This is a genomic window from Marinomonas sp. S3726 (genome assembly GCF_000967665.1).
GTDB lineage: Bacteria > Pseudomonadota > Gammaproteobacteria > Pseudomonadales > Marinomonadaceae > Marinomonas.
Genome location: NZ_JXYC01000015.1, coordinates 1 through 57,671 on the forward strand (window position 1 = coordinate 1; position 57,671 = coordinate 57,671).

General features: G+C 39.9%; 48 protein-coding genes (1 of these 48 running past the window's edge). 28 read left to right on the forward strand and 20 right to left on the reverse strand.

Annotated features, from left to right (window positions below):
- Positions 1-131: 131 nt before the first annotated feature.
- Positions 132-1,961, reverse strand: a complete 1,830-nt coding sequence (locus tag TW85_RS13955) for an ATP-dependent helicase (protein ID WP_046017756.1) — start codon at positions 1,959-1,961, stop codon at positions 132-134.
- Positions 1,951-3,708, reverse strand: coding sequence for an AAA family ATPase (locus TW85_RS13960; RefSeq protein ID WP_202904864.1), 1,758 nt, complete (start codon positions 3,706-3,708; stop codon positions 1,951-1,953). Before TW85_RS13960 ends, TW85_RS13955 begins: the two co-directional genes overlap by 11 nt.
- A gap of 889 nt (positions 3,709-4,597) precedes the next feature.
- On the opposite strand from TW85_RS13960, the gene codB reads away from it, so the two are divergent.
- Positions 4,598-5,848, forward strand: a complete 1,251-nt coding sequence (gene codB / locus TW85_RS13965; protein WP_238326218.1) for a cytosine permease — start codon at positions 4,598-4,600, stop codon at positions 5,846-5,848.
- Positions 5,849-5,864: 16 nt separating this feature from the next.
- On the opposite strand, the gene rarD is transcribed toward codB, so the two are convergent.
- From rarD to TW85_RS13985, 4 genes are all read right to left on the reverse strand, one after another.
- Positions 5,865-6,761 (reverse strand): EamA family transporter RarD, encoded by an 897-nt coding sequence (gene rarD, locus TW85_RS13970; RefSeq protein WP_046017758.1) that lies wholly within the window; start codon positions 6,759-6,761, stop codon positions 5,865-5,867.
- Between the two features lie 235 nt (positions 6,762-6,996).
- On the reverse strand, positions 6,997-7,725 hold the full coding sequence (locus TW85_RS13975; RefSeq protein WP_046017759.1) for a 3'-5' exonuclease: 729 nt from the start codon (positions 7,723-7,725) through the stop codon (positions 6,997-6,999).
- Positions 7,725-9,596, reverse strand: a complete 1,872-nt coding sequence (locus TW85_RS13980) for a putative nucleotidyltransferase substrate binding domain-containing protein (protein ID WP_052702210.1) — start codon at positions 9,594-9,596, stop codon at positions 7,725-7,727. The genes TW85_RS13975 and TW85_RS13980 overlap by 1 nt, the downstream gene beginning before the upstream one ends.
- A 112-nt stretch (positions 9,597-9,708) precedes the next feature.
- Complete coding sequence (locus tag TW85_RS13985) at positions 9,709-11,292, reverse strand: BCCT family transporter (protein WP_046017760.1); 1,584 nt, start codon at positions 11,290-11,292, stop codon at positions 9,709-9,711.
- 733 nt (positions 11,293-12,025) lie between these two features.
- On the opposite strand from TW85_RS13985, the gene TW85_RS13990 reads away from it, so the two are divergent.
- On the forward strand, positions 12,026-12,865 hold the full coding sequence (locus TW85_RS13990) for a MoxR family ATPase (protein ID WP_046017761.1): 840 nt from the start codon (positions 12,026-12,028) through the stop codon (positions 12,863-12,865).
- Between the two features lie 29 nt (positions 12,866-12,894).
- Positions 12,895-14,079: a VWA domain-containing protein gene (locus TW85_RS13995; RefSeq protein ID WP_046017762.1), complete on the forward strand. Its 1,185-nt coding sequence runs from the start codon at positions 12,895-12,897 to the stop codon at positions 14,077-14,079.
- 97 nt (positions 14,080-14,176) lie between these two features.
- Here the strand turns inward: TW85_RS13995 and TW85_RS14000 are convergent, their stop codons facing one another.
- From TW85_RS14000 to TW85_RS14015, 4 genes are all read right to left on the reverse strand, one after another.
- A complete protein-coding gene (locus tag TW85_RS14000; RefSeq protein WP_052702211.1) occupies positions 14,177-15,163 on the reverse strand; it encodes a GGDEF domain-containing protein in 987 nt (328 codons plus the stop codon).
- A 193-nt stretch (positions 15,164-15,356) separates the two neighbouring features.
- Positions 15,357-17,069 (reverse strand): sulfate permease, encoded by a 1,713-nt coding sequence (gene sulP, locus TW85_RS14005; protein ID WP_046017763.1) that lies wholly within the window; start codon positions 17,067-17,069, stop codon positions 15,357-15,359.
- Between the two features lie 536 nt (positions 17,070-17,605).
- Positions 17,606-18,103, reverse strand: a complete 498-nt coding sequence (locus TW85_RS14010; RefSeq protein WP_052702213.1) for a GNAT family N-acetyltransferase — start codon at positions 18,101-18,103, stop codon at positions 17,606-17,608.
- A 454-nt stretch (positions 18,104-18,557) separates the two neighbouring features.
- Entirely contained in the window at positions 18,558-18,932 is a 375-nt protein-coding gene (locus TW85_RS14015) for a nuclear transport factor 2 family protein (RefSeq protein ID WP_046017764.1), read from the reverse strand.
- Positions 18,933-19,055: 123 nt separating this feature from the next.
- On the opposite strand from TW85_RS14015, the gene TW85_RS14020 reads away from it, so the two are divergent.
- Positions 19,056-19,970 (forward strand): LysR family transcriptional regulator, encoded by a 915-nt coding sequence (locus tag TW85_RS14020; RefSeq protein ID WP_238326219.1) that lies wholly within the window; start codon positions 19,056-19,058, stop codon positions 19,968-19,970.
- 8 nt (positions 19,971-19,978) lie between these two features.
- Here the strand turns inward: TW85_RS14020 and TW85_RS14025 are convergent, their stop codons facing one another.
- Complete coding sequence (locus TW85_RS14025) at positions 19,979-21,235, reverse strand: DEAD/DEAH box helicase (protein ID WP_046017766.1); 1,257 nt, start codon at positions 21,233-21,235, stop codon at positions 19,979-19,981.
- A gap of 293 nt (positions 21,236-21,528) precedes the next feature.
- Between TW85_RS14025 and TW85_RS14030 the strand changes: the two genes are divergently transcribed.
- Positions 21,529-22,614: a poly(3-hydroxybutyrate) depolymerase gene (locus tag TW85_RS14030; RefSeq protein ID WP_202904865.1), complete on the forward strand. Its 1,086-nt coding sequence runs from the start codon at positions 21,529-21,531 to the stop codon at positions 22,612-22,614.
- Between the two features lie 107 nt (positions 22,615-22,721).
- Here the strand turns inward: TW85_RS14030 and TW85_RS14035 are convergent, their stop codons facing one another.
- The gene (locus TW85_RS14035; RefSeq protein ID WP_046017767.1) at positions 22,722-23,609 is read right to left on the reverse strand and encodes a LysR family transcriptional regulator; all 888 of its coding nucleotides are present in this window, start codon (positions 23,607-23,609) and stop codon (positions 22,722-22,724) included.
- A 182-nt stretch (positions 23,610-23,791) separates the two neighbouring features.
- On the opposite strand from TW85_RS14035, the gene TW85_RS14040 reads away from it, so the two are divergent.
- The 7 genes from TW85_RS14040 (at position 23,792) to TW85_RS14070 (ending at position 30,538) form a co-directional block, all read left to right on the forward strand.
- Positions 23,792-24,490 (forward strand): histidine phosphatase family protein, encoded by a 699-nt coding sequence (locus TW85_RS14040; RefSeq protein ID WP_046017768.1) that lies wholly within the window; start codon positions 23,792-23,794, stop codon positions 24,488-24,490.
- A gap of 29 nt (positions 24,491-24,519) precedes the next feature.
- Entirely contained in the window at positions 24,520-25,740 is a 1,221-nt protein-coding gene (locus TW85_RS14045; RefSeq protein WP_046017769.1) for an acyl-CoA dehydrogenase family protein, read from the forward strand.
- A gap of 2 nt (positions 25,741-25,742) precedes the next feature.
- Entirely contained in the window at positions 25,743-26,840 is a 1,098-nt protein-coding gene (locus TW85_RS14050; protein ID WP_046017770.1) for a phosphotransferase, read from the forward strand.
- On the forward strand, positions 26,837-27,811 hold the full coding sequence (locus TW85_RS14055; protein ID WP_046017771.1) for an NADPH:quinone oxidoreductase family protein: 975 nt from the start codon (positions 26,837-26,839) through the stop codon (positions 27,809-27,811). Before TW85_RS14050 ends, TW85_RS14055 begins: the two co-directional genes overlap by 4 nt.
- Before the next feature lie 58 nt (positions 27,812-27,869).
- Entirely contained in the window at positions 27,870-28,634 is a 765-nt protein-coding gene (locus TW85_RS14060; RefSeq protein ID WP_046017772.1) for an SDR family oxidoreductase, read from the forward strand.
- Positions 28,635-28,720: 86 nt separating this feature from the next.
- On the forward strand, positions 28,721-29,488 hold the full coding sequence (locus TW85_RS14065; protein WP_046017773.1) for a glucose 1-dehydrogenase: 768 nt from the start codon (positions 28,721-28,723) through the stop codon (positions 29,486-29,488).
- Positions 29,489-29,518: 30 nt separating this feature from the next.
- On the forward strand, positions 29,519-30,538 hold the full coding sequence (locus TW85_RS14070) for an NADP-dependent oxidoreductase (protein WP_046017774.1): 1,020 nt from the start codon (positions 29,519-29,521) through the stop codon (positions 30,536-30,538).
- 114 nt (positions 30,539-30,652) lie between these two features.
- Here TW85_RS14070 and aceF read toward each other — a convergent pair whose 3' ends face one another.
- From aceF to TW85_RS14085, 3 genes are all read right to left on the reverse strand, one after another.
- Entirely contained in the window at positions 30,653-32,608 is a 1,956-nt protein-coding gene (aceF, locus tag TW85_RS14075) for a pyruvate dehydrogenase complex dihydrolipoyllysine-residue acetyltransferase (protein WP_046017775.1), read from the reverse strand.
- Between the two features lie 88 nt (positions 32,609-32,696).
- Positions 32,697-35,363, reverse strand: a complete 2,667-nt coding sequence (aceE, locus tag TW85_RS14080; protein ID WP_046017776.1) for a pyruvate dehydrogenase (acetyl-transferring), homodimeric type — start codon at positions 35,361-35,363, stop codon at positions 32,697-32,699.
- 193 nt (positions 35,364-35,556) lie between these two features.
- Positions 35,557-36,657: a Glu/Leu/Phe/Val dehydrogenase dimerization domain-containing protein gene (locus tag TW85_RS14085; RefSeq protein WP_082828077.1), complete on the reverse strand. Its 1,101-nt coding sequence runs from the start codon at positions 36,655-36,657 to the stop codon at positions 35,557-35,559.
- 444 nt (positions 36,658-37,101) lie between these two features.
- On the opposite strand from TW85_RS14085, the gene nadC reads away from it, so the two are divergent.
- The 12 genes from nadC (at position 37,102) to TW85_RS14145 (ending at position 48,292) form a co-directional block, all read left to right on the forward strand.
- Entirely contained in the window at positions 37,102-37,950 is an 849-nt protein-coding gene (nadC, locus tag TW85_RS14090) for a carboxylating nicotinate-nucleotide diphosphorylase (RefSeq protein ID WP_046017777.1), read from the forward strand.
- A 2-nt stretch (positions 37,951-37,952) separates the two neighbouring features.
- Positions 37,953-39,143 (forward strand): acetate kinase, encoded by a 1,191-nt coding sequence (locus TW85_RS14095; RefSeq protein ID WP_046017778.1) that lies wholly within the window; start codon positions 37,953-37,955, stop codon positions 39,141-39,143.
- Positions 39,144-39,193: 50 nt separating this feature from the next.
- Entirely contained in the window at positions 39,194-41,284 is a 2,091-nt protein-coding gene (pta, locus tag TW85_RS14100) for a phosphate acetyltransferase (RefSeq protein WP_046017779.1), read from the forward strand.
- A 117-nt stretch (positions 41,285-41,401) separates the two neighbouring features.
- A complete protein-coding gene (locus TW85_RS25530; protein WP_052702215.1) occupies positions 41,402-42,196 on the forward strand; it encodes a putative metalloprotease CJM1_0395 family protein in 795 nt (264 codons plus the stop codon).
- 74 nt (positions 42,197-42,270) lie between these two features.
- Positions 42,271-42,750, forward strand: coding sequence for a pilin (locus tag TW85_RS14110; protein WP_162197501.1), 480 nt, complete (start codon positions 42,271-42,273; stop codon positions 42,748-42,750).
- Positions 42,747-43,679: an ATPase, T2SS/T4P/T4SS family gene (locus tag TW85_RS14115; RefSeq protein ID WP_238326220.1), complete on the forward strand. Its 933-nt coding sequence runs from the start codon at positions 42,747-42,749 to the stop codon at positions 43,677-43,679. The genes TW85_RS14110 and TW85_RS14115 overlap by 4 nt, the downstream gene beginning before the upstream one ends.
- A gap of 4 nt (positions 43,680-43,683) precedes the next feature.
- Complete coding sequence (locus tag TW85_RS14120; protein ID WP_046017781.1) at positions 43,684-44,733, forward strand: type II secretion system F family protein; 1,050 nt, start codon at positions 43,684-43,686, stop codon at positions 44,731-44,733.
- 87 nt (positions 44,734-44,820) lie between these two features.
- On the forward strand, positions 44,821-45,561 hold the full coding sequence (locus tag TW85_RS25980) for an A24 family peptidase (protein WP_084616326.1): 741 nt from the start codon (positions 44,821-44,823) through the stop codon (positions 45,559-45,561).
- A gap of 6 nt (positions 45,562-45,567) precedes the next feature.
- The gene (coaE, locus tag TW85_RS14130; RefSeq protein WP_046017782.1) at positions 45,568-46,185 is read left to right on the forward strand and encodes a dephospho-CoA kinase; all 618 of its coding nucleotides are present in this window, start codon (positions 45,568-45,570) and stop codon (positions 46,183-46,185) included.
- The gene (locus tag TW85_RS14135; RefSeq protein WP_046017783.1) at positions 46,175-46,396 is read left to right on the forward strand and encodes a DNA gyrase inhibitor YacG; all 222 of its coding nucleotides are present in this window, start codon (positions 46,175-46,177) and stop codon (positions 46,394-46,396) included. The genes coaE and TW85_RS14135 overlap by 11 nt, the downstream gene beginning before the upstream one ends.
- A gap of 23 nt (positions 46,397-46,419) precedes the next feature.
- Positions 46,420-47,646, forward strand: a complete 1,227-nt coding sequence (locus tag TW85_RS14140) for a response regulator (protein WP_046017784.1) — start codon at positions 46,420-46,422, stop codon at positions 47,644-47,646.
- Positions 47,633-48,292, forward strand: a complete 660-nt coding sequence (locus tag TW85_RS14145; protein ID WP_046017785.1) for a HAMP domain-containing sensor histidine kinase — start codon at positions 47,633-47,635, stop codon at positions 48,290-48,292. Before TW85_RS14140 ends, TW85_RS14145 begins: the two co-directional genes overlap by 14 nt.
- 17 nt (positions 48,293-48,309) lie before the next feature.
- Here TW85_RS14145 and TW85_RS14150 read toward each other — a convergent pair whose 3' ends face one another.
- The 4 genes from TW85_RS14150 to TW85_RS14165 all read right to left on the reverse strand — a co-directional run bounded on the left by TW85_RS14150 (position 48,310) and on the right by TW85_RS14165 (position 52,648).
- On the reverse strand, positions 48,310-48,996 hold the full coding sequence (locus tag TW85_RS14150; protein ID WP_046017786.1) for a HAMP domain-containing sensor histidine kinase: 687 nt from the start codon (positions 48,994-48,996) through the stop codon (positions 48,310-48,312).
- Between the two features lie 15 nt (positions 48,997-49,011).
- Complete coding sequence (locus TW85_RS14155; protein ID WP_046017787.1) at positions 49,012-50,625, reverse strand: tetratricopeptide repeat-containing response regulator; 1,614 nt, start codon at positions 50,623-50,625, stop codon at positions 49,012-49,014.
- Positions 50,626-50,735: 110 nt separating this feature from the next.
- Positions 50,736-51,356, reverse strand: coding sequence for a GntR family transcriptional regulator (locus tag TW85_RS14160; RefSeq protein WP_052702223.1), 621 nt, complete (start codon positions 51,354-51,356; stop codon positions 50,736-50,738).
- 119 nt (positions 51,357-51,475) lie between these two features.
- Positions 51,476-52,648, reverse strand: a complete 1,173-nt coding sequence (locus TW85_RS14165; protein WP_046017789.1) for a benzoate/H(+) symporter BenE family transporter — start codon at positions 52,646-52,648, stop codon at positions 51,476-51,478.
- Positions 52,649-52,914: 266 nt separating this feature from the next.
- Between TW85_RS14165 and TW85_RS14170 the strand changes: the two genes are divergently transcribed.
- From TW85_RS14170 to TW85_RS14185, 4 genes are all read left to right on the forward strand, one after another.
- Entirely contained in the window at positions 52,915-53,730 is an 816-nt protein-coding gene (locus TW85_RS14170) for an HDOD domain-containing protein (protein WP_046017790.1), read from the forward strand.
- A 98-nt stretch (positions 53,731-53,828) separates the two neighbouring features.
- Positions 53,829-54,722, forward strand: coding sequence for a DMT family transporter (locus tag TW85_RS14175; RefSeq protein ID WP_084616328.1), 894 nt, complete (start codon positions 53,829-53,831; stop codon positions 54,720-54,722).
- 143 nt (positions 54,723-54,865) lie between these two features.
- Positions 54,866-55,588 carry a response regulator gene (locus TW85_RS14180; RefSeq protein ID WP_046017792.1) on the forward strand — a complete coding sequence of 241 codons (723 nt, stop codon included), beginning with the start codon at positions 54,866-54,868 and terminating at the stop codon, positions 55,586-55,588.
- The gene (locus tag TW85_RS14185) at positions 55,585-56,997 is read left to right on the forward strand and encodes an ATP-binding protein (protein ID WP_046017793.1); all 1,413 of its coding nucleotides are present in this window, start codon (positions 55,585-55,587) and stop codon (positions 56,995-56,997) included. Before TW85_RS14180 ends, TW85_RS14185 begins: the two co-directional genes overlap by 4 nt.
- 226 nt (positions 56,998-57,223) lie before the next feature.
- On the opposite strand, the gene TW85_RS14195 is transcribed toward TW85_RS14185, so the two are convergent.
- Positions 57,224-57,671, reverse strand: partial view of a hypothetical protein gene (locus TW85_RS14195; protein ID WP_046017795.1) — the 3' portion only. 122 nt of this gene lie beyond the right edge of the window; the window shows 448 of its 570 coding nt (coding positions 123-570); its start codon lies off the right edge, out of view — the gene reads right to left on this strand; it ends in the stop codon at positions 57,224-57,226.

The window sequence follows — 57,671 nt, forward strand, 5'->3', positions numbered from 1 at the left end:
GGGAGCGTCCATATATGTCCTGATAAAATTCGCCACACAGAAAAGTACGCGCCTTTTAATAGAAATAAGGTCAAATTGGCGTGCCTGTTCCGATAAAACTTGATCTCAATAAAGCCACGATTAGAGCCCTCTTAAGAGTTTAGTTTTTTATCTAATTCATCTAAAAAAATACTTTGCCCGTAATTCATTTTATACCTACTTCTGGTATAAAAATGTTCCGACTTGAAAAAGTGAACATCATATTTAGCTCTTGTTAGAGCTACAAAGAAAAGCCGTCTCTTCTCTTGAAGTTCTTTATCTTCAGGATAGTACCAAGCTTTTTCTCTAGGGTTATAAACCAACCTTGGAAAAACTCCATTATCTAATCCTATAGCGATAACAACGTCATATTCACAACCTTTGCTAGAGTGATATGTTATAAGGTTGAGCTTGTCTGATTGATTCCTATTATCTCCAAGCATCTGTAGGTTTATGTTGTGAAGAGCTCCATTGTCTTTCAATGAACTTTGCATTTTCAAAACTTCATTGAAATCATCCTTTGTTCTAGGCTCACCAATAAATACTGAAAAGTGATCACTAATCATCTTGCACACAAAAGCGCCTGGGGTAATCAAATGAGATATGTTTTTGGAACTCCATAAAAACTTGACGAAATTAAGGGTAGCTGAATCTATATCATCAATAAAGTTACGAGTAAGCAAAGTATAGGACTTTATTAGATCATTTAAACAAATACTCTTACCTTGTTCCTTCCAGTCAAATGTAATCCAAGACGCGCAGTCTTCAATGAAATTTGTCATTGGATTTTTTCTGTATGGAGCGTTATTATCTACTCGGTTGTAAAACAAACCTTTTTCTGATGCTTTTTGTGCAACTATATCGCCTATTTTTGCGTCTGGGTATAATATTGCGACGTCACTAAGTGTTCTCTCCTCCAACACATCTACGCAATCTAGTGCCTTTTCTAGTGCCTGCTCAACTTGCTCTTCTAGCCCATTAGGGCATAAATGGTAATCAATAGTTGCAACTCTATTCTGGTTATGTGCAACAACTCCTTTATTAGTACCCACGAAACCATCCGAAAGATTAACTATATTTTGAGCTGAACGATAGTTAAGTTTCATTTCTACTTTATCAAAATCACTACGTTCACTTAGGCTTAAAAGTAATTCTGGATGGGCCCCTGTAAATCCATAAATAGATTGATCAACATCGCCTACAGCTATTACTTTTACGCCATGATCAACTAGTAATAATACTATTTCATGTAATGGTTTTCCTAAATCCTGATACTCGTCTATGACAATAATTGGAAACTTTGCTTTCAGAATATCCCTTATCCACGCATAATCTTTTATCATCTTTCGAGAGATTAAAATTAGATCATCAAAGTCTACTAAGCCAGCACTTCGTAAAAACTGCTCATAGTTTGTGACTAAATTAGCATACAGAATATCATTACTATCAAAAGATTCGTCACGTTCAAGATAGGACATTCTATAGTTTGTCATAGTTGCGAAGCTGCAATATTTTGCTGCATCACCTATATAAGCTTTAGCAGATTCAAAACTATCGTTTCGTTGTTTTTCATTGGCAATTGAATATGAAACGGGTAATTCCGACTCAATCAGGTGTGCTAATGGGGACACTATTTGACTTAAACAAAAGCTGTGTACCGTCCCGACATATAAATTTTCATTTGAAGATATACCAATTTTTTTAAACCTCTGTTGTAATTCCCTACAACATTGACGACTATATGTTATACATGCAACCTTCTGATAGTCATTGATTTCTTCATCAAGAATTTTCGCGACCTTTAATACTAAAGTTTTTGTTTTACCACTTCCTGGTCCAGCAATAACAGCACAATTAGTATTAGAGTCATAGGCAGCCTTTTGACCCAACTCATTTAATTGAAGAGCTTCGGTTTTATATAAACTAGCTACATTACGTTGCATTAGTAATATACTCAAAAGACGAAATAATATATTGAGGACACTGCCCATCAGGTAGTCTGTGACTCAGCCTCTTAGCAAAGCGACCTTTACCAATTTCTTGTATGTACCTTAGTAATGCTGGCATATCTACAGTCGTTTGATTATTTTTCCAACTTTCAATAATTGGTCCAACACGTTGCCTCTCCCCATGCTCTTCTAACAAAATATCGCATATGATAGTTTTTAAGACTGGCGAGCTGATTAATTCAGTTTCAAGAGTCTGAATGTTCGTGAAAATACCTTGAGCCTGACCTATTGAGATGATCGTAGCTTCAGGGTTTACGCCTTCTCGATAAGTAGGAAGAATCAATTCTAATAGCTTATCAATTCTTGTTATTCCCAAAGGAACAGGTAGGTTTAAAGGGTCTCGATCTGTAATAATCGTAAATGGTGTTCCAATGCTATTTAAAAACTTTACATACGGTGCAAAGTTTGTACCTGCAACTGAACATATTGAAATGCCCTTTTTATCTAGTTCATAACCTAGCTTATTTGCTAACTCTGGTATTAAAAACTCCTCAGCATCTCCTTCGACTAAAATAACTCCTCGAGCGAAAAGCATCTCTCCTTTTGTTACAGTCAAATATCTGCTCATATCTTCAATATCATTTGGACTTAAAGTTGAGTTTGCTAAAGAATAGCCCGCAGTTGAGCGTTGAGCACCAGTCGTGTGTTCTTTAAACACAATTAATGATTGTAATGGTGCGGAACTAGCTATATGTGGGGAGTGTGTTGTTAATATAGTATTTAGATTTGCTTCTGAATTATAAAAATAGTCAAACAATAGCCTTTGGATATGAGGATGTAAGTGCGCTTCAGGTTCTTCAATTGCTAAAAAAGTAAACTCTTGTTCACCTTGTTGAATCGAATGCTGCAACTTAAGTAACTTTAAAGTCAAAAATAGTATATTTGAGCTCCCAGTACTAGCTTGACTTACTGTCCTAAGTCCTGCATCTATCAATAATTGCAATGATCTAACGAGTTTATTTATGTCCTGTGGTGCTAACTTCAAACTAACCTGTGTAACATGATTAGTACCAACAATAGTTTCAAGCATATTGTTTATGTTAACAGCTATATTATCGATACTAGGAACGCCATCAAGTGCTCCTTGTGTTTGTTCAAATCCTGCGGCTATAGAAACCTTTTGTTGTTCAGTTAAGTTCTTACTGACATCATCTAAAAAAGCTCTTATTGGTGAGCGATTACTATTTTTGAGCTCTCTTTCACAATCTCTCAAAGCATGAAAAAGCTCCATTTGTAAACATCGTCGAAAGGTACGAGGAATAAGGTTTTCGGTATTATTTCCAAGATAAGTAATGTATTCGTAGTCATTAATAGTAAGATTTTCGACTCCACCACGAGGCTTAAACTCATATGTAATTCTTGCAGTGTGCGTTGCAACATTAACTAGCCCATCGGCTAACACCGACAACATCGTTTCAGAGCTATTAATATTATCAATATCTATAGATACTTTAATTGTGTTCCCAATTTTATTCACTCCTAAGCCATCCCAAAAGTCATCAACATTGAGAAATCGTTCTAATTCTGACAAAGAAGGATCAAGTATCAGTCTAAGGGCAAAAAGAAAATTACTTTTACCAACTTTATTTTCCCCAACAACAACCATATTCCTATTAGTAATAATTTCAAAATTTTGAAAATTTCTGAAGTTCTCTATTTTGACTCTTGATATATGTATCAATTAAAACTCCTTTTTTATATCCCAAACTGATTTTTAGTAGGTTTATTTATGATATTCAGAAGATGAACAAGTCACGATAGACTGATTCAAACTAACATCTATGAACACCCCCACTTTTTGCAAGCAAAAACATCTTCTGAAAAGTAAGGTTTTACAGCCACCTATTCGAATTTTAAATGAGGGCTTTTACCTCAGACCCTGATGATTTTCACTAACTTGGCTCTAATCATTTGAACGTTTACTGAAGGAACATTATTAGTTCAAAATCGCCAAGTTACGGAATAAGCTGTATTGCCATCAACTTTTATACTTAGCAAAGCTGAGTCTCATATTTATTCATTAATAAACCGTTAATTTGTGATTCAGTTGTACCAATAAAAGCTTACGAGCGGACTCTCTACATCACTTCAACAACCCGTAATCTAGAACTAAAACCACACCTTACGCACATAATGGAAAATAATCTTACTCAGTTTTTTCCACATTTCAATCATATTTAGTCTCGTCAATTAAACAATTAGTACAACTATAACAACAACTTATATTAGAAAAACTCAATTACATGCAAGTTCAGTTCTATAGGAAACCCATCTTTATAAACCTATTCAAAAACCATAAGTATTACAGGACATTTCACCACTACTCTTATTCACTTTTTAGCTTGGCTCTTTTTATGCGGCTCTTCTATCTACTTGCGAGCTTATTTGGTACTTAAGAATGGATGAGGAATAGTTTGAAACAAGACCGCTATTTTAAAAGCCTCTTCTTTTAAAAGCCCCTTATTTTAAAAGACCGCTAACGCCCTAACCTAAAAAGGGGATTTCTGCATATTGCTTGCAACCCTTTTCACTTTGTACGAATCTAGTTTAAACACAATATGGATAGTGACATGTTCTCAAATAATGACTTCCCCTTAAGCCCTGTGCCTTTCGATCAACGCAAGGGCTTTGTCTCAATGACGAGCGTATTGTTAGGTTTCACCTTTTTTACTGCAACCATGTGGGCTGGGGGAAAACTAGGCTCATCCTTTAGTTTTTATGAGCTTATTGGTCTCATTGTTATTGGTAACTTGTTACTGGGTAGTTACGCTGCAAGCCTAGGTTATATTGCCTATCGTACTGGTCTTAATACTGTTCTTCTTAGTCGTTATTGCTTTGGTAACCAAGGTAGTAAGCTTGTCGACCTCATACTTGGTTTTACCCAAATAGGTTGGTACGCCTGGGGCACGGCCACCATTGCTATTGTACTTGTTGAATTACTCAATTTATCTCAAAGCCTTACTCTGCCATTAATGCTTTTCTTTGGATTCGCTTTTTGTCTCACTGCTCTCATTGGCTATCGAGGCTTAGAAATTTTATCTAAGATATCTGTCCCTGCCATGCTCTTTTTCATTGGTTTAAGCCTCTTTCAAGGGGCGATTGATATAGGTGGAATAGAGGCACTAATCAGTCAAACGCCCGAACAGAGCTTAAGCTATTCAGCTGCAATTACTTTGGTATTTGGTACCTTTGTTAGTGGTGCAACTCAAGCCACCAATTGGAGTCGCTTCTCAAAGTCTGGGAAAATTGCGATTACAAGTACCCTATTGGCATTCTTTATAGGCAATGGTTTGATGGTGTTTATTGGAGCCTTTGGTAGTTTAGTTTACCAGCAAGCAGATATGGTCGATGTGCTTGTTAGCCAAGGGTTTATACTGATTGCTGTCTTGATGTTATTTAGCAATATTTGGACAACCCAAGATAATACCATTTATAACTTTGCCGCTGCTGGCTGCCATTTATTGCGAACTAAGCAAAGAAGCCGAGTTATTCTAGCCGGAGCAGGCATAGGCACACTACTCGCTGTATTTGGTATGTATGAATTCCTCATTCCCTTTTTGATTCTATTAGGCACCTTCATTCCACCTATCGGCGCTATTATTATCACCGACTTCTGGCTTAAGCGTCGTCACGATATGCTTAGTTTTGAAGATGTCACCTTCTCAAAGGTAAATTATGTTGGACTTATAGCTTATTCGATAGGGTCTGGTGCCGCTTACTTAAGCGAATGGGTTGCACCTATTATTGGTATTTTCGTCGCTGCTATCAGCTATGGTTTATTGGACCTGCTATTAAGAAAGCAGGTCCAGATAGAGGCCTAAACTATTAAGGCCTAAGTTAATGATTGGCGGGTTTATGGCGTTTTGAATCTCGTCTTACTGAATCAAAACCATAAAGCAGTAGGCCGATCCAAATAAAGGTAAAGGTTAGCGCCTTAGCTGGCTCTAGTTCTTCGCCATAAACAAAGATCGCCAACCCTAGAATCATGGTTGGTCCAATGTATTGCATAAAACCTAAGGTCGAGAGCTTGACTGTTTTAGAGGCAAGCGAAAATAGTAATAAAGGCAGTGTTGTCACAGGGCCAGCAAGCATAAATAGCATCCAAGTCGTTAACTCTCGCTCCGCGACATTACCACCAGCATTGTACAAGTAGCCCATAATGATAAAGGCAATTGGCATGAGAAGACTAGTTTCAACAAATAAAGAGGTAAAACTGTCTGTCGGTGTTTTCTTATGGCAAAGACCATAAAAACCAAACGACAAGGCTAAGAGTATCGAAATCCAAGGTAAATAACCTAAAGCGACAACCTGTATACCTACCCCTATTACAGCCAATCCTAAAGCGATAAGTTGAACTCTATTCAGGCGCTCACTCAAAAAGAAATAAGCCAATATGACACTAATAAGCGGATTAATATAATAGCCTAAGCTTGCATCTATCATCCTATCTGTTGCGATAGCATAGATAAAAACAGACCAATTCACCCCGATTAAAAAGGTAGTGGCTAACAAGGTTTTAACGGTTTTACTTGAAGCAAGTGCGCTTTTTACGTTGCCCCACTTACCCATAAATGTAATCACGATCGCTAACAGAGCAACAGACCAAATAACCCTATTCGCCACAATATCCAGTGGATTTTCATCTGCCATCCACTTGAAGTAAATAGGTGTTATCCCCCATAAAATATAGGCAGACAGAGCAGGCACTATGCCTTTATTCACCGACGTATTCATAATGTCCCTATGATTTGAAACGAATAGAAAGATTCTAGTAAGCAGTTATTTCCTAACCTAAGAAATAAGTCAGGGAAAAATGGATTGTAAAACAAGGTTCAGATTGAGCCAAGTGTATTTACATTGCAGGTTAACCTCTTAGAAGATTAAGTGTCTTATTTTTAAGACACTTAATCTAGAGGCTTTTATCCACACGCTGAAGCAGGAGGACTTATTCGCAAGTTCCCTAGCGAGTTCAACTCCAATAGTCTGCTAGCGGTTTATCTGCATCAAGATGATGGGCAATTTGCGCTTGTAACAATTCAGCGGATGAGAAAGCATCGGTTAGGGCATGATGGGCTTTATATCTAGGAAGGCCATATCTTTGACGACAGGCATCTAAACGTACAGACGTATTTGCGGTGAAAATTCGCTTTAACAAAGACCTTTGTTTGAGCACTTTTTGTTCGATTGCCAAAGTATCTAAAATGGGAAAGAATAAATCTTGTCCGTATAGTTTTTTGGCCGCCTGATAAAGAAACTGCCTTTCAATTGCAGCACAATGTACCACGACAACCTTCCCTGCCATTGCCTCTAAAATTGACTCAAAGTAACGGCTTAAAGGCGGTGCTTGTTCCACATCTGAATGTGTTAATTCATGGATAGTAATGGATTCGGCAGACAGTCTAGCGCCAGGATTAACCACCCAATATTGAGCACTGGCACATTTCACCCGCTTAGTACTCATGGTCACAGACCCCACACTCACTATAGTGTCTTTTTGACTTCGAAGCCCAGTGGTTTCAAGGTCTAAAGCTAGCATGGGAGAGTCTGCAAGCTTAGTATCAAGTGCAGGTACTCCCGCTTGATAAAAACGCTTTAGCGGCCCTTCGGGTAAGGTTTGTGCTTGAGTTAAATAGTAATCATGCCAATCAAAGGCCTGATTACTATCTTGTCTAAAATTATCGTACAGCTTGGCTAACATTAGGAACGCTCACCTGCATAACGAAACTTAATAAACTCTTGCTGGCGCGATACGACATGAAAGGCATCCCTTAAATTACGCCTTTCAAGGCTAGATAAATGCTCTGGGTTAACATGGTTATTCGGTGTTAAGCCTTGATCAATCTGTTCGGTTTGATGCCGTATTCTCACCATGCTGATAAGCTCTAATGCCATGGCTAAGTCACGTGCTCGACCTTCTTGAAGAATACCGGCCGCTTCAATATCTTGCAGTCGCTCCATGGTATTAAGTTTACGACTACCACAGGCTAAAGCATGAACTCGAACAATATCAATAATGGGCGCTATGCCCCTTTCTTTTAGGTTAAATGTTTTAGACTGTTTACCACTTCCATCAAGTACAAACTGCCTAAAGAAACCCAAAGGCGGCTTTCTCTGGTTAGCATTGCGAGACATATGAGATAAGAAGCGTCTATGCTGTTGAGTCTGTAAGTGAATATGGTCTGTTAATTGTCTTGCTAATGATTGCTCACCATACACACAGCGCAAATCAAAAAAGATAGAGCTTCTTAACAAGGCTTCAGGTTTAGGGTTTTGAATCCAATCGCTAAAGTAGCTTTTCCATTGTGACAAAGGTTGGCGCCACAAAGTATTGCTGGCCATAATATCGCCCGTACAAAGTGGATAACCACACTGATCTAAACTCTGACATAACCAATCAGCAAGGGTTTTAAAATACTCCCCATGCACTTCCTCATCATAATCATCCGATAAGATAAAGGCATTGTCTTGATCTGTGCTGATCGTTTGCTCTTCTCTAGCTTGAGAACCTAGTGCAATAAAACAAAAGGGAATAGGCGCTGGGCCAAATTTCTTCTCAGCCAGCTGCAATAAGCGTTCAATGAAGGTAGTACCTATTCGGGACAAGGCATTGCCTATCATGACACTGTTGGCATCAGCATGAACCAATTGGGTAAAGGTATGGGTCATTTTACGGCTGATAGCCTGTAACGCACTCACGTCTTGCTGTTTAAAGATGTCACTGATGAGATACATACTACCGTGGCTTTCTTTTTGCACTATATCCCCGGTACTTATTACCCCTATGGCTTTGCCATTTTTAGTAATAGGTAAATGGTGAACATTTTGAGCCATCATTTTCATCACAGCTTCTGAGGCAAAGTCACCACTGTCCAATGTAATTGGATCTTCTGTCATGATGACCTTTACGGATTCATCATAACTTAGGCCTTTGGCTATCACTCGGGTTCTTAGGTCTCTGTCGGTTACTATGCCGACCAACTCTTCCTCATGGGTAATCAGTAAACTTGAAACACGCTTATCCGCCATTCTTTGTGCCGCTTGTTGAATGCTGACATCATCTTCGATACTAATCGGTGGGCGTCTTAATAAGCTTTTTACAGGGCATGTCATTAAGGAGACATCTTGATTAGAGTTTTGGTTTTGCGCCTCTATGGCTGTGCGCAAACGGTTCTCTCTAATCAGCTCAAAAAAGTCTGAAAAGATATCGTATTCTACATAAAGTTTTTTAAACCAATGAGCAGGAATGAGGTAAAACAAACAGTCTTCAATTGCTTTGATTTCCTGACTGACTTTACCATCACGTAGTAGGGATAAATAACCGAAAAGCTCCCCCTCTTCCATGCGCCTTAGTAACTGATCTTTGGTTGATAAAACTTCAACCGCACCACTTCGAATAAAATAAAGGTGCTCGTTAATGGTATTGGGTACGATAATGGACTCGCCATTTCGTACATATTGAATTTCAATTTCATGGACCATCTGCTCTATCAGCTCAGGCTCTTGCATTTCACTAAAGGGCGGATACTGATTTAAGGCATCCAACATCTCTGTTAATTCCACTTCCATCATACTTCTTCACCACCTAGCTTAAACAATCAAGCATATTTATACAGATCTAAAATAAATAAAGCGATGTATGAAGCCATACACCGCTTTATTAGAGCAACATGTTTAAAGCGTATTACTTAACCAGGTGCAAATCAGATTGCAGACCCTTATACAAGCTGACACACATCACCAACATTAACACGGAGAATGGTAAGCCAATTGTAATCGCTGCGGCTTGGATCGCGGATAACGCTTCTGATCCACCACCAATAAGCAAGGCAATTGCGATAATACCTTCTAATACAGCCCAGAAAACGCGCTGAATCATAGGTGCATCTGTTTTACCACCTGCTGTGATGCCATCAATAACTAATGAACCAGAGTCAGAAGAGGTAACAAAGAAGACAAGTACTAATACAATACCAACAAATGAGATCAAACCAGTCAGAGGTAAATGCTCAAACATTTGGAACATAGCAAGTGACGCATCAGAAATGCCGTTTGCTAATTCGCCTACACCGTTATTCACTTGATCGATTGCAGAACCACCAAAGATTGCCATCCAGATTAGAGAGACAAACGTAGGTACTAACAATACAGCAACTAAGAATTCACGTACGGTACGGCCGCGAGAAACGCGAGCGATAAACATACCAACAAATGGCGCCCAAGAAACCCACCAAGCCCAATAGAATACAGTCCAACCATGGAAGAAGGTTTGGTCTTCACGGCCAATCCAGCTACTTAGTGGAATAATGTTTTCAACATAGCCTAGGAAGATGGTTCCCATTGAACCAAAGATAGCGCCCGTATTTGCGACAACCAATACAAACAAAGCCAATGCGGCAGCAATCATAATATTGATGTTACTCAATAATTTAACACCACCTTCTAACCCTCTAGCAACAGAAACGATTGCCACAGCAGTGACAACTAAAATCACGATAATTTGAGTCGTAAGCGTGTTAGGTACATCAAATAAGAAGTTAAGACCACTGGTTGCCTGTTGAGCACCTAGACCAAGTGATGTTGCCAAACCAAAGATGGTAGCAATCACGGCCAGTACATCAATAAAGTGACCAATCACACCCCATACTTTTTCGCCTAGTAGCGGATAAAAAGCAGAACGTATGGTTAAAGGTAGCCCTTTGTTATAAGCAAAAAATGCTAGGGATAATGCGACAACACCGTAAATAGCCCAAGGGTGAAGACCCCAGTGGAACATGGTTGCACCCATTGCTAGCTGTTCACCACCTGGTGTTCTTGCTTCAACATTCAAAGGTGTGCCATACCAACCGGTATAATAAGCCACTGGCTCAGCAACACTCCAAAACATTAGGCCTATGCCCATACCCGCTGCAAATAACATAGAGAACCATGTCAGAGTTGAGTGCTCAGGTTTTGCTTCTGTGCCCCCTAAACGGATTTTACTCACTGGTAATACAATTAATGCTAAGCAGAATAATACAAAAATATTACCACTTATCATAAACAGCCAATCAAAGTTATTAATTGACCACCCTCTAGCACCGACTAATATTTCTTTCGCATCAGCGGGAAATAAAATGGTACCTAAAATAAAAGCAAAAATAATAAACGCACTGCTCATGAATACAGGGTTAAGGAAATCCAACCCCATCACTTGCACATTGTCCTGACCTACTTTATACGCCGTACTATACTCTGCTCTACCATTACTGGATTCTTTCAGCTTCATTTTGTTGGCTTCCTATTAATTATAATTATATGTTGCACTAGAAAGTATTATAAAATTAACCTAGCGCAATTGTTCTTTTAACGTCACCGAATGTCCCTTGGTAGTCCAACATTAGTGATTTAGGCGCTCTATTTAGTGTGTCGAAATATGCAATTTAATACCTATTAGCATTTAGTGAAACTAAATAGCCTTTCATTAAGATTTAACTCTATTTTTAAGAGAAGAAACTTTGATAGATATTAAAGACATGAGGTTACGACACCTTAATAGTCGTTTCACCTGAAGCTAAGTGTATCATTTATCAGGCTTTATAAGGAGTTTGAATCTTCTATAAAGAATGTATATGAGGTTTGATTAAATAATAGGCATAAAAAAACCCAGAGCATAAATGCTCTGGGTTTGCTTGAAACAAATTGTATAAGCAAAAGGGAATTTAAAACAAAGAGAAATCAAGTAAAAAGTTGCTTCACTTAATATAGGATTATTATAAAAAAATAATGCCAGACTTAATAGAAGTTGACCGGTCGTTCCAACTTCTAATCTCTTTATTTGCACATTCGTTCAGTTTTTCATCTTAGCCAATTCAGCCAAATAACAATTTCAAATATCTACCCTTCGAAATATGCATTATTGGTATTTCACAACTTTTGTGGGATGATTCTGTTTAAATGAAATCACTTACACTTATTGTTAGCCTAGCTAACTAGGTGAGCTAATACATTAGGGGTTATCCGTGAAATTTGAAGGTACTAAAAACTACGTTGCCAGCGAGTCTCTTAAACTGGCAGTTCATGCAGCCATGTTGTTAGAAAAACCACTTTTGATCAAAGGTGAGCCAGGCACAGGTAAAACCATGTTGGCCCAAGAGCTGGCAGATTCTCTTGGCACAGAATTGATTCAGTGGCATATAAAGTCAACAACTAAAGCTCAACAAGGCTTATACGAATATGATGCAGTATCTCGCCTTAGAGATAGCCAGCTCGGCGATGAAAAAGTCCATGACATCGCCAACTATATTGTTAAGGGAAAAATGTGGCAGTCATTTGATGCTGACGTACGCCCAGTACTGCTTATCGATGAGATAGATAAAGCTGACATTGAATTTCCAAACGACTTATTACTTGAGTTAGATAAGATGGAATTCCATGTGTACGAAACTCAAGAAAGAATCGTAGCTAAGCAAAGACCTATTGTTATCATTACATCGAACAATGAAAAAGAACTACCTGATGCCTTTTTAAGACGCTGCTTTTTCCACTATATCGACTTTCCAAATAAAGACGAAATGCAGCAAATTATAGAAGTACATCACCCTCACATTAAGCAAGATCTACTAACAACGGCTTTAGAAGTTTTTTTCCAATTACGTGAACTACCACACTTAAAGAAAAAGCCTTCCACTAGTGAGTTGCTCGATTGGCTAAAACTACTCATCGCCGAAGATATCGAACCAGAAGTACTTAGAGACAAAAGCAATAAAGGTGGCTTAGTTCCTCTCTTTGGTGCCCTACTTAAAAATGAGCAAGATGTCAGCCTGCTACAGAAACTCGCATTTATGAGTAAACGTCGTTAGTTAATGCTTCATGTTGGAGATATTGCATCATGCTGATTGAATTCTTTTTAACACTGCGAAAATACCGGCTAAAAACCAGTATTCGTGAATTGTTAGATCTCATTAATGCACTTAAAAATCAGGCTATCTTCGCGGATATTGATGCCTTTTACTTTTTGGCCAGAACCGTCTTAGTCAAAGATGAAACTCAATACGATAGATTTGATAAAGCCTTTGCTGACTATTTTAGTGGCATTCAAGACTTAGATGTTCTCTCTGCTCTAAAACAGGCTTATCAAATTCCTGAAGATTGGCTTAGAAAAGAGTTCGAGAAAAACTTAAGTCCAGAAGAAAAGGCCAAAATTGAAGCCATGGGCGGCCTAGATAAGCTGATGGAAACCCTGAAAAAGCGTTTTGAAGAACAAAAGGAACGCCATGCAGGTGGCAGTAAGTGGATAGGAACGGGCGGCACCTCTCCTTTTGGATCTGGTGGCTACAACCCAGAAGGGGTTCGTATTGGCGAAGATCAGCCAAGACAAAGAAAAGCGGTAAAAGTCTGGCAACAAAGACAATACAAAAACTTGGATGCGAATACAGAAATCAGTAGTCGCACTATGAAATTGGCCCTTAAAAAACTACGACGCTTTGCCCGTACGGGTGCCAGTGAAAAGCTCGATTTAAACGGCACCATTAGTGCGACAGCAAAACAAGGCGGCATGCTTGATGTTCATATGGAGCCAGAGCGACATAATGCGGTAAAAGTATTAATGTTTTTTGATATTGGCGGTTCAATGGATGATTACATTAAAACCTGTGAGGAGCTTTTCAGCGCAGCCCATAGCGAATTTAAGCACCTTTCCTTTTTTTATTTCCATAATTGTTTGTACGAGCATGTCTGGGAAGACAACATTAGACGCCGCAGTGAATCAATCGATACCATGAGTTTAATTAATCGCTTTGGCCGCGACTATAAAGTGATCTTTGTAGGCGATGCCACTATGGGACCCTATGAAATTGATGCGCCAGGCGGCAGTGTGGAACATTGGAATCAGGAATCTGGCTCCAGTTGGCTTAATAAGATAACCAATCATTTTGATAATGTGGTTTGGCTAAATCCACAACCTGAAGAGCATTGGTCCTATCATTACTCAATTGGCATGATGAAGTCTTTGATGAAGGATAAAATGTACCCTTTAACCTTGGATGGTATTGGCCGCGCCATAAAAGAGCTTTAGACTCAAAACTTAACGTTTTAGTAGGCTAGGAATACAGCTTATTCCTAGCCTTTCTATTGTGAGCTAAGTTTAAGCAATTATCAGTACACCTTCTTAATTAACTTTGGCTTATTTCAAGGCAATTTTTCCCTTTCGATTTTGCTTTGTATAAGTTCTCGTCAGCAATTTTAATATAGGTCTCTATATCATCGTCACCCACTCTTGGTACGGCAAAATAAGCGCCTATGCTTAAACTGATTTGGGGTACGCCTTCATCTTTGGGCTGCACTCGCTTTTCATTTAACAGCTTAGTTTTTAGCTTTAAAGCCGTCTCTTCCAACTTAATAATGTCTATATCGACGATATAAACAATAAATTCATCACCACCAAACCTTGCAACGACATCTGTCTTACGATTAAAAATAGAACGTATGCACTTGGCTATCATCATAAGGCACTCATCTCCCTTAAGATGACCATAATAATCGTTATAGTCTTTAAAGTTGTCAGCATCTATCATCAATATCCCAATAGGATATTGCTCTCGCTGAGCTTGAACATAACCTTGCTTAAATAACGCCATAAAATAACGACGATTAAATAAGGTAGTGACGGCATCCTTTTCGCTTAGATGTTTAAACTTGCTTTTTTGCTGCTCTATTTTTAAACGCTGAGCTTCCATTTCACTAATATCTTCAATGATGCCAAAGATTAATGACACGCTACCGTCTTCCTCATAGTCGAGTACCCGAGCACGACTTTTAAAGTAACTATTCTCTTTAAGCGTATGATTGTAATAAGGAAACTGATTGTTATATTCGCTGATTTCTTGGTTTAGTAACTGTCGATATTCTGTGAAAATTAATTTAGCCTGACGCCCCGACTTTAATTCAACATTCCTGATAAAGTCTCCTGCGATAGGACAGGTCTCACTCACAGAGTGCTTTTCTAAATTGGAATCCAGTGAAAAGGCTTGCGCCATAGTGTGGTTGCAATAAAAGGAATCTGGGTCCTCTCTTACATCAATCAACCACCAACTCAGACCTTGAAAGTTTAGTAGTTGATTTAGTTGCTCTAAGTACGAATCTACTCGCGGATTAGGCATCTAATTAAACCTTATTAATTAGCGTTAATGCCTCATACAAACCGATATTATCCCTTAAAATGTACGAAACTATGGGGCCCTCGATCATCAAGTTGAAAGCGATTTACTTGTTAGAAGTGTAGCCGCTTATACCTGTTTTTGCCCTTTACTAAAGAAAAGGCAAAGAAGAAACAACTAATGCTAACCTAAGTTATTAAGCTAGCTGTTTAAAGGCATCATCCGTGGTAAAAAAGATTTGCCCTGGCTTTAGCTGCTCAATAAAGCTGGTCTGATTTAGTTGGTCCATCACGGGCCCTTTCACCTCGGCTAGATGCAAGTTTATCCCTAAATCTTCCAGTTTGGTTTTCATAGCCTCAAACGCATCCAAAGCTGTGGTATCAATAAAGCTCACCGAACTAAAGATCAAAACAATATGCTGTATTTCAGAGGCTAGATTAATCTGGGTAAAGATATAATCTTCGATACATTGCACATTCGAGAAGTAAATACTCTCATCTACTCTGATTGCCAGAATACCCTGCTCAGTATTCACTTGATGACGTTTGATATTTCTAAAATGCTCACTGTTACCTACCCTACCAACAACCGCCATATGTGGGTGGCTCGCGCGATACACAACCAGCATAACTGAACCCCAAATACCCACTGTAATACCAATCTCGATCCCAAAGACTAAAACAGTAAAAAATGTCGCGACCAAGCTATAAGCATCGGTACGGTTTACTCGCCAGCATCGCTTAAGTTGTTCAACTTCTATCATGGAAGCCACAGACATAACAACAATTGCGCCAAGAACAGCGAGTGGCAAATAATAAAAGAAGGGCGTTAAAAATAATAAGGTAATGAGTACACCTAAAGCGCACACAATACTGGCTAGGGTAGTTTGTGCTCCCGCACTATGGTTAACCGCAGAACGGCTCATACTCGCAGCCAGCGCAAATGTGCCACTAAACGCCGCCATCAGGTTTGCCGCACCAAGCGCTAACAATTCCTGATTAGCATTGATACGCTCTTTGCGTTTATTCGCCAAGGTTGTCCCGACACTGATACTTGTCACAAAGCACATAAGCGCAATCAACAATGAAGGTAAAGCCAGCTCCTGCCATAAACTCACATCTAGCTGAAACACTTGCAGAGAAGGAAGCCCTTCTGGAATCGCACCAACTACCTTAACTTGGTGTAAATCATTCAGTTGGCCAAAAAATACAATATAGGCAAAGGCCAATACGATAAACATAGGGCCAGCTTTTGCGAGCGCTTGTTCAAGCAAGGCATTTAAACCTAAGCGCTTTAACTGACCCGGAAATAGGTTTTTGAAATACCAAAGACCAATACAGGCGCCTATCCCTATGCTCAGTGTGGTGTAATTAATGATAGATATTTGATCGAATAGCACCTTAAGTGTTTCAGCAAAATTTAGCCCAGTTGGTACAGCAACCCCCAATAGGTGCTTAAGCTGACTCGTTAGAATGATGATGGCTGAGGCGCTAGTAAAACCACTTATCACAGGCAGACTAATAAAGTTGGTCATGCTACCTAGCCTTAATAAGCGCATTAACAACAAAAAAGCCCCCACAAGAAAGGAAATATTAATGGCATAAATAAGATACATCTGGCCAGTTTCTGGTGCTAATGCGCCAACACTGGAGGCAACCATGATAGAGATAAGTGCGGCAGGGCCTACAGATAAGCTGCGGCTACTGCCTAAAATGGCATAGAAGAAAGACGGTAAAATAGCACAATACAAGCCATACTCAGCAGGTACCCCAGCTAGCAAAGCATACGCCATACCTTGCGGCACCATTATGATGGTAGCAATTAAGCCAGCGATAAAGTCACTGACGAAGTCTTGCTTTTGATACGATTTAAACCAAAAGGCTAAAGGCAATTTATCTAGGTATAACATGGCTATCTTCTATGTATTTGAATGTCTTTGTCTTCCACCTTCTTTCCTGAAGGTAGCTTCCTCTAAATTCAAAATATCATATATAAAGGTTAAATCTCGACACTTATTCCAAAAATGAATATTGATATTACCAATTGAGCTTATACAATTTTCTAATATAAACTTTTATCTTTCCATAAAAAAAGGAGCCTCACTGACTCCTTTTAAGATGACGGGTTGTTTAGGTAATATCTAGGGAAGCTGCGAATAAGTCCTCCCGCCTCAGCGTGTGGATAAAAGCCACTAGATTTATGGCGAGGAGCGCAACTTAATAGTTATTCTATTGATAAGATCCTCAACTTAAAGGTAGTGCTTTTAGAGCACGCCCTTCGGGTCTTTGAAGAATACCTAAATGGCATTTCAGAAAAAAGTATCACCCTGTGTTGTCACATCTCGAAAGGTACCTACAGCTCTTATCAGAAAAAAGCGGCAAAGTGACGCCTTGATTGATACTTTTTCTGAGAAGACTTAGAAGAGGTGACTTAATCGCAGTTTCCCTAGGTTCGACTATATGACCATCTTTCAATCCCTTTCAGGCTTAATAGCTTGTCTTGGTTTAATACAAAGCCAATCTTTTCAGCAACTTTTTTTGAGGCGATATTATCTTCGGGAATTAAAGCAAGAATTTTGTTAAGTTCATGACCCGCCTGACTAGCATAAGAAAAGGCTCGTTCTAACAATTGCTTTACGGCTTCCTCTGCTACACCAAGATTTTGATAGGAAGGAGAGACATGACAACTAATATCAACTTCACCACCTTCTGGCTCAGAGTTAAAACCACAGGCTCCAATCACGCAGCCCGAGCTGTCTTTCATAAAATAAGGCATGGACCAAAATAATGCTTTGCCCTCTTCACTTAAGGCAATTGACCTTGAAAAAACATGATTAGGAGGTAAGGCTTCTTCAGCAAAAGTATACTGGCTTTGAGAAACATCCCTTTGCGGGAATAAGGTAGCAAGTTCAACAAGAGATAACTGTTGTAAAGAAAATTCCATTTAATACACTCCAATATCCAATTAAACAAGGCAGTGATAACAACTGGCAGCGGGAAGCTTAGACATGATTGAGTTTTTTCGTCTCTCATTCAGTAAGCTTTTGTCCAATTAATAACCATCTCATAAAGTTTTTTTATGATCAATGATTCTAATGTAATACATTGATACCGTTAGAAACTTTTACCCAAACGCTGAGGCGGGAGGACTTATTCGCAGGTTCACTAGCTTACTTCATGTCAATTTGGGAGCTATATTAGCAATATAAGAAAATATTAAAAGTGCGCTAAATTAAGCTTTTTTAAAGTATCAATTTTTAAGCAAATTAGGCTCATGACTTAACTTAATAACTCGTTTCACCTTAATTTATTCGTTCATTTATAAACAAAAAAGCCGCAATTTCTTGCGGCTTTTTATTCATTTTTTGCTAAGCATGATACTTATCAAAAACTAGCGATTAGCGCTCACCTAGTATTTCAAATACATCGCTCACCAGTCTCGCTTTACCATCAGCTTGTATTTGCCAGTGCTCTCTATGCACTGCTCCAAAAGCTTTATTCATGGTCCAGTTAGAGCTTAAGATATAGCCATCTTCTCCTTCAGCTACCCAGTTTACATCTGAATAATCTACATCTTTAAAACCTTGGTCCATGATATTTTGCCAAAATGCTTGGATCTCAGAGCGACCAGTAAAAGTTCCCATAGGTCTCGCTTCCATACTCGCATCTTCACAATACTGAGCGGCACAACCTGCTGCATCTTGGTTATTAAACGCTACTTGCCAAGCCGCAATACCTGCTTTACATGTTTCTAAAACGTTTGAATCAGACATTATTTACACCTCTGTTATATGTTTTGAAGTACTTTACCCTTGCTATTACCAGCAAAAAACAGAAGAATCAGAAATAACTGTAAACTTAAACAGAACAATTAAAATATGAACAAAGCTAAATATATGACCCTTTTTATGCATATAGTGTCATCGGGGAGCATCACTAAAGCGGCAGAAAAGTTAGACGTATCTAAGTCTGTGGTTAGCCACCAGCTTAAACTCTTAGAACAAGAGCTAGGCGTAACCTTATTAAAGCGCACCACGAGAAAACAGCATCTCACCGCTGCGGGAGAGGCCTTTTATCAAGACTGTTGCGAGCTAAATAAGATAACTGAATCAGCTTGGCTACAAGCTAAAGAAGCGCAAGAGGAGCCAAAAGGCAAATTGAAAATCAGTGCGCCTCACGCATTAATGAATACCTTGATTATTCCAGCATTAGCCGAAACATTTAGAGGGAATACAAAACTCAATTTAGAGCTTATCAGTAGTGATACCCATCAAGACCTAATGCAAGAAGATATCGATTTAACGATTCGTATTGGCCTGTCAGATGCGAGTAACTTAAAGCAAAAGCGCCTTGGTAGCTTTCGTGACCAAGTATGCCAATCAAGACTATTTCCAATATTAGACAGCATTACTTTAAAAGGCTCATCTGAGGCTAATTTTAGCTCCAACATGCCTATATCTGAGACAATTGAGCGAGCGCCTTACATTGCAAACTCATGGCAAGGTAAAGAAATCACACATGAATTTTCATCTAAGATAAGCCTCAAAAAGCAGCATCTTACGTTTCATCAAACCCATCAGGCAAATAACCTGCAATCTTGTATTGAGTTAATTGAGCAAGGTTTTGGTATCGGCATAGTGCCTGACTTCATTTGTCGTAAACACATCAAGACACTTATGCCAGTATTGGAAGATTGTGAGTTAGCTGAAAATCCGATTTACGCCTTACACCCTTATCAAGGTATCACTCCTATCGCGGTACAAATGGCGATTACTCAGATTGAAAAAGCCTTAGGAAACTTATCATCCTAGAATTAAAACTAGCGCCTTCTAGGGCGTTTATTTTTAGCTTTAGGTTTAATACCCAAGGCTTGGTTACGTTTTTCCTTATTAGATAATGGCCTTTTATTTGACTTAGATTCAGGCTTATCAAGGTCAGGTTCAAAACCTGGGAACCATTGAGACGCAAGCGGCGTATCCAGAAGCTTTTCTATGTCTTTCAATAAATAGTTTTCTTTCTCAGTCAGTAAACTGACGGCTAACCCAGATTGCCCAGCACGCCCTGTTCGACCAATACGGTGAATATAATCTTCTGCGTTATAGGGCAACTCGTGGTTTATCACATAAGATAAAGCTTCAATATCTAATCCACGGGCAGCCACATCGGTTGCAACCAAAGCTCTTAACTCACCTGCCTTAAAGGCGGCAAGCACTCTGTCTCTCGCACCTTGAGATTTATCCCCATGAATTGCCTGAGTGTCGATACCATCTTTTTTCATTTCTTTTGCAAGACGATCCGCCCCTTCTTTAGTACGAGTAAAGATAAGGACTTGTTGCCAGTTCTTTGAACCGATCAGATAAGAAATTAAGCCACTTTTTTTCTCTTTATCGACTGTATAGAAAGTCTGCTCAACTTGCTCTGCACTGGTGTTTCTTTGATCAACTTCAATTAATACAGGATCTTGCAGTAAGGTTTTGCTTAATTTGAAAATAGCATCATCAAAAGTAGCCGAGAAAAAAAGCGTCTGCTTTTGCTGAGGTAAGCGCTTTAAAATACGTTGAATGTCTATGATAAAGCCCATATCCAGCATACGATCCGCTTCATCTAACACCAAGGTTTTTAATTGGCTCACATCAACCAAGTCTTTCATAACAAGTTCAAGTAAACGTCCAGGCGTTGCTACAAGCACATCGACCCCTTGTTTAATCTCGTCTATTTGCGGATTGATACTGGCACCACCATAGGCAGCAACACTTCTTAAAAGTAATGCTTGGCCATAATCACAAAAACTTTTATAAACTTGTTGGGCAAGTTCTCGAGTTGGCGTCAGAACTAATACTGATACTTGGTTGTTAGGCACAGAGTTTTCTATTTGATGTGTTTCAAACAATCTATGTAAAAGAGGAAGTGCAAAAGCCGCTGTTTTACCTGTCCCTGTTTGTGCACCAGCCATGACATCTTTATTGGCAAGCACAGCTGGAATCGCCTCAAGCTGAATGGGTGTTGGGGTTTGATAACCCAATAATTCAACCTGTTCCAATAATAAAGAATGCAAACCTAAAGACGTAAAACTCATGATATTCACTTTACCTAACTAACCAATTAAAAACGCGGCAAGTGTAACACTAACTCTGACAACATGGGCTTTCGTCTCCTATCAATTTAACTGTTTAAAAAGCCCCTTTAGCAGTTTTAACACCAAATGCCAGTTTCATTGAAAATACTTGATATCAAGCAAGCCGAAGCGGTTATAGCGCATAATTTCACCAAAATGTCTTAAAACACTTCTATAGTCACATTAGTAAAATCGAATATTGCATGATGCAAACAATTATCCAAACCAGATAGGAATGATAACAAGGACTGTTTATGACAATGTTTAAACGATTGGTTTCGATCTCTCTCGCTTTAACCCTATTCATCTTAGGCTCACTGAGCTTTGCCAGCGACGAGTTACCCAAGCTTAACGCTATCAAAAACCAGAGCTCAATTTCAGGCTTATCCTCAGGCGCTTTTATGGCAACTCAATATCATATTGCCTACTCACAAGACTTGGTTGGCGTCGCGGCTGTCGCAGGTGGACCATGGCAATGTGCAGCGAGTAACCCCCTAAACCCGAATCCGCTTTCCACAGCAACAAGCACCTGCACCTGCCTAAAAGGCTTACCCTGCCCTTATCTTGGGGCACCTTTCCCTGATGTGAGTGAAATATACAATCTGGCCAAAGCGGCCGAAGAAGCAGGTAGCATAGATAAGTTAGAAAATGTATTAGATGACAAAATCTATCTATTTTCTGGCAAACAAGACAAAACTGTACTAACACCCGTTGTAGACAGCGCTAATGATTTTTATCAAACATTAGGTATCTCTGACGAACAGATCTTATATGACAACCAAGTTGATGCAGGCCATGCTTTTATTACCAATCAAGAAGTTGATTTAGATTGTCCATTGAGCCAAACGCCTTTTATCAATGACTGTCAGTATCGTCAGGCAAGAATTCTCCTTGAGCAGATTTATGGCGATTTAGATGAGTCGACACCTTACAAAACAGATAACCTGATTAAATTTGAGCAAAAGCCCTTTGTCCCCCAATATCGATTTAATATCAGCAGTATGAACTCAGAGGCTTATGTTTATATACCAACGGATTGCCAACAAGATGCTACCCAGTGCCGTGTACATGTGGCACTACATGGCTGTGAGCAAGGTATGCAAAGCTTAGATGATAAGTATGTCACTGGCACTGGCTATCTGGACGTTGCCGAAACAAACCAGCTTATTGTGCTCTTTCCTCAGGTGGATAAATCTTCTTTCATTCCTTACAACCCAAAAGGTTGCTGGGACTTTTGGGGCTATACCAATAATAGCTGGCCCCCTTATACCTACTACACAAAAGAGGCGATTCAAATGCAGGCTATTAAAGCCATGTTAGACCACCTAACCGCAGGCTAACGCAGTGGCGATCTAATACAATGGCTTAGCTAATACATGGACTTAGCTAATAAACAGTCTTACCAATACAAACTCAACGAGCTTTAAAGCCTGTTTAATTACTGGCTTTAAAGCTCAAGTCCTAAAATTAATTCTCTTAACCATAGATTTGCTTGGTCCTGATCCGCACTTTTATGCCAATAGATATTCCAATCAAGGGCGGGTAAAGAGTAAGGCAACTCTAAAATTTTAAGGTCGTAGCTTTGCGCCATACTAATTGGCACCGTCAGCGCCATATCCGTTTGCGCAACCAATAAAGGGGCAACTTGATAGTGTTGAACCCGCATCTTTATTTTTCGTTGCCGGCCTAAACGGTTAAGACCTATATCTTCATAACCACGACCTTTTCGCCTTGAGGATACCTGCAGGTGATCTAAAGCAAGGTATTCATCTAAGCTAATGGTATCTCCAATTGTTGGGTGATCTCGCCTAACGGCACAAGCATACCTTTGTTTTAGGAGTGCTTGAGTTTGCATCTGACCAACAGCAACAAAAGGTGCATCCAGTGCTATGTCTAAGCTTCCCGCTGCCAACTCTCTTTCAATTTCCTCTCTTGGCACATAACAGCACTCAATACCCGCTTTAGGTGCTAACTCTTGTAAAAGGCTTAAAAGCTTGGGCATTATCATGGCTTCGGCCATATCATTCATGCTTAAGCGAAAGGTTTTCTCAGATTGAAAAGGGTCGAATATCTGGCCTTCTTGCAGGCTTGTTGCCATAAGTTGTAAAGCGCTTTGTATACCGACAACAATATTTTCAGCTAAAGGTGTGGGCACCATCCCCTTTCCTGTCCTTACAAATAAAGCATCATCATAGATTAACCTTAACCTTGCCAACGCATTACTTACTGCTGGTTGGGTGATACATAAAACCTCAGCGGCTCGGGTCAAGTTCCCTTGCATATAAATGGCATCGAACACCACAAAAAGATTCAAGTCCACTTTATTGAGTCGCATTTTATGTCCTTAGCTAGCCCGAAAAAGAGTATATCTTTGCATTCATTAAACAGAATAATGCCACAGCATTATAACCATTGTGTATTTTACTTTATTCATATAATAAATTTTTAAAATAATACTCAGACGCTTATGCTCGTTTCTAACCTATTAAATTTTCGTGGGAAGATAAGGATAAAGGAATGGGACGTTGGTATTTCATCCGTCATGGACAAGCCAGTTTAGGGTCAAAGAATTATGACCAGCTATCTGAACTGGGCATGACTCAAGCACGCCTATTAGGTGAGTACTTTAAGACTCATGAGATACATTTTGATCAGGTAATTTGCGGTAGCCAAGTACGCCATAAACAAACGGCTCATGCCTTTTTATCTGGATATCAATCTCAAATTGACACATCTAGTTTCACCATAATGAAAGAATTTAATGAGTTTAATTTTGAAGCCATCATTAAGGCTTACCTTAACCAGCACCCTGATAAACAAAAAGATAAGTATTCAGATAAGGCGCTTTTTCACTTGCTAAAAGCAAGCCTTCTAAGCTGGAGTCAAGACACACTTATTAATGATGAAGCTAACAGTAAAGCGCTAGAAGAATCTTGGAGTCAGTTTCAACACAGAGTCAAAAACGGATTAATAAAACTCCAATCAGATTTTCAGCAAAAAGATTCGCTGATTTTCACCTCTGGCGGCCCGATTGCTCAGGTCGTAAGCCAAATATTAAACATACCTGCAAGCAATTGCATTGAGCTCAATTTAAGCATTCAAAATACCGCTATCACTCAGTGTGTCTGCCAACAAGACAAGATTTATTTAGATAATTTTAACCATTTACCTCACTTGCAATCCCCCGATACCCATAGCTTACGTAGTTTCAGTTAGTTTGCTTAATTTTCAAAAAGGAGATGACCATGGATTTTGAATACAGCCCTAAAGTTCAAACCCTCATACAAGAAGTAAAAGACTTTATGGATGAGCATATCTACCCTAATGATGCTCGCTTTCATCAGGAAGTGGCTGAAAACCCATGGCAAACGCCCAACATTCTGCAAGAACTAAAAAGCAAAGCGAAGGCTCAAGGGCTTTGGAACCTTTTTCTCCCACTAAGTTATGGCAGCCATAGCCCAGGATTAACCAACCTAGAATACGCCCCTTTAGCTGAAGAGATGGGCAAGGTCATGTGGGCTCCCGAAGTATTTAACTGTGCCGCACCGGATACAGGTAACATGGAAGTATTAGCTAAATACGCTAATGAGGCTCAGCAAAAACAATGGCTAGCGCCTTTATTAGCGGGTGAAATACGCTCTGCTTTTGCCATGACAGAGCCTGATGTGGCTTCCTCAGATGCAACCAACATCGAAACCCGTATTTTACGAGACGGTAATGATTATCTAATTAATGGTCGCAAGTTTTATATCAGTGGCGCCTGTCGTGATTCCTGCGAATTATTAATTGTGATGGGTAAGACAAATCCTGATAACCCTAACCGTCATCAACAGCAATCCCATATATTGGTCCCTACGAATACCCCAGGCGTCACTATCGTAAGACCCATGAAGGTCTTTGGTTACGACGATGCGCCAGAGGGTCATGCTGAAATTATCTTCAAAAATGTACGCGTTCCCGTTGAGAACCTTATTTTAGGGGAAGGTCGTGGTTTTGAAATCGCTCAAGGTCGACTAGGGCCAGGTCGAATTCATCATTGCATGCGCTCTGTTGGCGCGGCACAAAGAGCATTAGACCTTATGTGTGAAAGAGCCAATGAGCGTATTGCGTTTGGAAAACCTTTATCCAAGCAACAGTCTGTGCGTGAAGACATTGCCAAGTCAGCCTGTGAAATAGAGCAAGTAAGATTACTGACGTTAAAAGCGGCTCAAAAGATGGACACTGTAGGCAACAAAGCAGCAAAAGATCTCATTTCCATGATCAAGATAGTTGCTCCTAATATGGCACTAGCCGTTATCGACAGAGCTATTCAAATACATGGTGCAGCAGGTGTTGGGCAAGACCACTTCCTTGCTCATATGTATGCTGGTCAACGCTGCTTACGTCTTGCGGATGGGCCGGATCAAGTTCATATGATGCAGTTAGGCCGTAACCTTGCTCAACAAGCCCTAGCGAATAAGGATTAATCATGGCAAACAATGATGCTCAAGATAACAATCTAGATGAGAAAAGCTTAACTCAATACCTAGAGTCAAATGTCACAGGGTTCAAAGGTCCAATCACTTTAACTAAGTTTGAAGGGGGCCAATCTAACCCTACCTATAAGATTAGCGCCCATTCAGGCACCTATGTGTTAAGACGCCAACCCTTTGGCACCCTGTTAAAGTCAGCCCATGCTGTTGATAGAGAGTTCCGTGTTTTAACCGCATTAGAGGGTTCAGAAGTGCCTGTCCCTAAAGCGCTCCACCTTTGTTTAGATAAAGACATCATAGGCAGTATGTTTTATCTCATGGATTACTGTGAAGGCAATATTTACTGGGACGCAGCCTTACCCGAAATAGCTAAAAAAGCCGATCGAAGTGCCATGTATGACGCGATGAACCTCGCTCTCACCAAACTACATAAGGTAGACGTACACAGTGCGGGATTAAGTGATTATGGCAAGCCAGGTAATTATTTTGAAAGACAGCTAAGTCGTTGGAAAAGCCAATATCAAGCAAGTGAAATAAAGCCAATTAAAGCGATGAATACCCTCATTACTTGGTTGGAAGAAAACTTACCAGAAGATGATGGTCGCATTGCCCTATGTCATGGGGATTTCAGGTTAGACAACCTGATATTTAACCCAGAAGACAGAAGTATAAAAGCCATTTTAGATTGGGAACTTTCTACGTTAGGTCACCCTTACGCTGACCTTGCTTATCAATGTATGCAATTAAGGCTACCTATTAACCCGGATAAAAATGCCATTTCTGGCCTTATGGGTTTAGATGCAAAAACGCTTGGTATTCCAAGCGAAGCTGAATATGTCGCCCTTTATTGCCAACGAATGGGCATAGAACAGATTGATAACTGGCACTTCTATCTTTGCTTTAGCTTTTTCCGCCTTGCTGCGATTGCGCAAGGCGTGGCTAAACGTGCCCTTTCTGGTAATGCATCGAGTAAACAGGCCAGCAAAGTTGGCGCTATGGTTGAGCCACTCGCTCTCCTAGCCCTTGGCATTATTAAAAATGAAATTCCTCTCCCTAGCTCAAAACAAGAAGAAACATCAGGAGCCCTAGTATGAAAGCCATTATGTGTCACGAATTTGCACCAATCGATTCCCTCTCATATGAAGAGGTCCCAGACCCGACTCCAAATGAGCACGAGATAATTATTGATGTTGCAGCATGTGGTATTAACTTCCCTGATGGCCTTCTCGTTCAGGGTTTATATCAACTTAAACCTGAGCACCCTTTTTCTCCTGGCAGTGAGGTAACCGGTACTATTAGCCAATTGGGCACTAAGGTGAAACACCTTAAGTTGGGGCAAAGGGTGATTGGGCTCACCATGACTGGCGGTTATGCGGAGAAAGTAGCCATAAACTCGCGTATGGTTTTGCCTTTGCCTGACACTATCAGCTTTGAGCAAGGAGCAGGGTTAATTACAGCTCACGCTACAGCGCACCATGCACTAAAGCAAAGAGCAAAGCTTAAAAAAGGTGAAACACTTCTGGTTACTGGCGCATCTGGTGGCACTGGTTTGGCTGCTGTTCAGATAGGTAAAGCCATGGGCGCCAAAGTCATTGCACTTTGTTCAACCCAAGAAAAACTGTTAGCCGCTAAAGAGCAAGGGGCAGATGAACTCTTACTAAGCAACGACCCAGACCTTAAAGATAAAATTAAAGCCCTAACTGCAAATAAAGGCGTGGATGTGATTTATGAGGTTGTCGGTGGTGACCTTTTTAATGTTTGTGCTCGAAGCATGGCATGGAATGGCCGTTTACTTGTTATCGGCTTTGCGTCCGGCTCGATTCCCGAATTCCCCGTTAATTTGGCCCTTGTTAAAGGTTTCTCAGTAATAGGCGTGTTTTGGGGCAGCTTCGCCCAAAAAGAGCCAGCCAATTTCATGGTCAATATGCAGGAACTGCTAGCTTGGTACGGGCAAGGCCAAGTCAAAGTGGTCATTGACCAAGTTTTCCCCCTATCCCAAGCACCAGAGGCACTCACTAAAGTATTCAATCGCCAATCAATCGGCAAACTGATTTTAACGCCATAACTTAAACCCCTAGCTTAAACCCTTAGCAAGAAAAAAGACGACATCAGAAGGAGAGGATATGACAACCCAATTATTTGATTTAACCGGCAAGGTAGCATTAGTCACAGGAGCAAGCCGAGGCATAGGTGAAGAGATAGCTAAGTTGCTAGCAGAGCAAGGTGCTCATGTAATTGTCTCTAGTCGTAAGCTAGAGGGCTGTCTTGCCATCACTGATGAGATATTGAGTACTGGCGGTAGCGCAGAAGCCTTTGCTTGCAATGTGGGCAACATGGAAGATATCAGCGCTCTTTTTGAACATGTGAAATCTAAGCATCAAACACTCGATATTCTCATTAACAATGCTGCCACCAATCCTTATTTTGGCCATATTTTGGACACAGACATTGCTGCCTATAACAAAACGGTTGATGTAAATATTCGTGGTTACTTTTTCATGTCGATTGAAGCGGGCAAGCTGATGCGTAAAAACGGGGGCGGGGCCATAGTAAATACCGCCTCAGTAAATGGCGTTCATCCAGGACCTGGTCAAGCGATTTACTCAATCACCAAAGCTGCTGTTATTAACATGACCAAAGCCTTTGCCAAGGAGTGTGCGCAATTTGGCATACGCTGCAACGCCCTACTCCCCGGTCTCACTAAAACAAAATTCGCTGGCGCACTTTTTACCAATGAAGATATTTATAAAAGTGTGGTTCAAGGAATACCTATGGGCCGTCATGCTGAACCAAAAGAAATGGCAGGGACAGTTTTATACCTAGTATCTGATGCAAGCAGTTACACCAATGGTGAGTGCATAGTGGTTGATGGTGGGCTCACGCTCTAACTAGAAAATAAAAACTGAAGGAAATACCTCCAATTTTATTAATCACTTTGCTGAATTACATCTAACAATAATAAGGAAAAGGTGTCATGGAAAACTTTAAAGATCAGGTGGTTATTATCACAGGTGCTAGCGGTGGTTTAGGTAAGGAAGCCGCTAAGCAATTTGCTCAAAAAGGGGCAAAGCTCGCCCTATGTGACATTAATATCGCTGCGTTAAACGATTTAAGTACTGAACTTGCTGAACAAGGTATTGAGGTATTTAGCCAGCCTTGTGATGTGAGTAAAGAGCAAGAGGTTCAATCTTTTATCGATAACACTGCTGCTCATTTTGGACATATAGATGTCGCCATTAATAATGCTGGCATTGACCCTAAACACAGCCCACTCGCTGATATGGATACTCGCGATTTTGAGCGTGTCATGGATATCAATGTTAAAGGTGTTTACCTATGCATGAAATATCAGATTCCCCATATGATCAAACAAGGCGGTGGCGCAATTTGTAACATGTCATCGGTTGCTGGTATCTCAGGTGCTCCTTTTATGTCAGCTTATGCGGCAAGTAAACACGCGATTATCGGCTTAAGTAAATCAGCTGCCCATGAGTATGGTCGAGCAGGTATTCGTGTAAACAGTGTTTGCCCATACATCACAATGACAGACATGGTTGAACAACATCTTAAAACCTTAGATAACCCAGAAGAAGTACTGGCTAAATACGGTAAAGCATCCGCTTTAAGACGTGTTGCTCAACCAAATGAGGTTGCAAAAGTCATGTTATTTGCCTGTGATAAAAACAACTCTTACATGACAGGTCAGGAACTGGTTGTTGATGGCGGCATGACTGCTGTTTAGATAACTCAAAATTTTTAAAGGAGTATTCGTATGACACTAAACCGTCAATGGCGTATGAGTAAACGCCCAACAGACTTAGTTGGTAGAGAACACTTTGAGTTTGACCAAAGTAAACTCAGAGAGATAGTGGATGGTGAGTTTCTTGTCCGTAATTTGTACCTTTCTTTTGACCCTACCTTAAGAGTTTGGATGAATGAAAAAGACTCTTATGTGTCTGCCATTCAAATTAACGAGATTATGCGTGGCACGACTGTCTCTGAGGTCATTGAGTCCAAACATAAGGACTATCAAGTAGGTGATAAGGTGTTAGGCGGCTTTGGCTGGCAGGACTATGCGATAAGTGATGGCAAAGAACGCATTATTCAGACTCGAAAGATTCCGCCCAACACCCCCACAACCATGCCTTTAAGCGTATTAGGTGTCACAGGGATTACCGCCTATTTTGGTATGACAGAAATAGGTAAGGTTAAAGCGGGAGATACAGTATTAGTCTCAGGGGCGGCTGGTGCTACAGGGTCAATTGCAGGGCAAGTTGCTAAGCTTAAAGGCGCAAAAGTGATTGGTATTGCAGGTTCAAAAGAGAAATGTGATTGGTTAACCCAAACGGCCGGGTTTGATCATGCGATTAACTATAAAGAGGAAAATATTAGCCAGACTTTAAGCTCATTATGCCCAAAAGGTATTGATGTGTTTTTTGATAATGTTGGCGGTGAAACCTTAGATATTGTCTTAGCTAGAATCAGCATCAATGCCCGTATTGTACTTTGTGGTGCCATAGCCAGTTATAACTCAGGCCAAAGCTATGCACTTAAGAACACCAGTAATTTAATTGTGCAACGAGGCACTATGCAGGGCTTTATCGTTTTAGACTTTTTACCTAGAGCAAACGAAGCTATCTCAGCCTTATTAGGTTGGATTCAAACAGGTGAACTCGTCTTTCAAGAAGATATTCAAGAAGGGCTAGAAAATGCGCCTGAGGCTTTCCAGCGCATTTTTACTGGCAAAAACCAAGGCAAGCAGTTATTAAAAATTGCTGAGCCCGAGCACTAATTAACGAAAGAAGCGCAAAAATCAGAACAAAAAAAACCGCACTTAAATTAAGTGCGGTTTTTTTGTTAGCCATTAAAAATGACTAACCGAATCACTAAACTTAGATAAACTAAATTAAAGCACCATACGACGTAAGTCGCTTAGCACTGAATTTAAATAAGTCATGAAGCGACCAGCATCACCGCCGTTTACAGCTCTATGATCATAAGATAGACATAGTGGCAACATGGTACGAGGTTCAAACTCTTTACCATTCCAACGCGGCTCAACATCAGCTTTAGAAACACCTAAGATACCTACTTCTGGGCAGTTTACGATAGGTGTAAAGCCTGTACCACCAATTGCACCTAGGCTAGAAATAGTGAAACAACCACCCTGCATGTCTGCTGGAAGTAGTTTCTTATCTAGGGCTTTCTTGATCAGTACATTTGCTTCTTTAGCAATTTGAACAACTGATTTCTTATCTGCATCACGTAAAACAGGAACCACAAGGCCGATTGGAGAATCAACCGCGATACCAATATTTACATAGCTTTTTTGTACATAGCTTTCGCCATCTGCACGCATAGAAACATTAAATGCTGGATTTTCAACCAAGGCTTGTGCCGCAGCTTTAATCAGGAATGGTAGTGGTGTTAGTTTAACACCTTGTTTCTCCATTTCCCCTTTAAGGCCTTTACGGAAAGCTTCAAGTTCTGTGATGTCTGCTTTATCAAACTGTGTTACATGAGGCACGTTTAACCAGTTGCGTGACATGTTTTGAGCTGTGATTTTTTGAATCTTGCTCATCTTCACAATTTCAACTTCACCAAATTGGCTGAAGTCAACATCAGGTACTTGTGGGATACCCGCACCTGCAACCGCTGTTGCAGAAGTTGCCGCTGGAGCAGAAACTGCTTTTTGTACCGCTGCTTTCACATAAGCATTTAAGTCTTCTTTCGTGATTCGACCACGTGGGCCAGTTGCACGAACAAGAGATAAATCAACACCTAATTCACGCGCTAGCATGCGAACAGCAGGACCTGCATGAACATTCTTAGATGGTGTCGCTAGAACAGCAGCAGTATCAACAGCAGGAGCCGTTTTTGCTGGTGCAGCAGCAGGTGTCGCTGGTGCAGTCGCTGCTTGAGCAGGCGCAGCAACAGGTGCTGGTGCAGCAACAACTGATCCTTCTACTTCAAGATCTAATAGTTGATCACCTTCAGAAACCTTATCACCCACACTTACTTTAATTACTTTAACTGTACCAGCACTTGGTGCAGGAATTTCCATTGAAGCCTTGTCTGTTTCTAGTACAAGAATGGAATCACCTTCTTCAATTTTATCGCCAACAGCTACTGAAATTTCAATAATTTCAACACCTTCAGCACCACCGATATCAGGTACAGTAACACCTTCAACACCACCAGCCGTAACAACAGGCGCAGCTACTGGAGCAGGTGCTGCAGCAACAGGCGCTTCAGGAGCCGCAGGTGCCGCTTCAACAGCAGGCGCAGCTACTTCAGAAGCAAGCACTAAAATAGCACCGCCCTCTGACACTGTATCGCCAACATTGATTGAAATGCTAACCACTTTACCAGCCGCTGGAGCAGGAATATCCATTGATGCTTTATCAGTTTCTAGGACAACAATTGAGTCACCTTCACCAATTTCATCACCAACGCTTACGCAAACTTCAATAACTTCAACATCTGTCGCACCACCAATATCAGGTACAGCAACAGCGATTTCAGCAGCAACACTTGGCGCAGTAGCTGGAGCCGCAACAACAGGTGCTGCTTGCTCTACTGGTGCAGGTGCAACAGCAGGTGCTTCTGGTGCTGCAGTAGCGCCAGCAACTTCAACTTCAAGAATTACGTCACCTTCATTTACTGTCGCACCTTCTGCGATAGCAATGCTAGTCACTTTACCCGCTACAGAAGCTGGTACTTCCATAGAGGCTTTATCAGTTTCTAATACAATAATTGCCTGATCGATTTCGATCATGTCACCAACTTGGACATTAATCTCGATCACTTCAACATCGGCTGCACCGCCAATATCCGGTACATGAATGATCTCTGTACTCACGGAAATCTCCTTTGTCATTAAGACGCATCAAAAATATAAATAGCCTGATCCAGATTAATCCTAGATCAGGCACAGATTTAAATGGTAATTAGCAAGTTGCTGGGTTTGGTTTTTCTGAGTCTAAACCAAACTTAACAATCGCTTCTTGAACCACTGATGCCTCAATTTCTCCATCGTCAGCCAAAGCTTTAAGAGACGCAACAACCACCCAATAGCGGTTGATTTCGAAGAAGTGACGCAATTTCGCACGAGTATCACTACGACCAAAACCATCGGTTCCCAACACATTGTATGTGCTATCGATGAACGGACGAATTTGATCTGCAAACAATTTAACGTGGTCAGTAGACGCAATAACTGGACCTGCACCGTTTAGGCAATCAGACACGTAGTTAGCACGTGGCTCTGCTTCTGGGTGCAATAGGTTCCAACGCTCAACATCAAGACCGTCACGACGCAATTCATTGAAAGATGTCACACTCCAAACATTAGAGTTAATGCCATAATCATTGAAAAGCATTTCAGCAGCGGCTTCCACTTCGCGCAAGATAACACCAGAACCTAATAGTTGAACTTGTTTCTTATTAGACTTCTTAGTGTGCTCTTTAAGCTTGTACATACCTTTGATGATGCCTTCTTCAGCACCTTCAGGCATATCTTCATGAGCATAGTTTTCATTCATTACGGTTAGGTAATAGAAAACACTTTCTTGCTCTTGATACATACGACGCATGCCGTCTTGTACGATCACAGCAACTTCATAAGAGTATGTTGGATCATAAGATACACAGTTAGGAATCGTACCTGCCAATAGATGTGAATGACCATCTTCGTGCTGTAGACCTTCACCGTTAAGTGTTGTACGGCCTGCTGTAGCACCAATTAGGAAACCACGTGCACGGGAATCACCTGCTGCATATGCAAGATCACCAACACGTTGGAAACCGAACATAGAGTAGTAGATGTAAACAGGAATCATTGGATAATTACTGTTGCTGTATGATGTCGCACACGCCAACCAAGCAGACATAGCGCCGGCTTCGTTAATCCCTTCTTGTAGGATTTGACCTTTTTGGTCTTCTTTGTAGTACATGATCTGAGTGTGATCATGTGGCGTATAACGCTGACCTTCAGCTGAGTAAATACCCAATTGACGGAACATACCTTCCATACCAAAAGTACGTGCTTCATCGGCAACAATCGGCACAACACGATGGCCAATTTTCTTGTCTTTCACTAATGTGTTTAAGACACGAACAAATGCCATAGTCGATGAAATTTCACGACCTTTTGTATTTTGGATTTGTGCTTTAAATGCTTCTAAAGAAGGTACTTCTAATGCTTCACTGGCTTTACGACGCGCAGGGAAAGCACCATGCAACTCAGAACGACGAGCACGAAGATATTTCATCTCTGGGCTGTCTTCAGCTGGACGGTAGTAAGGTAGATCTTTAAGCTCTTCATCACTAATTGGAATACCGAATTTATCACGGAACATTGCCAATGATTCTTCATCCAACTTCTTAGTTTGGTGAGCTGTATTTTGTGCTTCAGCAGCTTTAAACATGCCATAACCTTTAACGGTTTGAGCAAGTACTACTGTTGGACGACCATCACTCTTAGTTGCTTCTGCATAAGCTGCATACACTTTGTAAGGGTCATGACCACCACGGTTTAGGTTCATGATGTCATCGTCAGACATGTCTTTGACCATTTCCAGTAACTCTGGATATTTGCCAAAGAAGTGCTCACGCGTATAAGCGCCACCATTTGCCTTGTAGTTTTGTAGCTCGCCATCACAGACTTCGTCCATACGCTTCGCTAACAAACCTTTTGTATCTTTTTCGAATAAAGGATCCCAATGACGACCCCATAGACATTTAACAACATTCCAGCCTGCGCCTCTAAAGACACCTTCAAGCTCTTGAACAATTTTGCCGTTACCACGAACAGGGCCATCTAGACGCTGTAGGTTACAGTTGATAACGAAAATCAAGTTGTCCAGCTTTTCACGGCCAGCAAGTGCTATTGCACCTAAAGATTCTGGCTCGTCACACTCACCATCACCTAAAAATGCCCAAACTTTACGGTCACCATGGTCAATCAAACCACGACTTTGTTGATATTTAAGTACGTGCGCTTGGTAAATTGCCTGGTGTGGACCTAGACCCATAGAAACCGTTGGGAACTGCCAGTAATCAGGCATCAACCAAGGGTGTGGGTAAGAAGAAAGACCCTTTCCGTCAACTTCACGACGGTAGTTATCTAGCTGCTCATCAGTCAAACGACCTTCGATGTATGAACGCGCATAAATACCTGGGGATATATGGCCTTGGAAGAAAACCATATCAGCTTCTTGTTTGCCATCGCCACCACGGAAGAAGTGGTTAAAACCTATGTCATATAAGGTTGCAGCTGATGAGAAACTTGTAATGTGACCACCAAGTGTCGAATCGACTCGGTTTGCCTTCATTACCATAGCTAAAGCGTTCCAACGAATAATGGAACGAATGCGACGCTCCATAAACAAATCACCTGGTAACGGCTTCTCATCTTGAGGTGAGATAGTGTTACGGTAAGATGTCGTGATTGAAGCAGGCATAGGTGCGCCGGCTTTAGTCGCTTCTTTATTTAGTTGGTCTAAAATGTATTGTACACGTTCCGGTCCTTCTTCACGAAGAACAGACTCAAGTGCATCTATCCATTCTTTGGTTTCAATTGGATCGATATCATTGAGAATATGCTGCTCAGTCATAGTATTAATAACCCCCCGCTATTAGAACAGATCTTGGCGCAACCGTTGAGTTTGATTGTTTTCAACCGAAGTGCCTTTTAAACGAACCGTTGGAGCCACACTAGGATAAGTATGGAACCAGCTAACGCTCATGCTAAACACTAGTCTATTAAAAATAATGGACTTGTGTTTAGCATGATTGGGGTCGAAATTATTATTGTTTTAAGTTTTCCAACGCCATTTCATCAGCCACCCTATAGGTCGGAACGTTTTCCGATTCGGATCTTTCAAAAAGATCTCGAAGTGTAGTCCTGATTTTTGCAACACGCTGTTTTGCAGCGACTGAAGAATAATCAGGCTCAAAGGATATGTTAATTATTCCACCGGCGTTGATGACATAATCAGGTGCATATAACACCCCTTTTTCATGTATCAAATCACCAATAGCTGGCGTTACTAATTGGTTATTAGCAGCACCAGAAACGATATCCCCTGTGAACTGGTTTACAAATTCGGCGCTAAGAGTACCACCTAAAGCGCATGGCGCATAGATGTCTATTGCAAGTCCAAATAACTGATCTGAAAAAACAATCTCTGCATCGAAGTCATTTTTTGCTTTTTCACAGGCTTTTTCATTTAAATCACAAACCAATAATTGGGCGCCATCTTGATGCAAATATTCACAAAGATAATAGCCAACATGCCCAATTCCCTGCACTAGAACACGTTTCCCTTGAAGAGAATCTGATCCATATTTTTTTTCACAGGCGGCTTTGATTCCTTGGTAAACACCAAAGGCGGTAAAAGGTGAAGGATCGCCACTTATTTCTGATAAACCATACACAAAATTTGTATTTCGCTTCACAATCGACATGTCTTTAGGCGAAATGCCTACGTCTTCAGCTGTGTAATAACGGCCTTCGAGAGCATTTACAAAGCGCCCAAACGCTTCCAAAACAGATTCTCGTTTGTTTGCAGTTGGCACTCCATAAATTACGGCTTTACCACCACCAAAGGCTAAAGATGAAACAGAATTCTTATAGGTCATGCCTTTAGATAAACGAAGAACGTCGGTAATCGCATCGGCTTCTGATTGGTAATTCCACATGCGACAACCGCCAACAGCAGGTCCACGGTTTCGATTATGAATGCCAATAAAAGCGATTAAACCAGATTCATCATCTTGGCAACGATACACAGCTTCATGATGATCAAAATCGATATGATCACTCACATCTAATTTCACAATACGAAATGAACTGTTATCCAAATGAGGCTCGAATGAGGGAATTTCTTGAGATAAAACTGAATGCATAGAACACCTCTCGCGTTTTGCGCGTTTATTTTTATGTAGCTTTTGGCTACTTTATGAGTGCTTAACGCTATCTTTTGGGTAGTAAAGTCTAACGCTAATATCTTATAAAGATGATCACCTTATTCAGGGTAATGAAACGATGATCAACTTTGAGTGTAACCTGCGCCCTTTTGAAAAGCAGCAAGCATTTTCAATCTAATGGCAATTACTTTCTTAAAGAGATTAAATTGTCGATTCACCTAGCTTGATAAGCTTCCAGTTTACTAAACGACTTAAATCTAGGGACTTTTATCCACACGCTGAGGCGGGAGGACTTATTCGAAGGTTCCCTAGTATTTGACTTACATACAAATAAGAAAATAAAAACCCTTAGCTTAGCACTGACGAGATAAGCAATACCCGTTACAATAAGCCTCTTTTAAATTTGTACATACAGGACACAGCATGACACCGAACGATGCCCAACTTCAGCATCAAATAACATCTCAAGTTAGCCAAGCACTCGCTGAAGACATTGGCTCTGGTGATATTACTGCTCAACTCATTCCATCTGATGAAAACATTAAAGCGAATGTAATTACTCGTGAAAATGCTATTTTATGCGGAAAAGCTTGGGTTGAAGAGGTATTCAAGCAACTTGATCAGAGTGTTGAAATTAGCTGGTTTGCCGAAGAAGGCGAACAACTTAGCGCCAATCAAAAAATCTTCTCACTCTCAGGTAATGCCCGCAGTATTTTAACAGGTGAACGTTGCGCATTAAATTTCTTACAAAGCCTATCTTACACAGCAAGTGTTTCCAGAGAATATGCTCAACTAGTAGCAGGCACTAAGCTCACTGTTTTGGATACACGTAAAACTATCCCTGGCTGGCGCTTAGCTCAAAAATACGCGGTTACTGTAGGCGGCGCACAAAACCATAGAGTAGGCTTGTATGATGCGTTCTTAATTAAAGAGAATCATATTATGGCTGCAGGTTCTATTGAAAATGCTGTAAAGCAGGCACAAACAATAGCGCCAGGTAAAACAATTGAAGTGGAAACAGAAAGCCTTGCTGAGGTGGAACAAGCAGTAGAAGCGGGTGCAGATATTATCATGCTAGATAACTTCTCTTTAAAGATGATGGAAGAAGCTGTTTCTACCTATGGTGATAAAGTTAAGTTTGAAGCCTCTGGTAATATGACAAAGCAAGACTTATTAGATGTAGCAAATACAGGTGTGGATTTTGTTTCTGTTGGCGCACTAACAAAACACTTACAAGCAATTGACCTTTCATTAAGAGTAGTTAAAAACTAAAAATGAATGATTTTATACTGGTTATTAATAGTGGTAGTTCATCCTTAAAATTTGCTGTTCTATCGCAAAAAGGGGAGCAGGTTATTCTTGAAGGGATTGCGGAGCGCTTAGGTAGTGAATCAGCTTCAATTGATTTTGAATATAACCAAGAAAAAGAGTCCGTAGCAATTCGCCTTGGCTCACATCAAGACGCCCTTACCAGTATAAAATCATGGCTCGACCAACATCCTCAAATAACTGAAAAACTCATAGGTATTGGCCACAGAGTTGTTCATGGTGGGGAATCTTTTAGTCAATCTGTACTGATTGATGAAAAGACAATGAATGCAATCGAAGCCTGTTCTAATTTGGCACCATTACATAATCCAGCCAATGTTAAAGGCATTAAAGCCTGTGCAGACTTATTTTCTCATCTCCCTCAAGTTGCCGTTTTTGATACCGCCTTTCACCAATCTTTAAAGCAAGAGCAATACCTCTACCCTATTCCAATGCATTTCTATCGGGACCTAACCCTTAGGAAGTATGGCTTCCATGGCACAAGTTATCGCTATATCAGTCAAACCCTTGCTCAAGTAGAGACACAATCTTTACATCAGGGAGTCATAGTTGCGCATCTTGGTAATGGTGCCAGTGTTTGCGCAATTCAGGATGGAGAGTCTGTTGATACAAGTATGGGATTGACTCCTCTAGATGGTCTTATGATGGGAACACGCTCGGGTAGCATAGATCCTATGATATTAAGCTTTATTGCTGAATCAGAAGAGAAAAGCTTAGAGCAAAGCCTAGAGGTGCTAAATAAAGAAAGTGGTTTGTTAGGGATTTCAGAGCTTTCAAATGATTGCCGCACTTTAGAAGAAGCAATGAAAGCAGGTGATGAAAGAGCCAAACTAGCCCTAGACATGTTTTGTGTTCGCACAGCAAAAAGCATTGCTGCTTTAGCCACTTCTTTAAATTCATTCGACCATTTAGTTTTTACAGGTGGTATTGGTGAAAACTCTGTTTATGTTCGTCAGAACGTCTGCCAGAGCCTGAGCTTGTTTGGCATAGAAATTGATAGACAAACTAATATTGATTTACCAAGAAAGCAGATACAGAAGATTTCTAAAACAGAAAATAATAAAACTGTTTGGGTCATACCAACAAATGAAGAATTAATGATTGCGCTAGATACCATTCATTTAATTCAAGCTTAGGCCGTTAACCTTATACGACCACCTTATATAATTAGAATTTGGAAATAGACATGTCTACAAATGTCCTAATGACAGTACCAACAGGCCCGGGTGTTGGCCTCACTTCAGTTTCAGTGGGATTGGTACGAGCACTTGAACAACAGGGCCTCAAGGCGAGCTTCTTCAAACCAATCGCACAACCAAGACCAGGTGATTTTGGGCCCGACAGGTCAACCGCTATGGTTGCACAAGGCTCAACCCTGACACCTGCAGACCCCATTCCATTACATGAAGCCGAACGCTTTTTATATAACGACCAGATTGAAGAGTTAATGGAAGAAGTGGTCGCTAGGTTTCAATCAAGCATCGAAGCTGACAGCACAGTTATTATCGAAGGCCTAGCACAAATACCTGGCCACCCTTACGCAACAAGATTAAACAAAGCCATAGCAAAAACCCTTGATGCTTCCTTGGTGCTTGTCACTGCGCCTAATAATATGCGAGTTAATGAGCTTGAACACCATGTTGAGATTGCAGCTGGATCTTATGGTGGCATAAAGGCAGAGGATGTTATTGGGTGCATACTCAACAAAACCATCCCAGGCTCTCTTGGCGCTAAATCCTATGGCGATTCATTTGCCCAGCGCCCTATTTTTAAGCGCAACTTCAATTTATTAGGGCAAATACCAAAAACTGAAGAGCTGACCTACCCAAGAGCACGAGATGTAGCTGATTTTTTAAATGCCAAGGTGATTAACGCGGGCGAATTAGATACTCGCCGTGTTCAGTCCTTTACTCTATGTGCCCGTGGTGTCGAAAACACGCTACCCGCGCTAAAACCTGGCGTGCTTGTTTTCACCCCTGGAGATAGAACCGACATCATAATGGCGACAGCCATTGCCGCATTGAACGATACCAAGATAGCGGCTCTAGTATTAACGGGCAGTTATCAGCCCAGTGAAGACCTTCTTAAGCTTTGCGGTAAAGCCATGGCTAAAGGGCTCCCAATTCTTTCAGTCGATACCAACAGCTGGGACACAGCAATTGGCATGCAATCCTTTAATCAGGAAATTCCTCTTGATGATAAGCAGCGTATTTCCCTCGTAAAAGAGCATATGGCTCGCTGCATTGATCATGAATGGATAAGTTCTTTTGCCCTGAATCAGGATGAAAGAAAGCTTTCTCCACCAGCCTTTAGATATAAACTTATCGAACAGGCAAGAGCACTGAAAAAGTGCGTAGTGCTACCTGAAGGTGAAGAAGTGCGCACAATTGAAGCAGCTTCAATATGTACTGAACGAGGAATTGCACGCTGTATATTATTAGGTGACGAATCTCAGATTATGCGTATTGCCCATAATAATGGCATTGTACTGCATCCTGATGTTGAAATTTTGAACCCTAGCTCCATTCGTGATCGCTATATCGCCCCTATGGTTGAGATCAGAAAACATAAAGGCCTAACAGACATAGTTGCACGTGAGCAATTAGAAGATAACGTTACCTTAGGCACTATGATGCTAGAAACTGGAGATGTAGATGGGCTAGTTTCAGGTGCAATTCATACTACAGCGAACACCATTCGCCCTGCATTACAGTTAGTAAAAACCTCGTCAAACTCATCTTTAGTGTCTTCGGTCTTTTTCATGTGCTTACCGGACCAAGTTTTGGTGTACGGTGATTGTGCTATCAACCCAGACCCTAGTGCTGAGCAACTTGCTGAAATAGCAATTGAGAGTGCAGACTCAGCGATTGCCTTTGGCATTCCCGCACGTGTTGCCATGATAAGCTACAGCACAGGCGGCTCTGGCGCAGGTAACGATGTTGAAAAAGTGAAATTAGCCACAGAAATGGCTCAAGCTAAACGACCTGACTTACTCATTGATGGTCCGCTGCAATACGATGCGGCAATTATGGAAGAAGTTGCCAAGCAAAAAGCACCGAATAGTAAGGTTGCAGGCCGTGCCACTGTCTTTATTTTCCCTGACTTAAATACAGGTAATACAACCTATAAAGCTGTACAAAGAAGTGCTGACGTTATCAGTATAGGACCTATGCTACAAGGTATTCGCAAACCTGTGAATGACTTGTCTCGAGGCGCTCTAGTCGACGATATTGTTTACACTATTGCAATTACAGCTATTCAGTCAGAGCACAGTTAACTATCAGTATAATGAGCTAACTGATTAGGTTATCAGTTAGCTCAGCCCACCTTCTGTACAAAAAACACTCAGACATTATAATAAGTACTAGTCACTAAGTTTTTGACGAGCTGTTTTATGTCTATGAGCATCCCTCACGCCATTGAAGCATTCACTAAAATGCCATCTGCAACGACCCAGAATCAATCTGAGGCCGATCAGCAGCTGGCAAACCAGTCGTTATCGAAACAAGCCACCAGTCAAAGCACACCTCTCAATGAAAACAACCGTTTTGTCACCTTATCTGAGCAAGGTAGACATCTCTCTCAACATAATCATGCTGAACAGGACTTAGCAAATAGAGCATCTGACACACATCAGCACCGTGGATCTCAGCTCGTATATGAAAAAAAGCCGCAAATCCAGCCTCAAAGTAAGTTTCAAATTGAGCAAGGATTAAGTGACGCTGAACAAAAAGAAGTCGAGCAACTAAGGCGTAGGGACCAAGAAGTCAAAAACCATGAAAGAGCTCACGCAAGTGTAGGTGGCCCCCACGCTGGCGCGCCCCAATATGAATATGAAACAGGGCCAAATGGTAGCCGCTATGCGATTAATGGCCAAGTATCCATAGATCTAAGCGTTATTGCCAATAATCCACAAGCAACGATCGATAAAATGAAACAGGTATATCGTGCTGCATTAGCGCCACAGGAGCCCTCTTCTCAAGATAGAAGCATTGCCTCTGAGGCTCAACGATCGATTAATACAGCAAGAACAGAATTAGCCAAAGAAATAGCAGAAGAGAGTGAACAGGACTCAAATCAAAATAAGTCAAACTTTAACCAGACACAGCAAGATAAACAGACTATAAACCCTTATAAAGATGTAGAAAGCGATAACACAAACAAAACGCACTTCTACCAATTAGTTTAAAGCAGGCGAATTAAGCTTAAGGATGAGCCTAAAGCGCCTTTAATATAGCATTTCCAAATTTCATGGAGGAAATAATGGAAATAAGACCCCCCTTGGCCCATTCATCGAGAATGAACGGCTTTACGCTTGTTGAGCTTATGATTGTGATAGCAATCATTTCGATTCTAGCAAGCCTTAGCGCTCCCAAGTTAACTCGGCAAGTCGCTAAAGCCAATCTAGTGTCAGTACATAATTTAGCGAATCAGAACCAAGCAGCAATTGAAGAGTTCATCATGATCAATGATAACTTTCCAACAAACGCTGAATTCGAGGATTGGCTTATTAGTGCCAGCACAGATAAGCATATAGATGAGATACTGATCGATAATATTGATGGTATTTCGGGTGATTTAAAAATCACGCTAAACACACTTCCTGGCCTTGATGCTGGCCACTATTTTGTTTTTTCACGTAGCGATAGTGCTAATTGGTCTTGTCTCTCGACGCTAACTTCAGATTATCTACCCAGCCATTGTTCAACCACTGAAGAAGATGATGGGGATGAAAGTTTATGATGATGTTAGAAGAGATCTTTCAACATGCGACAGAAATGCAAGCTACAGATATCCACTTTTGCCCTGAAGAAAAAGAGTACAAAGTTCTATTTAGAGTCGCAGGGAAGCTCAATGTATTTTTACGACAAGCTCCGGGGAATCTGATTAATCGTCTAAAAATCATGGCAAATTTAGATCTTTCTGAAACACGACGCACCCAAGAAGGTCAGTTCAAATACAGCATTAACCAAAGGTTGTTTTTCATTCGCGTCAGTATTATTGCGACACAAAAAGGTGAAAAGATTGCGTTACGTTTATTGCACCAAAATAAAATCAGGCAGTTAGAAGAGCTCAACCTACCACACGAATTATCAGAAGAAATAAATAAAGCGTTATTACAAGATAGTGGTTTATTTCTCGTATGTGGGGCAACTGGCGCGGGAAAAACAACCACACTTTACGCTTGTTTAGAAAAGCTAAACAAATGTAACAAGGCTATTTTTACCATCGAAGACCCCATTGAATACGAAGTAGATAATTATTTCCAATGTGAGCCTCAGCTCGCCATTAATATTACTCACACAAGCCTACTCAAATCTTTTATGAGACAAGACCCTGATGTTATTTTGGTTGGTGAATTAAGGGATGCTGAAACCGCTCAGCTTGCAATAACTGCAGCTTTAACAGGCCACATGGTATTCGCTACCTTACACAGTAACTCTGTGATTGATGCTATACATAGAATGCAATCATGGCAGGTCGATTTTTTCGCATTCAGTAGTGTAATCCGTTTAATTTTACATCAAAAAATGTACTTTGATTGCGCTAACGCTAAACCGATATTCTTCGGAGCGACGCCAAATTGGAGCATCGAAAACAGACCTACCCAATATAAGGACCTCACCCAAACGAACACTCTCTGGTCATTTATTGGAAACAAGCAGGAATAATAATATGCCTTGGCTCAGCATTGAAAATAATGGTGTAAAAAGCATTCGCTTCTACCCTTCTTTGGAAAGTGCCTATTTAGATCATTTCAACCAAAAAAAGTGGTCTATTAAAATTAAAGAAATAAAGATTAAACCTTTAGATAGTAAGCAACTTATCAGCTTTTTATCTGAACTATTAAAAGGGCTAGAAGCAGGATTAAAATTACAAGAAGTATTAACTTACTTAAGCCACAACCATAAAAAAACTAAAGTTTCATTAGTGGCTCATGCTATCAATGACGAAATCAGTATGGGAGTACCCTTTAACACCTGCTTCAAAGCGTTAGTTGAAGTATCTTTGCATGGATACTGCGATTTATTTATCCAAAACAGCACAAGCGAGCAACTCATACAAAACTTAAGCTTGCTGCACGAACAAATCGCTCAACTAAGAAGCTGGATAAAACGTTTACAAAAAAGCCTCATTTACCCCTATTTTGTTATTCAACTATCCTTGATTATTTGGCTTGCCAGCTCCTTTTTAAATGCCGTTGAGCTGATTAGTTTACTCCCTAGCATTAGCCTTTATGTTTCTATCACTTGCACGCAGTTCATTGTATTTCTTTTATTTCAATCAAGTTTAATGATTAATTTAACAGAAAATTATTATCAAGCATTTAGGCTTAACAAGTTATTCAGCTTATTAAAAGCCTCCTTAAGTACAGGTAATCATTTACAAAATGCGCTTACTTTATTACCTAAAAACTTTTCTAACCCTAAACTTAAAGATGAACTTCTACTTACTTATTACCACCTAAGGTTAGGAGATAGCTATCTAGAGAGCTTTCCAACTTATTGGTTTCCAAAAGAATCTTTGTTAGCCTTAGAAGCATCGTGCCATTCAGGTGATATTATTAGAGCAATAGAGTCTGCAACACATATTCACCATCAAAGGTGGCAAGCTAGTCTAGCTATCGTTGAGAAACTATGCCCAATAATTGGCTTAATCATTGCTGCTATTTTTGTCAGCAAGACCCTAACAAGCATTTACTTACCACTGATTAATATAGGGTAACTAACACTCAATGAGAGCTCACTTTTGGAATTAACTATCATCTCCATTTCACTATACCTACTCATATGCCTCTGTCTAGGTAGCGCAATGACCGCCTACATTAGCAGAACACCAAAGTACGAAGAGTTTATATGGCGCAAAGAAGCCCATGAGTTTCTAAATTTGACATTTAATGACTCTCCACCACCCTCTTTTCATTCTGGCCGTTCACTATGTCCTAAATGTCAGCATACTCTAAAGTTCTATGACCTCATCCCCATATTGAGCTTTCTTAGTACCCGAGGTAAGTGTCGATACTGCAAAAGCACAATAGCTATAACCTACCCCTTAACTGAACTAGCGAGTCTGTTAATCTGCCTCCCTTTACTTTACATAAGTAGCAGTTGGCTCTCGCTATTAATACTAACCTGTCTATTTTGCTTACTAATTTGCATTTCCGTTATTGACTGGAAGGTACAGTGGATACCAGATCAACTAAATCTACTACTTCTAGGAATTGCCTTAATCTATAATATGATGGAAAACGCAATACCAATGAAAGAAGCAGTATTTGGCATGATGCTAGGCTATTTATGTATTGTCTCAATACGTCAGCTATATTTGATATTTAAGAAGATAGAAGCCATAGGCTTAGGCGATGCTAAATTATTAGCAGCCCTAGGAGCTTGGCAAGGCGTAGAAAGTTTATTCTACATCCTTTTTTATGCCAGTATCGCAGGCGTTATGTATGCTATTTTGAGTAGGAAGGGACGCTATCAAAGCCTTGCTTTCGGGCCATTTCTTTGTTTTGCAGCCTTATTAAATTTTTTCATTACAAATCAGTACTAATATTATATGACAGAAGAAAGCAAAAAAATTGTTGTAGGTTTAGCAGGTGGCATTGGTTCAGGTAAATCAACCATAAGTAAGTTATTCAATGAGCTTGGCATTATTAGCATAGATGCTGATGATGTTGCCAGAGAAGTGGTAGAACCAGGTAGCAAGTGCCTAAAAGCAATTACAGAACGTTATGGCGAAAGTATTTTACTCGAAAATAAGCAACTAGATAGAAGGCAATTACGCCAGATAGTTTTCGAGGATAAAGCAGAGAAACAATGGCTTGAATCAGTAACGCACCCAGAAATTCATAATCGCATTGAAGAATTAATTTTTGCTGCCGATAGCAAGTATGCTCTATTAGTTCACCCTTTATTATTTGAAACTGAACAAAACAAACGTTGCGACTATGTCATCGCAATTAGCGTTCCAAGAGAAGTACAAGTACAAAGAGTCACGGCAAGAGACAATTGCACTGAAGAGCTTGCAAATAAAATTATTGACAACCAAATATCAGATATGCATAGATCAGAACTTGCTAATACTATAATTAAAAACACTGGAAATATCAGTGATTTGAATGCTAAAGTCGATGAATTAAACCAATTTATTATTAATAATTTTAATGAAAACTAACACAGAAACAGTCAAAGAAATTAGCTGCCCTAACTGTAAAGGCAAATCAGTTTGGCACAAAGAAAACAAGTATCGCCCTTTTTGTAGCGAGAGATGCAAGCTGATTGATCTAGGTGAATGGGCATCAGGTACTTATGCAATAGCACAAACTCATTCTGAAGAAGATGAGGTGTTTTCCAGTATGTTAGAAACACCTGGATCACATTATTAAAAACACGATATAAGTGGAAAAATATGGCAGAAATTGATTTTTCAAACCAAAGAGCACTTCTCATAGAAGATATGGCTGAAGCTAGGATTTTACAGAAAAAGATGCTAACTGACTTTGGTTTTAAACAAATTGAATTGGCTATGAAGGCCGAGTCTGCCATAGAACTACTAAGGTCCAATACCTACGATGTTGTATTATCAGATTACAACTTAGGCAGTGGTAAAGATGGCCAGCAACTATTAGAAGAAGTACGCCATTCAAACCTCATCCCGAATACTTCTACCTACTTAATGGTTACCGCAGAAACTTCAATTGAAATGGTTATGGGTGCAATTGAATATCAACCTGACGGCTATATTTCCAAACCTTTTTCGCAAGCACTGCTTCAAAGACGATTACTTAAACTCGTAGAGAGCAAGCAAAAACTCTATGAAGTGAACCACGCTCTTGATCAAAAGAAATATGAGCAAGCCATAGAGGAAGCCGTTAAGGTCGTTGAAGAGCACCCATTTTTAGAATCTAAATGTTCAAGAATTAAAGGTGAATGCTTTTTAGAACTTAAGCAGTATGACAATGCCATAGATCTATTTCAGACAGCACTAAAAGAACGAAAAATGCCATGGGCACTATTTGGCTTAGCTAAAGCTTATTTCTTTAAAGGTAATTATGAAGAAGCTGAAAGCAGATTTAGACAACTTATGCTTGACAATCGCTTTTTTGTTAATGCGTATGACTGGCTCGCTAAGTGTTTAGTCAAACTAGACAAAAAAGAAGAAGCTCAAGCAACCTTAATTGATGCTGTTGCAAAATCACCGAAAGCTATTTTACGTCAAATAGAATTAGGTGAATTAAGTGCTGAACTTAATGATTTTGAAACCTCAGAAATGTCATTTAGACGAGCTGTTTTCTTAGCAAAACACTCTATATATAGCGATAGTAGTATCTATTTCCAACACCTAAAATCATTTATAGGTATTGCAAAAGAGCATGAATTATCAAACCGACAAGTTGATAACTTTAAAATTACGCTTAAAAAGATCCAAAAGCTATTTGGTGATAATCCCAAGATCAAAAGTGGTGCTTATGAAATTGAAATTGAGTTATTTATTACCCAAGATAAACTGAATCAGGCAAAAAGCGCGCACTTACTCTATAAACAAGATGTAGAGATGGGACTTGCAGCACCAGAATCAGATAGATTTAAAAAGAAACTAGAACCACTATTGGGAGAGTCAAGTGAAGAAAGTTGATATTAGCGTCATACTCGCCAGCTCAATTCACGAAAGTAAGAATGCCGTTGGCAATCTTATGTACCAACTCCAAACATTAAAGTCTGAGTTTGACGGCCCAATAGAGCAAGTCGAAAAGATCAATAACATTGAGGAAGGACTCAAGCAACTTAACGATGAATGGGTTGAATATTTATACTTATTTAAACTAGCTTCTGATGGCTATGATCTGCAAACTGACACTTTGCAAGTCAGCGAATTTTTAGATGATCAAGTTTTTGTATTAAGTCAGTCAGCAACTGCGAGACATTTAATCCTAAGTTATGAGTGTGATGAATCCCTATTAGCCAACTTTGATGAAAGACTACTGACATCTGTTATAAGTACAGGCGTATATAACGCATTACGATTTGCTAAAAGCAAAATCCTACTAAAAGCAGAAGTAGTTGATAACTATCTCGTCTTTCAGATTGAAGATGATGGTCCAGGATTTTCTGACACAAATAATGAAGAAGAAAACTTTCTTGATAGCAGCACAGGCCTAGGCCTTTATTTTACCGAGTTATCTGCTCAAGCCCATAGCAACAATGGCAAAGAAGGTTACATAACTAAAACTGACTCGAGCTCCCTTAATGGTGCTTGTTTGAGTATTTATATCCCTCAATAACTCACACCCATGAAGCTTTAAGGTAGCCACACAGCAAAGCGGCTACCACTTAACACACTGTCATTACTTAACGCGACATACCCTGCTCGCCCTCTGTTCTCATGTGATTTAGCAATTTCATTACAATAAAGCCAGCCTAAACCTTGCTCATTGAATTCTTCGCTTTTATCCTGAATTCCCTCTTTAAACCTGTCGAGTATGGTATCAGGGAAACCTCGACTATTATCATCCACTTGGATAAGTATACCGTCATCATGAGAGATAGCTCGGATAATTACTTCGTCTTTAGTGTAACGGCTAGCATTAACCAAAGCCGTTATAATAATTGAGCTGACTAATTCAAAATCAAAATAGGCGCTCATATCTTCACAACATTCAATTTTGACTTTTACATCGCCTATTACGAACAGGCCATTGACACTCAGCACCTGCTCTTCTAAAAATTCATGCACAAAATGCTCTTCCTGCACGATAGGCAAACGCTCATATTGAATACGATACAAGGTATGCAGGTGAAAAAGATTATTCTGTAATCGAGCGACCTCATAATGCATGTTAGAAAAACTCTGCTTATGCTCATCACTCATACGCTGAGCTAAAGCACCATTTGCCTCAAACGATTGTAGCAACATGGCTAGAGAAGTATTCATGTCCTTTACCGTTGAAGCCATGACATTATGAAACATAGAATCTTTATTATTCACACTCTGTCCTTATAGTTAAGCTTGAAAGTTACGCACTACATAGCTTTTTAAGCTGCGATAACGCTTAAACTGTTTATGTTGTACTGAGATATGCTTAATCCGATCAAGGGAATCAATGCAGATATCGATTAAACTCTGCTGCCTTTCGGTTGTTTCCATTAATTTTAAAGCGGTCTGGACCAAGTTCATATTCAAACCAGGATGAATTGGTGATGATTTTTGTGCTTTTTTGAAAGCAACAATGGCATCTTCATAACGTTTATTTTCATAGAAACTTAAGCCGACTAAGTTATCTTGCTTAGCCTTTAACCTAGCGGTTAATCCGACCGGCTCATCTAAAAATGCGTAGGTTTTTGCAACTAGCCTTTTATCAACATCTGCGCCATTTAAAATATGATCAAACATTGCATTTGCAGCGTCATGCTGACCTGTCGCATACAAAACCTTTCCCATTTCTAAAGCTATTTCTGGTGTTAATAAACCTGCATGATCTTCAATCATACCGTTAGCTTCTTTCAACGCAAGATTGGCTTGATCACGCTTACCAAGTGAAGAAAATACCTGACTTTCAATTAGAATCTTATGAAGTTGAGTAGAGGCGTCGTCAGGGAACTTTTTAGTCATTTGATTCAGCATAGAAAAAGCATCTTGCGACTTTTTCCGAGCATCTGCCGATGAATCACCAATAATAGATTCTGAAATCACTTGAGCAGCTTGAAGATATTGATCTGCAGAGGAAAAGTAAGAATTAGCACTTAACTTTAAGGCTTGCTGGCTAGATCTTAAAGCAACATCTAGGTCACCATTAGACAAGCTTAAGTTGACTAATGATTGCTGCCTCGTCATAACTCTTGGAGAGAGCTCGACTGCACTTTCTAAAAAGTCTTGAGCTTGTTCTGAGTCACCTTTTTCTTCTAAATATTGAGCCAACAAGTCAAATGCTTTAATACAGTTTGGAAACTGTGCGACAACCTTGTTTAAATGCACAATAGCATCCAACATTGAGCCTGTTTCTTTCATCGCCTGGGCTTCTAGCACCATAGCCCAATCAAGATCCCGTTTAGATTGAACTAGGTGGCAAAGGCTTTTAGTCTTATCAAACTGTCTAGTTTCAAAAAAAGCTTCGGCCATTTTACGTCGACACCAAGCAGAATAGCGACTGCCTACTTTTATCAGTTGATTACATAGAGTCAAAACAGAAGCGTAATTTTTATCAGCTAAAGCTTTTTTAACCTCACTCAATTCGCCATTTTGCTGAACTAACCTTTCAATTCTTTTAACCAAAACAGATTGAGTAAATGGTTTTGTGAGATATTCATCTGGGCCTGCTTCCATAATTCCCATCACGACATCCCGACTTGTTTCAGCGGAAATAATGACAAATAAGGCGGTACTCTTTAAATAACCTAATGACCTAACTTCTTCTAATACTTGCTGACCATTTTTTCCATGGCCCAAATTATAATCACATAAAATAAGGTCAAACTTTTTAGTTTTGCACTCATCTAAAACACCCTTCCCTGTGGCTGTAACATGGATGTTTTCAATTCCGACGGATAATAAAATTTTTCTTATAGACTGACGAGAGTTTTCAAAGTCATCAGCAATGAGTACTTGTAATGCGCGCAATGTTTGAAATTCCACAGTTAATTAATGATTTACGATATATCTTGTATATTTGTTGTATCACTTTTTACATAAGTTTAATTTAGATTTAGACATTTAGCATTATTTTACACTTAGTCACGCAAACAAGTTATTAGCAATTCTCCTGCTTTTTCAATATGAGAACGTAAACATTCTAAAGCCGACTCATATTCTTGGTTTTCCAATAGCTTAAGCATTTCATAATGGTCTGATTGGCTTTTTCCATCGTAATCGAGGGGAATACATTGAAATCCAATATAACGGTCAACTTGAGAATGGAGCTGCTCAACGACTTTAAATAAAGTGGGGCGATTAGCGGCTTCGTAGAGAGTTTTATGAAACAGCCAGTTTAATTCACCTCGTTCAAGCAATGTCAGATCTTTATGATCAAGTGCCTTCAAGTAGTCCTTCGCTTTACCTAAAATAGCATGATTTAAATGAGGAAGAGCCAGCTCTAATAGCATCACCTCTAAAGCTGAACGCATGCGATAAAGGTCTTCTGCTTCATGGCGAACCAAAACAGGGATCATAACACCACATTTACCATGGGGAACAAGCCAGCCTTCAGCTAAAAGTTGCTGCAAACTATCACGAATAGGAATACGACTTACTTCATAGCGTTTTGCTAAATCTACCTGCTTCAGAGGGACCCCTAAGGGTAAATTTTGGGACCGAATATCAGCCTTTAATTTTGCTAAAACATCTTTACTCAAAAAAATCACCGTGAAAAATATACTTAATTGTATTGTCTAATATTCACAAAAAAGAATTCAAGGCTAAATAAGAACTTTATAAAATTTAACACTCGTTCATAATAGAATATTAAGCCTATTCACCCTTTGAGCTTAGTCATAAAAAGCAAACTCATTACGCCAAAACAAATCCCCCAAAATGCTGATGAGATATCAAAAAACGAAATATCAGACAGAGTAACTAAAAAAGTAATTAAAGCCGCTTCGCGAGTACTATCTTTCTCTAATGACGCCTTTAAATTAACGCCTATCGTTGACAATAGAGCAAGGCCTGCAAGAGCAAGAATAAGACTTTGTGGAAATAGAGAAAATATAGCTATTATGCCCGCTCCACCTAACCCTGCTAAGCAATAAAAAACACCAGCGGACAAGCCTGCTATATAGCGTTTCTCAGGCAACTTATGACTTTCTTCCCCCATACATATTGCAGCTGTAATCGCAGCAAGATTAAAGGTAAAACCCCCAAAAGGAGCCAGCACTAAAGTGGTAACTCCTGTCCATGAAATAAGCGATGAGGTAGATACATTTAAATTATGTGCCTTTAAAGCAACAATGCCTGGCATGTTTTGCGCAGTCATGGTGACAATAAATAAGGGAACTGCTACCCCAATTATTGATTTAAAACTAAACACAGGTAACTGCCAGACCAACTCACTGGAAAAAGACATACTGGCAGCCGTATCAAATAACTTTGGTTGATCGTAAAAAATCAACAATAAAGCGGCAGCAAGAACCATAATAATGGCATATCTAGGCATAAACCGCTTAGCCACTAGATAGGTGACAAGCATAATAAAAACTTGAGTGAATTCACTGGTCATACCATCAAATATTGCAATGGCAAATTGAAATAAAACCCCTGCTAACATAGCGCAAGCAACTTGGTAAGGAATAAGCGCCATTAACCGATTAAATAAGCCGGAGATGCCAACAAATAATATCAATGCCCCTGTGACAACAAAAACACCAATCGCTTCTGCATAGGATACGCCTTGTAAACTAGTTACTAAAAGCGCAGCTCCAGGTGTAGACCATGCTGTAATAATTGGTTTTTTGTAATACCAAGATAAGGTAAAACAGCTCGCCCCCATACCTAAGCCAAGCGCAGTGATCCATGAGGTTAGCTGGCTAGTATTCGCACCACTTGCTTGAGCAGCCTGAATAACAATGGTTACAGAGCTTGCAAACCCAATAAGAACAGCCACGAAGCCAGCAACAATAGCACTCAAACTCAAATCATTTTTAATAGACATGACTTCTCCAATTAAAAGGCGAATGGGAATAATGTCATAACAATCAAAATATGTATACATTTTTAAATTATGATTATTTTTATATGCTATGATTGATCACTAAAAATAGATAGGTTTAAGCAAGCCGCATTACTAAAAAACCAATACAAAGATCAAAATTTACAATTTGCTTTTAAACACAGCTCTTTTATTTACTTAAAACTAAAGCCATACTGCCTGAACCATCTTTGATTTTTCTCTGACTTAACGCTTAAAAAGGGTCACCAATGGAAGTAAAAGATTTATTACAACAGACAGACAAGCTACCCAATGTACCTGATGTCGTTCGTGAACTTATTATTGCTTTAAAAGACCCTGATGCAGATTACAACGCCATTGCAGCAAAAGTTGGTCAAGATCAAACCCTCTCTTTGAAAATCCTAAGACTCGTTAATTCTGCTCATTTTGGCCTTTCCAGAAAAGTATCTTCAATTGACGAAGCAGTTGTACTTTTAGGTATGGATAAATTAAATACACTTGTTATCGCTTCAGGCCTGGCTAACTCGGCAGTGAATGTTGACGGACTTGATTTAAAGCTGTTTTGGCGAGATTCTTTTATGGTTGCAACAATTGCATCATGGCTAGCCCAGAAAACAGAAGAAGTTGAAGAAGATATCGCTTTTACGGCTGGAATTATTTACAACATAGGACGCCTTTTATTGCACTTAGCAGCCCCCAAAGATGCCATGGAAATTCAAAGCCTTGTTAAAGACAAAAAAGCCTCACGCATTGCTGCTGAAATGGAACGCTTAAGCTTTACTACCCAAGACGCAGGTAAAGCACTATTAGACTTATGGAAGTTTCCAAGTGAACTAGGGCTTGCCATTCAACAATATAAAAGACCGCTCGGCTATGAAGAACCAACACCCTTAAGCGCTATTTTAAACCTTGCTAATTATTTAAACGGTGCTAAATCGAGTGATAGAAGCGTGGAAGATATTAAGCAGTTTATCCCTAAAAAAGTCATGCAACTCGCTGGTATTCCTTTAGAAATAATAGATAAATTAGATGAAGCTCTTGTGCTAGAAACAGGGCTTGAGTAATAGCTATTAAATACTATCAAGCCAGACAAGCAATGATTGGAAGCAAAAGCGAGATAAAGGTATGATGCCAACACTTTAACAATAATTAGGGATAAAGCGTGGCATATTCACACACACCCGTACAAGGTGCTTCATGGATGGTTATTGCAGGTCTAGCATTTGCCATAGTAAATAGCCTTGCACAATATTTAAGTATTCACTTTCAGATAGCATCAACGACCGTCGCTTTTATTCAATATGGCATTGCCTTTATAGTCATACTACCTTGGCTAAAAAGCCTTGGACTTAAACAAGCCCTCAAAACCAACAAACTTGGCTGGCATATAACACGAGTGTTCTTTTCTGTCATCGGCATTCAGTTATGGCTTTGGGCTCTTGCCTATCCTATTCCGATTTGGCAAGGCATCGCTCTATTAATGACATCACCTCTTTTTGCAACATTAGGTTCAGGTATTTTCTTGAAAGAAAAAGTTGGTTTAGCTAGAAGCTTCGCAACTCTTGCTGGCTTTTTTGGCGCCATGCTTATTCTAGAACCTTTGAGTGATGACTTTACTCTCGCATCCCTTCTTCCTGTTGGGGCCGCCTTCTTTTGGGCAATTTATTCTTTGATGGTCAAAAAGTTATCAAGTGACGACTCTCCTACTACCATGGTTGTCTACCTATTAGTTCTAATTAGCCCCTTTAACCTATTATTGGCCTTACCAGAATGGAGTATGCCTACAGGCTCATTTACTTGGACCTTATTATTAGCCGCCGGTATTTTTACCGCATTAGCACAATGGGCGATCGTTAAAGCTTACTCAATAGCTGATGCCTCATTTGTACAGCCTTTTGACCATGTAAAACTCCCTCTTAATGTACTCGCAGGCTGGCTGGTATTTGGATGGGTTCCACCTGGCAGGCTTTGGTTAGGTGCTTTCATTATTATTCTTGCCATTGCTTTTATCACCCATTATGAAGGCAAGATAAAACCACAACAAAACGCCGCATAAGACAAAACTAGATACATCTTGCCCTCAATTGTCGCAAGATGTATCAAATCCTTTCTTAAACTAACTTTATTACATCCAACTATCTACTCTGTTAAAGCAAATCTCTATAATAGTCATCTTAATTAAATTTTTAGGTTTGTTTTATGAGCGATGTTATTCGAGTCTTAGTTGTTGATGATCACTTAGAAATCAGAACTCTACTCGCAGAATATTTACATAAACATGGTTTGCGTGTTGAAACCGCAGACGGTGGAGAAAGTATGCGTCAACAGTTAAGTAAAAGCAGCTTTGACGTCATCGTTTTAGATCTAATGATGCCTGGAGAAGATGGCCTGACCTTGTGTAGAAAAATTAGAGAGAAGTCCTCTATTCCTGTCATTATGCTTACAGCAATGGGTGAAGAAGCAGATAGAATAGTTGGCATTGAAATGGGGGCAGATGATTATATTACCAAACCCTTTAGTGCCCGTGAGCTTCTTGCTCGTATCAAAGCATTAGTAAAACGCTCTCAAAGCATGCCCTATCAAGGAGAGAATCAGCAACAAGCTAGACAGTTTAACTTTTTAAATTGGCGTTTAAACTCCATTAAAAGAGAGTTAATAGGCCAAGCCGGTCAAGTGATCCCTTTAAGTAGTGCTGAATTTAGATTACTCACTGTATTTTTAGAAAACCCAAAGCATGTTCTCAGCAGGGACCAGCTAACAGAGATGACTAAAGGCCATGCTGCTGGTGTATTTGATAGAAGTATTGATAACCAAATTAGCCGTCTTAGAAAGAAAATAGAGCCAGACCCCAAAGTACCAGAAATCCTTAAAACAGTATGGGGTGGAGGCTACATCTTCACTGAAGAGGTTGTAAAAACGTGAGTTTTATAAAGAAATTAACCATTACCACTTTTCTACGCAAACTGTACCCACGCAGTTTAGCTAGCCAATTTATTTGGCTGCTTTTAATCGCCTTACTATTAAGCCAAGTCTTAACAGGCTTTATTTTAATTAATGAAAGAAAAGAAGCCCTCACTGTACTCAATCGCAAAGGCAACTTTAGCCGTATTATATCAACCGTACGAGTTCTAGAAGAAAGCCCGCAAGAACTGCACAAAAAAATTCTACATGCTGTCAGCTCTGAGAATATTTACTATTGGTTCGCTAAACCAGAGCAAAGTAAGATTTTGAAAAATGCCCCCTTAGACCAGCAGCTGATCGAAAAATTTAAACGCTTCGGTATCAGCAATTTGCTAGTTTTAGAAAGTAATAAAAAACCAGATTTTGAACACAAAGAGTATTATTCAAAAAAAGCAAATGGCTACAGAAAAAATAATCGTCACTCAGAATATAAAACCTTCGAGTGGAGTCAAATTGCTATTCAATTAAAAGATGGTCGCTGGCTCAATGTCGCTAGTCGATTTCATATCAGCCCACCACTATGGCCATTAGCAAATGTCATTTCAATTTCAATCACAGCTGCTTTTTTAACCTTTATCGCTATCTTTATGATTCGACGTATTACCAAGCCTCTCGCTAAGTTGACTAAAGCAGCAAAGGAATTAGGTTGCGGAGAGTCAGTTGAGCCACTAAAAGAAGCTGGCCCTGAAGATATCAAAACAGCAACTATTGCTTTTAACCAAATGAATAGCAGACTGCAAAGGTACATTTCTGATCGAACTAATATGCTTGCAGCCGTCTCTCACGATCTCAGAACCCCAATTACAACCTTAAGGCTCAGAACAGAACTAATGGATGAAGGCCCAACCCAAGAAGCCTTTCTGAATACACTTAATGAGATGCAGTCCATTACAGACTCAACACTGTCTTTTATTAGAGAAGAGCAATCAACAGAACCCAGTCAACTCATAGATATTAACGCCTTACTAGATGCAATTTGCCAAGATCTACTTATTCAGAAAAAAGAAGCCCATCTAGCACCTTCACAAGCTTACTTCTATAAATGCCGACCTGTTGCTTTAAAAAGAGCATTTTGCAACTTGATTGAAAATGCTATTAGGTACGGTTTTAAAGCTGAAATTGAATTAATAAAACATGATTCTCATGTCAGCATATTTATTCGTGATGAAGGTCCTGGTATAGAAGAAAACCAGTTAGAAGAAGTCTTTAAGCCCTTTGTTAGATTAGATAAAAGCAGACAACAAACGGGAGGAACTGGATTAGGTTTAGCGATAACTCGCTCTATCATACAAAATCATGGTGGGAAGATTAAACTCGTTAATAACCAAGACAAAGGCCTTACTGCTGAAATTAGTTTACCTATCGTTTAACAGGTACAACCACAACCTTTGCAACTGGCTTGTGATGACCCACGTGGCTTTTTTTCACAACTCGAGCGCAACCTGTTACTAACAGGAGACTGCCTATCATCAAAAACACAGTAACTAACTTCATTATCACTCACCTTAAAATAAAAAATGAGCATAAAAAAAGTCGCTGGCGGTCGCCAGCGACTTTTCATAAGTCTTTCACTTCTAACGATTTATAAACAAAATATTAGAAGTTGTAACGGAAATTAGCGAAAGCAGTATTCATATCATTTTCGTTAAAGTCCATGTACTCATAACCTACACCAAAAGAAAGCTGAGGCGCTGGATAGTAACGAGCAGCAAGTAAATAACCCATACCAGATTCATCAAACACATCATGGTATTTCACACGGCCATCAATACCAACATGGCTAGTCAACTGGTTACGTAAACCAACATCAATCTGGAAACCAGACTCATCAACAGCACCAACCTCAGAGTTAGCAATACGAACAGCACCATATAGGTCTGTTGTGCTACCTGTTGCAGTAAATGCACCAACACCAAATTGAAGAGTTTCAGCATCTTGCGCATCAAACTTGTAAGTTGTCGACTCTAAACTGAAAAACAAGGCGTCTTGAAAAATAAAGCTACCAGAGATTGAAGAGTAGTCTCCTGTAGATGACGATGGATCG

Coding starts and splice junctions, on each gene's coding strand:
- TW85_RS14115 (WP_238326220.1), top strand. CDS start 42,747: ATGATGATGTTAGAAGAGATCTTTCAACATGCGACAGAAATGCAAGCT.
- TW85_RS14065 (WP_046017773.1), top strand. CDS start 28,721: ATGGAAAACTTTAAAGATCAGGTGGTTATTATCACAGGTGCTAGCGGT.
- TW85_RS25530 (WP_052702215.1), top strand. CDS start 41,402: ATGTCTATGAGCATCCCTCACGCCATTGAAGCATTCACTAAAATGCCA.
- TW85_RS14120 (WP_046017781.1), top strand. CDS start 43,684: ATGCCTTGGCTCAGCATTGAAAATAATGGTGTAAAAAGCATTCGCTTC.
- TW85_RS14095 (WP_046017778.1), top strand. CDS start 37,953: ATGAATGATTTTATACTGGTTATTAATAGTGGTAGTTCATCCTTAAAA.
- coaE (WP_046017782.1), top strand. CDS start 45,568: ATGACAGAAGAAAGCAAAAAAATTGTTGTAGGTTTAGCAGGTGGCATT.
- TW85_RS25980 (WP_084616326.1), top strand. CDS start 44,821: ATGACCGCCTACATTAGCAGAACACCAAAGTACGAAGAGTTTATATGG.
- TW85_RS14025 (WP_046017766.1), bottom strand. CDS start 21,235: ATGAGTTTTACGTCTTTAGGTTTGCATTCTTTATTATTGGAACAGGTT.
- pta (WP_046017779.1), top strand. CDS start 39,194: ATGTCTACAAATGTCCTAATGACAGTACCAACAGGCCCGGGTGTTGGC.
- sulP (WP_046017763.1), bottom strand. CDS start 17,069: ATGTTATACCTAGATAAATTGCCTTTAGCCTTTTGGTTTAAATCGTAT.
- TW85_RS14000 (WP_052702211.1), bottom strand. CDS start 15,163: ATGCCTAATCCGCGAGTAGATTCGTACTTAGAGCAACTAAATCAACTA.
- TW85_RS14085 (WP_082828077.1), bottom strand. CDS start 36,657: ATGCATTCAGTTTTATCTCAAGAAATTCCCTCATTCGAGCCTCATTTG.
- rarD (WP_046017758.1), bottom strand. CDS start 6,761: ATGAATACGTCGGTGAATAAAGGCATAGTGCCTGCTCTGTCTGCCTAT.
- TW85_RS14030 (WP_202904865.1), top strand. CDS start 21,529: ATGACAATGTTTAAACGATTGGTTTCGATCTCTCTCGCTTTAACCCTA.
- TW85_RS14045 (WP_046017769.1), top strand. CDS start 24,520: ATGGATTTTGAATACAGCCCTAAAGTTCAAACCCTCATACAAGAAGTA.
- TW85_RS14035 (WP_046017767.1), bottom strand. CDS start 23,609: ATGCGACTCAATAAAGTGGACTTGAATCTTTTTGTGGTGTTCGATGCC.
- codB (WP_238326218.1), top strand. CDS start 4,598: ATGTTCTCAAATAATGACTTCCCCTTAAGCCCTGTGCCTTTCGATCAA.
- TW85_RS13980 (WP_052702210.1), bottom strand. CDS start 9,596: ATGATGGAAGTGGAATTAACAGAGATGTTGGATGCCTTAAATCAGTAT.
- TW85_RS14070 (WP_046017774.1), top strand. CDS start 29,519: ATGACACTAAACCGTCAATGGCGTATGAGTAAACGCCCAACAGACTTA.
- aceE (WP_046017776.1), bottom strand. CDS start 35,363: ATGACTGAGCAGCATATTCTCAATGATATCGATCCAATTGAAACCAAA.
- TW85_RS14060 (WP_046017772.1), top strand. CDS start 27,870: ATGACAACCCAATTATTTGATTTAACCGGCAAGGTAGCATTAGTCACA.
- TW85_RS14180 (WP_046017792.1), top strand. CDS start 54,866: ATGAGCGATGTTATTCGAGTCTTAGTTGTTGATGATCACTTAGAAATC.
- TW85_RS13975 (WP_046017759.1), bottom strand. CDS start 7,725: ATGTTAGCCAAGCTGTACGATAATTTTAGACAAGATAGTAATCAGGCC.
- TW85_RS14165 (WP_046017789.1), bottom strand. CDS start 52,648: ATGTCTATTAAAAATGATTTGAGTTTGAGTGCTATTGTTGCTGGCTTC.
- TW85_RS13955 (WP_046017756.1), bottom strand. CDS start 1,961: ATGCAACGTAATGTAGCTAGTTTATATAAAACCGAAGCTCTTCAATTA.
- TW85_RS14055 (WP_046017771.1), top strand. CDS start 26,837: ATGAAAGCCATTATGTGTCACGAATTTGCACCAATCGATTCCCTCTCA.
- TW85_RS13985 (WP_046017760.1), bottom strand. CDS start 11,292: ATGAAGCTGAAAGAATCCAGTAATGGTAGAGCAGAGTATAGTACGGCG.
- TW85_RS13995 (WP_046017762.1), top strand. CDS start 12,895: ATGCTGATTGAATTCTTTTTAACACTGCGAAAATACCGGCTAAAAACC.
- TW85_RS14135 (WP_046017783.1), top strand. CDS start 46,175: ATGAAAACTAACACAGAAACAGTCAAAGAAATTAGCTGCCCTAACTGT.
- nadC (WP_046017777.1), top strand. CDS start 37,102: ATGACACCGAACGATGCCCAACTTCAGCATCAAATAACATCTCAAGTT.
- TW85_RS14010 (WP_052702213.1), bottom strand. CDS start 18,103: ATGGAATTTTCTTTACAACAGTTATCTCTTGTTGAACTTGCTACCTTA.
- TW85_RS14140 (WP_046017784.1), top strand. CDS start 46,420: ATGGCAGAAATTGATTTTTCAAACCAAAGAGCACTTCTCATAGAAGAT.
- TW85_RS14050 (WP_046017770.1), top strand. CDS start 25,743: ATGGCAAACAATGATGCTCAAGATAACAATCTAGATGAGAAAAGCTTA.
- TW85_RS14040 (WP_046017768.1), top strand. CDS start 23,792: ATGGGACGTTGGTATTTCATCCGTCATGGACAAGCCAGTTTAGGGTCA.
- TW85_RS14015 (WP_046017764.1), bottom strand. CDS start 18,932: ATGTCTGATTCAAACGTTTTAGAAACATGTAAAGCAGGTATTGCGGCT.
- TW85_RS14110 (WP_162197501.1), top strand. CDS start 42,271: ATGGAAATAAGACCCCCCTTGGCCCATTCATCGAGAATGAACGGCTTT.
- TW85_RS14170 (WP_046017790.1), top strand. CDS start 52,915: ATGGAAGTAAAAGATTTATTACAACAGACAGACAAGCTACCCAATGTA.
- TW85_RS14020 (WP_238326219.1), top strand. CDS start 19,056: ATGACCCTTTTTATGCATATAGTGTCATCGGGGAGCATCACTAAAGCG.